The sequence below is a fragment of the Stenotrophomonas thermophila genome, assembly GCF_001499715.1.
Taxonomy (GTDB): Bacteria; Pseudomonadota; Gammaproteobacteria; order Xanthomonadales; family Xanthomonadaceae; genus Stenotrophomonas; species Stenotrophomonas hibiscicola.
On sequence record NZ_CVIW01000023.1, the window covers coordinates 1 to 56320 of the forward strand.

53 protein-coding genes (1 of these 53 cut by a window edge) are annotated in these 56320 nt (G+C 67.0%); 26 read left to right on the forward strand and 27 right to left on the reverse strand.

Features of this window, described 5'->3' with window-relative positions; translation table 11 throughout:
• Positions 1-1084: ABC transporter ATP-binding protein/permease (locus BN1263_RS11105; protein ID WP_144435345.1), on the forward strand; the 1084-nt coding region annotated here is incomplete at its 5' end.
• Complete coding sequence (gene cydC / locus BN1263_RS11110) at positions 1081-2754, forward strand: thiol reductant ABC exporter subunit CydC (RefSeq protein WP_058981170.1); 1674 nt, start codon at positions 1081-1083, stop codon at positions 2752-2754. The genes BN1263_RS11105 and cydC, both read left to right, overlap by 4 nt.
• 85 nt (positions 2755-2839) lie before the next feature.
• Here cydC and BN1263_RS11115 read toward each other — a convergent pair whose 3' ends face one another.
• The 11 genes from BN1263_RS11115 to ccmA form a co-directional block, all read right to left on the reverse strand.
• Positions 2840-3184, reverse strand: coding sequence for a DUF1294 domain-containing protein (locus BN1263_RS11115; RefSeq protein WP_058981171.1), 345 nt, complete (start codon positions 3182-3184; stop codon positions 2840-2842).
• Positions 3184-4296: a homoserine O-acetyltransferase MetX gene (gene metX, locus BN1263_RS11120; protein ID WP_058981172.1), complete on the reverse strand. Its 1113-nt coding sequence runs from the start codon at positions 4294-4296 to the stop codon at positions 3184-3186. The genes BN1263_RS11115 and metX overlap by 1 nt, the downstream gene beginning before the upstream one ends.
• A 180-nt stretch (positions 4297-4476) precedes the next feature.
• On the reverse strand, positions 4477-5466 hold the full coding sequence (locus BN1263_RS11125) for a tetratricopeptide repeat protein (protein ID WP_058981174.1): 990 nt from the start codon (positions 5464-5466) through the stop codon (positions 4477-4479).
• On the reverse strand, positions 5460-5909 hold the full coding sequence (locus tag BN1263_RS11130) for a cytochrome c-type biogenesis protein (protein ID WP_058981176.1): 450 nt from the start codon (positions 5907-5909) through the stop codon (positions 5460-5462). Before BN1263_RS11130 ends, BN1263_RS11125 begins: the two co-directional genes overlap by 7 nt.
• A gap of 4 nt (positions 5910-5913) precedes the next feature.
• Positions 5914-6531, reverse strand: coding sequence for a DsbE family thiol:disulfide interchange protein (locus tag BN1263_RS11135; protein WP_058981178.1), 618 nt, complete (start codon positions 6529-6531; stop codon positions 5914-5916).
• Positions 6532-6539: 8 nt separating this feature from the next.
• Positions 6540-8459, reverse strand: a complete 1920-nt coding sequence (locus BN1263_RS11140) for a heme lyase CcmF/NrfE family subunit (protein WP_058981180.1) — start codon at positions 8457-8459, stop codon at positions 6540-6542.
• Entirely contained in the window at positions 8460-8921 is a 462-nt protein-coding gene (gene ccmE, locus BN1263_RS11145; protein WP_019660477.1) for a cytochrome c maturation protein CcmE, read from the reverse strand. It abuts the gene before it with no gap.
• Complete coding sequence (ccmD, locus tag BN1263_RS11150; RefSeq protein WP_058981182.1) at positions 8918-9106, reverse strand: heme exporter protein CcmD; 189 nt, start codon at positions 9104-9106, stop codon at positions 8918-8920. Before ccmD ends, ccmE begins: the two co-directional genes overlap by 4 nt.
• Complete coding sequence (gene ccmC, locus BN1263_RS11155) at positions 9103-9873, reverse strand: heme ABC transporter permease CcmC (RefSeq protein WP_019660475.1); 771 nt, start codon at positions 9871-9873, stop codon at positions 9103-9105. The genes ccmD and ccmC overlap by 4 nt, the downstream gene beginning before the upstream one ends.
• 43 nt (positions 9874-9916) lie before the next feature.
• Positions 9917-10612, reverse strand: coding sequence for a heme exporter protein CcmB (gene ccmB, locus BN1263_RS11160; RefSeq protein ID WP_006456616.1), 696 nt, complete (start codon positions 10610-10612; stop codon positions 9917-9919).
• On the reverse strand, positions 10609-11406 hold the full coding sequence (gene ccmA / locus BN1263_RS11165) for a heme ABC exporter ATP-binding protein CcmA (protein WP_448226383.1): 798 nt from the start codon (positions 11404-11406) through the stop codon (positions 10609-10611). Before ccmA ends, ccmB begins: the two co-directional genes overlap by 4 nt.
• A gap of 11 nt (positions 11407-11417) precedes the next feature.
• Between ccmA and BN1263_RS11170 the strand changes: the two genes are divergently transcribed.
• From BN1263_RS11170 to BN1263_RS11180, 3 genes are all read left to right on the forward strand, one after another.
• The gene (locus BN1263_RS11170; RefSeq protein ID WP_058981183.1) at positions 11418-12566 is read left to right on the forward strand and encodes a pyridoxal phosphate-dependent aminotransferase; all 1149 of its coding nucleotides are present in this window, start codon (positions 11418-11420) and stop codon (positions 12564-12566) included.
• 14 nt (positions 12567-12580) lie between these two features.
• The gene (locus tag BN1263_RS11175) at positions 12581-13387 is read left to right on the forward strand and encodes an amidohydrolase (RefSeq protein ID WP_058981186.1); all 807 of its coding nucleotides are present in this window, start codon (positions 12581-12583) and stop codon (positions 13385-13387) included.
• A 103-nt stretch (positions 13388-13490) separates the two neighbouring features.
• Positions 13491-13925: a hypothetical protein gene (locus BN1263_RS11180; RefSeq protein WP_019660471.1), complete on the forward strand. Its 435-nt coding sequence runs from the start codon at positions 13491-13493 to the stop codon at positions 13923-13925.
• Here the strand turns inward: BN1263_RS11180 and BN1263_RS11185 are convergent.
• Both BN1263_RS11185 and BN1263_RS11190 read right to left on the reverse strand, forming a co-directional pair.
• Positions 13912-14205, reverse strand: coding sequence for a hypothetical protein (locus BN1263_RS11185; protein WP_019660470.1), 294 nt, complete (start codon positions 14203-14205; stop codon positions 13912-13914). The genes BN1263_RS11180 and BN1263_RS11185 overlap by 14 nt on opposite strands.
• Positions 14206-14300: 95 nt before the next feature.
• Entirely contained in the window at positions 14301-15428 is a 1128-nt protein-coding gene (locus BN1263_RS11190) for an MFS transporter (protein WP_058981188.1), read from the reverse strand.
• A 90-nt stretch (positions 15429-15518) separates the two neighbouring features.
• On the opposite strand from BN1263_RS11190, the gene BN1263_RS11195 reads away from it, so the two are divergent.
• Positions 15519-16307, forward strand: coding sequence for an AraC family transcriptional regulator (locus BN1263_RS11195; RefSeq protein WP_058981190.1), 789 nt, complete (start codon positions 15519-15521; stop codon positions 16305-16307).
• Positions 16308-16422: 115 nt separating this feature from the next.
• Here the strand turns inward: BN1263_RS11195 and BN1263_RS11200 are convergent, their stop codons facing one another.
• From BN1263_RS11200 to BN1263_RS11210, 3 genes are read right to left on the reverse strand one after another with little or no spacing between them, the layout of a single operon-like run.
• Entirely contained in the window at positions 16423-18057 is a 1635-nt protein-coding gene (locus tag BN1263_RS11200; RefSeq protein WP_021203003.1) for a pseudouridine synthase, read from the reverse strand.
• The gene (gene scpB, locus BN1263_RS11205) at positions 18050-18919 is read right to left on the reverse strand and encodes an SMC-Scp complex subunit ScpB (protein ID WP_019660466.1); all 870 of its coding nucleotides are present in this window, start codon (positions 18917-18919) and stop codon (positions 18050-18052) included. The genes BN1263_RS11200 and scpB overlap by 8 nt, the downstream gene beginning before the upstream one ends.
• Positions 18920-18932: 13 nt before the next feature.
• A complete protein-coding gene (locus BN1263_RS11210) occupies positions 18933-19838 on the reverse strand; it encodes a segregation and condensation protein A (protein ID WP_019660465.1) in 906 nt (301 codons plus the stop codon).
• 374 nt (positions 19839-20212) lie between these two features.
• Between BN1263_RS11210 and BN1263_RS11215 the strand changes: the two genes are divergently transcribed.
• From BN1263_RS11215 to BN1263_RS11260, 10 genes are all read left to right on the forward strand, one after another.
• On the forward strand, positions 20213-20512 hold the full coding sequence (locus BN1263_RS11215) for a YciI family protein (protein ID WP_005410329.1): 300 nt from the start codon (positions 20213-20215) through the stop codon (positions 20510-20512).
• Between the two features lie 20 nt (positions 20513-20532).
• Entirely contained in the window at positions 20533-20784 is a 252-nt protein-coding gene (locus BN1263_RS11220; RefSeq protein WP_032963317.1) for a BolA family protein, read from the forward strand.
• A 149-nt stretch (positions 20785-20933) separates the two neighbouring features.
• Positions 20934-21971 (forward strand): LacI family DNA-binding transcriptional regulator, encoded by a 1038-nt coding sequence (locus tag BN1263_RS11225; protein ID WP_019660462.1) that lies wholly within the window; start codon positions 20934-20936, stop codon positions 21969-21971.
• 76 nt (positions 21972-22047) lie between these two features.
• The gene (locus BN1263_RS11230) at positions 22048-25104 is read left to right on the forward strand and encodes a TonB-dependent receptor (RefSeq protein WP_058981192.1); all 3057 of its coding nucleotides are present in this window, start codon (positions 22048-22050) and stop codon (positions 25102-25104) included.
• Between the two features lie 243 nt (positions 25105-25347).
• Entirely contained in the window at positions 25348-26952 is a 1605-nt protein-coding gene (locus BN1263_RS11235) for a glucoamylase family protein (RefSeq protein ID WP_019660460.1), read from the forward strand.
• Positions 26921-28297: a sugar ABC transporter substrate-binding protein gene (locus BN1263_RS11240; RefSeq protein WP_448226384.1), complete on the forward strand. Its 1377-nt coding sequence runs from the start codon at positions 26921-26923 to the stop codon at positions 28295-28297. The genes BN1263_RS11235 and BN1263_RS11240 overlap by 32 nt, the downstream gene beginning before the upstream one ends.
• The gene (locus BN1263_RS11245) at positions 28294-29175 is read left to right on the forward strand and encodes a carbohydrate ABC transporter permease (RefSeq protein WP_058981196.1); all 882 of its coding nucleotides are present in this window, start codon (positions 28294-28296) and stop codon (positions 29173-29175) included. The genes BN1263_RS11240 and BN1263_RS11245 overlap by 4 nt, the downstream gene beginning before the upstream one ends.
• Positions 29172-30008: a carbohydrate ABC transporter permease gene (locus tag BN1263_RS11250; protein WP_058981198.1), complete on the forward strand. Its 837-nt coding sequence runs from the start codon at positions 29172-29174 to the stop codon at positions 30006-30008. The genes BN1263_RS11245 and BN1263_RS11250 overlap by 4 nt, the downstream gene beginning before the upstream one ends.
• A complete protein-coding gene (locus BN1263_RS11255) occupies positions 30005-33172 on the forward strand; it encodes a discoidin domain-containing protein (protein WP_058981200.1) in 3168 nt (1055 codons plus the stop codon). Before BN1263_RS11250 ends, BN1263_RS11255 begins: the two co-directional genes overlap by 4 nt.
• Positions 33173-33174: 2 nt before the next feature.
• Positions 33175-34062, forward strand: a complete 888-nt coding sequence (locus BN1263_RS11260; protein WP_058981202.1) for an endonuclease/exonuclease/phosphatase family protein — start codon at positions 33175-33177, stop codon at positions 34060-34062.
• Between the two features lie 117 nt (positions 34063-34179).
• On the opposite strand, the gene rne is transcribed toward BN1263_RS11260, so the two are convergent.
• On the reverse strand, positions 34180-37467 hold the full coding sequence (gene rne / locus BN1263_RS11265) for a ribonuclease E (protein ID WP_058981204.1): 3288 nt from the start codon (positions 37465-37467) through the stop codon (positions 34180-34182).
• Between the two features lie 407 nt (positions 37468-37874).
• Between rne and BN1263_RS11270 the strand changes: the two genes are divergently transcribed.
• Positions 37875-38849, forward strand: coding sequence for an RluA family pseudouridine synthase (locus tag BN1263_RS11270; RefSeq protein ID WP_058981206.1), 975 nt, complete (start codon positions 37875-37877; stop codon positions 38847-38849).
• Between the two features lie 545 nt (positions 38850-39394).
• Here BN1263_RS11270 and zupT read toward each other — a convergent pair.
• The 3 genes from zupT to BN1263_RS11285 all read right to left on the reverse strand — a co-directional run bounded on the left by zupT (position 39395) and on the right by BN1263_RS11285 (position 41054).
• Positions 39395-40204: a zinc transporter ZupT gene (gene zupT, locus BN1263_RS11275; RefSeq protein WP_019660453.1), complete on the reverse strand. Its 810-nt coding sequence runs from the start codon at positions 40202-40204 to the stop codon at positions 39395-39397.
• Between the two features lie 86 nt (positions 40205-40290).
• The gene (locus tag BN1263_RS11280) at positions 40291-40707 is read right to left on the reverse strand and encodes an energy transducer TonB (protein ID WP_058981208.1); all 417 of its coding nucleotides are present in this window, start codon (positions 40705-40707) and stop codon (positions 40291-40293) included.
• Positions 40704-41054, reverse strand: coding sequence for a 4a-hydroxytetrahydrobiopterin dehydratase (locus BN1263_RS11285; RefSeq protein WP_058981209.1), 351 nt, complete (start codon positions 41052-41054; stop codon positions 40704-40706). Before BN1263_RS11285 ends, BN1263_RS11280 begins: the two co-directional genes overlap by 4 nt.
• Before the next feature lie 90 nt (positions 41055-41144).
• On the opposite strand from BN1263_RS11285, the gene BN1263_RS11290 reads away from it, so the two are divergent.
• Both BN1263_RS11290 and BN1263_RS11295 read left to right on the forward strand, forming a co-directional pair.
• The gene (locus BN1263_RS11290) at positions 41145-41744 is read left to right on the forward strand and encodes an NfuA family Fe-S biogenesis protein (protein ID WP_005410314.1); all 600 of its coding nucleotides are present in this window, start codon (positions 41145-41147) and stop codon (positions 41742-41744) included.
• Between the two features lie 10 nt (positions 41745-41754).
• A complete protein-coding gene (locus BN1263_RS11295) occupies positions 41755-43521 on the forward strand; it encodes a hypothetical protein (protein ID WP_058981211.1) in 1767 nt (588 codons plus the stop codon).
• Between the two features lie 102 nt (positions 43522-43623).
• Here the strand turns inward: BN1263_RS11295 and BN1263_RS11300 are convergent, their stop codons facing one another.
• Together BN1263_RS11300 and BN1263_RS11305 are read right to left on the reverse strand one after the other, a co-directional pair.
• Positions 43624-44037, reverse strand: coding sequence for a barstar family protein (locus tag BN1263_RS11300; protein WP_019660448.1), 414 nt, complete (start codon positions 44035-44037; stop codon positions 43624-43626).
• Entirely contained in the window at positions 44037-44489 is a 453-nt protein-coding gene (locus BN1263_RS11305; RefSeq protein WP_058981214.1) for a guanyl-specific ribonuclease, read from the reverse strand. The genes BN1263_RS11300 and BN1263_RS11305 overlap by 1 nt, the downstream gene beginning before the upstream one ends.
• Positions 44490-44710: 221 nt before the next feature.
• On the opposite strand from BN1263_RS11305, the gene BN1263_RS11310 reads away from it, so the two are divergent.
• The gene (locus BN1263_RS11310; RefSeq protein ID WP_005410310.1) at positions 44711-45322 is read left to right on the forward strand and encodes a superoxide dismutase; all 612 of its coding nucleotides are present in this window, start codon (positions 44711-44713) and stop codon (positions 45320-45322) included.
• A 131-nt stretch (positions 45323-45453) separates the two neighbouring features.
• On the opposite strand, the gene BN1263_RS11315 is transcribed toward BN1263_RS11310, so the two are convergent.
• Positions 45454-46302, reverse strand: a complete 849-nt coding sequence (locus BN1263_RS11315) for an endonuclease/exonuclease/phosphatase family protein (protein WP_058981215.1) — start codon at positions 46300-46302, stop codon at positions 45454-45456.
• A 163-nt stretch (positions 46303-46465) separates the two neighbouring features.
• Here BN1263_RS11315 and BN1263_RS11320 point away from each other — a divergent pair, with 163 nt between their 5' ends.
• Both BN1263_RS11320 and BN1263_RS11325 read left to right on the forward strand, forming a co-directional pair.
• Entirely contained in the window at positions 46466-48031 is a 1566-nt protein-coding gene (locus tag BN1263_RS11320) for a POT-type proton-dependent oligopeptide transporter (protein WP_019660445.1), read from the forward strand.
• 7 nt (positions 48032-48038) lie between these two features.
• Positions 48039-48665, forward strand: coding sequence for a rhomboid family intramembrane serine protease (locus BN1263_RS11325; protein WP_058981217.1), 627 nt, complete (start codon positions 48039-48041; stop codon positions 48663-48665).
• A 41-nt stretch (positions 48666-48706) separates the two neighbouring features.
• Here BN1263_RS11325 and BN1263_RS20705 read toward each other — a convergent pair whose 3' ends face one another.
• Positions 48707-48868, reverse strand: coding sequence for a hypothetical protein (locus BN1263_RS20705; protein WP_167692790.1), 162 nt, complete (start codon positions 48866-48868; stop codon positions 48707-48709).
• A 209-nt stretch (positions 48869-49077) separates the two neighbouring features.
• Here BN1263_RS20705 and BN1263_RS11330 point away from each other — a divergent pair, with 209 nt between their 5' ends.
• Genes BN1263_RS11330 through cfa form a run of 3 tightly spaced genes read left to right on the forward strand, consistent with a single transcriptional unit; the run spans position 49078 to position 51434 of the window.
• Positions 49078-49380, forward strand: coding sequence for a GNAT family N-acetyltransferase (locus tag BN1263_RS11330; RefSeq protein WP_019660442.1), 303 nt, complete (start codon positions 49078-49080; stop codon positions 49378-49380).
• 37 nt (positions 49381-49417) lie between these two features.
• On the forward strand, positions 49418-50299 hold the full coding sequence (locus BN1263_RS11335; protein ID WP_058981432.1) for a PdaC/RsiV family protein: 882 nt from the start codon (positions 49418-49420) through the stop codon (positions 50297-50299).
• A 19-nt stretch (positions 50300-50318) separates the two neighbouring features.
• Entirely contained in the window at positions 50319-51434 is a 1116-nt protein-coding gene (cfa, locus tag BN1263_RS11340; RefSeq protein WP_058981219.1) for a cyclopropane fatty acyl phospholipid synthase, read from the forward strand.
• Between the two features lie 201 nt (positions 51435-51635).
• Here the strand turns inward: cfa and BN1263_RS11345 are convergent, their stop codons facing one another.
• On the reverse strand, positions 51636-53804 hold the full coding sequence (locus BN1263_RS11345) for a M3 family metallopeptidase (RefSeq protein ID WP_058981221.1): 2169 nt from the start codon (positions 53802-53804) through the stop codon (positions 51636-51638).
• A gap of 130 nt (positions 53805-53934) precedes the next feature.
• Between BN1263_RS11345 and BN1263_RS11350 the strand changes: the two genes are divergently transcribed.
• On the forward strand, positions 53935-54414 hold the full coding sequence (locus BN1263_RS11350; protein ID WP_058981223.1) for a glutathione peroxidase: 480 nt from the start codon (positions 53935-53937) through the stop codon (positions 54412-54414).
• Between the two features lie 75 nt (positions 54415-54489).
• Here BN1263_RS11350 and BN1263_RS11355 read toward each other — a convergent pair whose 3' ends face one another.
• Positions 54490-55269 (reverse strand): ferredoxin--NADP reductase, encoded by a 780-nt coding sequence (locus BN1263_RS11355; protein ID WP_058981225.1) that lies wholly within the window; start codon positions 55267-55269, stop codon positions 54490-54492.
• A gap of 80 nt (positions 55270-55349) precedes the next feature.
• Positions 55350-56320: the 3' portion of an ABC transporter ATP-binding protein gene (locus tag BN1263_RS11360; RefSeq protein WP_058981226.1), read on the reverse strand. The gene runs 901 nt beyond the window's last position; the window shows 971 of its 1872 coding nt (coding positions 902-1872); the start codon falls outside the window, past its right edge; it ends in the stop codon at positions 55350-55352.

The following is a 56320-nucleotide window of genomic DNA, read 5'->3' on the forward strand; positions in this document are numbered from 1 at the left end:
CGACCGCATCAAGGGCCTGGGCCTGCTGCGCCTGTATGGCCGCGGCGACGCTGAGCTGGAGGGGATCGAGGCGGCTGCCGAAGGCGTGCGCGTGCGCACGCTGAAGGTGCTGCGGATTGCCTTCCTGTCGTCCACGGTGCTGGAATTCTTCGCCTCGGTGAGCGTGGCGATGGTGGCGCTGTACCTGGGCCTGAGCTATCTGGGCATGATGTCGCTGCATGCAGCGGTGCCGACGCTGGGTGCGGGGCTGTTCTGCCTGCTGCTGGCACCGGAATTCTATGCGCCGCTGCGACGGCTGGCCGCGCACTACCATGATCGCGCCAATGCACTGGCCGCCGCCGCCGAAGTGGAGCGCCTGCTGCAGTCGCTGCCCGATGAGCAGGGCCTGATCGAGAACGAGGTTGCACCGCTGGCGGTGGAGCCGGCCGAGGCCGCCTTGCCGCCGCTGCACGCACAAGGGCTGGTGCTGCGCCCGCTGGGCGCGCCGCAGGATGTGCTGCAGGATCTGGACCTGCGGCTGGAGCCGGGCCAGCGCCTGTCCCTGGTTGGTCCCAGCGGCTCCGGTAAAAGCACCCTGCTGGAAGCGCTGGCCGGCTGGCTGCCGCCGCGCGCCGGCAAGCTGCAGCTGCGTCCCGGTGTGCAGGTGGCCTATGCCAGCCAGCGCCCCTACCTGTTCCACGGCAGCATTGCCGACAACCTGCGCCTGGCCGATCCGGGTGCCAGCGATGCGCGTCTTCGTGCGGTGGCCGAGGCCGCGCAGGTGCTGCAGTTCGCACAGCGCCTGCCACTGGGCCTGGACACGGTGATCGGCGAACGTGGCTTCGGCCTGTCCGGCGGCGAAGCCCGTCGTATCGGCCTGGCCCGGTTGTTGCTGCGCGATCCGCAGGTGCTGCTGCTGGACGAACCCACCGCGTTCCTCGATGCCGATACCGAAGCGGCGCTTTTGCGCAGCCTGGCCGCCTATGCACGTGGCCGCAGCGTGGTGGTCGCCACCCACAGCCCGGCGGTGATCGCCTGGGCCGACCGTTGCCTGCTGTTGCCGGAAGGCCGCCTGGTCGAGCCGGCACAGGCGGTGCGCGCATGAGCCGTTCGCCTGATTCGCTGCGCGCGGTGTTCCTGCGCCATCGGCCGCGCCTGCTGCTGACCGTGCTGCTGCTGTGGACCACCATGCTGGCCGGCACCGCATTGCTAGGTCTGTCCGGTGGCTTCCTCACCGCCGCCGCGTTGGCTGGCGCGGCCGGCCTCGGCCAAGGGTTCAACTTCTTTTCACCGTCCGCGGGCATACGCGGGCTGACGATGGCGCGCATCGTGTCGCGCTATTTCGAGAAGCTGGTCGGCCACGACGCCACGCTGCGCATCGCCCGCGACCTGCGCGTGTGGTTCTTCCGCCGCGCGTTGCCGCTGGCACCTGCACGGTTGGGGGCTACGCGCACCGGCGACCTTCTGGCGCGCCTGCTCGGCGATATCGGTGAAGTGGACGGCCTGCTGGTGCGTGCGATCGGGCCGCTGGTGGCGTTGGGCGGATTGTCGCTGGTCGCGATCGTTTCGGCGGCACTGATCCTGCCGTCGGCTGCGGTGCTGATGGCGGTGCTGGCGCTGCTGATCGCCTTCGGCGTGCCGTGGCTGGGCGTGCGCGGCCATGACGACGAGGAGGCCGACCGTGCCGCGCATCGCGCCGCATTGCGTACCGCTGCATTCGAAGGGCTGGAAGGTGCGGGTGACCTGGCCGCGCTGCACGCCGATGCGGCCTGGCAGCTCAAGGTACGCGTAGCTGCCAAGCAGCTGGCCTCGCGTGATCGCCGCCGCCGCTGGCGCCTGATCGCGGCCTCGACGCTGCACGGTCTGGTCGCCGGGCTGGGGCTGGTGGCGATGCTGGCATTGGCCCTGCATGCGGCCGAACAGCAGCGCATCGCGCCGGAGATGGCCGCGGGCCTGGTGTTCCTGACCGTGGCGTTGATCGAGCTGTGGGCCGGCATGGGCCTGGCCTGGCAGTCGCTGCAGTCCGGGCGCATTGCCGCCGATCGGTTGCAGGCCATCGTCGAGCAACCGCCGACGGTGGACGATCCGCAGGCGCCGCAGCCGGTACCGCAGGCCGCGCGCGTACAGTGGGATGACGTGCATTTCCAGTGGCCCGGTGCGGCGCGGCCGGTGCTGTCCGGCCTGCATCTGACCCTGGCGCCGGGCGAGCGCATCGCGATTCGCGGCGACAGCGGCAGCGGCAAGACCACGCTGTCCAGCCTGCTGCTGCGGCTGTGGGATCCGCAGCAGGGACGGCTGACCTACGGTGGCCGCGATCTGCGTGATTTCGCCCAGGCTGACTGGCACCGGCAACTGGCGTGGCTGCCGCAGAACGCGCCGGTGTTTGCCGGCAGCGTGGCCGAGAACCTGCGCCTTGGTGATCCCGATGCCAGCGACGCCGCGTTGTGGGCGGTGCTGCGCCGCGTGCGTCTGGGCGAATGGGCCGAGCGCAACGGCGGCCTGCAGGCCTGGGTGGGCGAGAACGGCGCGACGATGTCCGCCGGCCAGGCGCGGCGGTTGGCACTGGCGCGCGCGCTGCTGCGCAATGCGCCGATCCTGCTGCTGGACGAACCGACCGAAGGCCTCGACGTGGATACCGCACGCGCGCTGTTGCAGGACCTTTCCGGGTTGCTGGACGGGCGCAGCCTGCTGATGATCACCCACGATGATCTGCCTCAAGGCGTGGTCGATACGCAGTACAGATTGCGCGACAGGGTGTTGGTCCGCGAAGCGTGACGATGGTCCGGTAGTGCCGGCCGCTGGCCGGCAATTGGAGCGTCCGAGGATGCCGGCCAGCGGCCGGCACTACCGATTGCGAGGGTTACCGCGAGAACTCGCGCAGCATCACCGCGATCGAGGCCACGTTGGCCAGCACGCACAACCAGAACACCCACTGGAACGCGGCCTTGCGGTGCTTGTGGCGGAACAGCGCCTGCCCCAGCAGCGCGCCCGGCCAGCCACCGGCAAAGGCCAGCAGCTGCAGGGTGCGTTCGGGAGTGCGCCACTGCTTTCGCTGCGCCGCGCGCTTGTCCTGGCCGTACAGCGCGAACGACACCGCGCTGGCCAGCATGCACCAGCCACCCAGCCACAGCGGCAGCACACCGCTGACCATCAGCGCGATCAACGCACCGAACGCGGCGAGCGCCAGGTTGCGCTGCCAAGCCACTACAGCGCGTCGAGGAAGCCGCGCACGGCCGGGCCGAAACGCTCGAAATCGACCAGGAAGGCGTCGTGGCCCTGCGGCGATTCCAGGCCGATGAAGTGCGCATCGGCACCGCCGGCTCGCAGGCCATCGGCAACCTGTTGCTGCTGCTGCACGGGGAACAGGATATCGGTGTTGGCGCCGATCGCCAGCGCCTTCTCCACCCGGATCTTCGCGAGCCCGGCCAGCACGTCGCCGTCGGCATACTCGGCCAGGTCGAACCAGTCCATCGAGCGGCTCAGGTACAGGTAGCAGTTGGGATCGAAGAAACGCACGAAGCGTCGTGCATGGCCTTCCAGGTAGCTTTCCACCTGGAATTCGAGGCCGAACGGATCGTCGTCGGTCTGGTCCGAATCCAGCCGCACGCGGCCAAAGCGGCCATCCCATTCCAGTGCCGAACGGTAGGTGATTACGCCCAGCTTGCGCGCCATGCGCATGCCGGACTCGGGATACGCGTCGTCGTCGTAGTGGCCGCCATTCCAGCGTGGATCAAGGCGGATCGCTTCGCGCTGCAGCGAGCGGATCGCGATGGAGAACGGCAGCGCCTGCGCGCTGCCGGAAATGTTGACGTGGCTGCGCGCAATGCCCGGGTGCAGCATCAGCACGGCCAACGCGGTCATGCCGCCCATCGAGTTGCCGACCACGCAGGCCAGCTGCTCGATGCCCAGCGCACGCACGACTTCGATGGCGGCGCGCGCGCCGTCTTCGATCGACAGCTCGGGGAAGTCGAGACGATACGGCTGGCCGGTGGCCGGGTTGAGCGAGGCAGGACCGGTCGAGCCCTTGCAGCTGCCCAGCGAATTCACGCACACCACGAACCAGCGGTTGGTATCGATGGGTTTGTCGGGGCCAACCATCGCTTCCCACCAGCCCGGTGCCGGGTTGGCCTCGTTGGCCGCTGCATGCGCGTCTGGGGACAGGCCGGTCACGATCAGGATCGCATTGCTGGCATCGGCCGCTAGCGTTCCCCAGGTCTCGTAGGCCACGCGCGCGCCGTGCAGGGCGCCACCGCGCTTGAACGGGAAGGGCGAAGGCAGGGCGTGGAAGCGGGTGCCGGGCGGGATGAATTCGGTCATGCAGCCATTCTAGCGGGGCCGCATGTGCAGCTGGCGACACGCTGGATTCCAGCAGCGGGTGGACGCGGACCGGACCGTCGTATCCACGCATGGCGTGGATCTGCTGTAGAGCCGAGCCGATGCTCGGCTGGCGGGCGCCGGCAAGCCAATCGCAGCCGAGCGTGGGCTCGGCTCTACAAGTCAGGGAAACCGCAGCTCAACCACGCCGTCATGCGGCAGCGTCACCCGCACCACGTCGCTTTGCAGGTCGCCCTCGCTGCGGTTGGCGCTGCCGGTGCGTGAGATGCGTGCCAGCACTTCCACTTCGCGATGGGCCGACAGCGGTGCGGTTGGCATCGGACTGTCACCGTCGCCCAGCCCGACCGTGTCCGGGAATCCGCTCAGCGGCAGCTTGCGAGCGGCCACCGGCATCGGCGGGCCGCCGACGGCACGGGCCAGCACGAACACCTGGGTGCTGGCGGGCCACTCGTCGTTGTTCAGTGCCGGCAGCTGCACGCGCACCTGCAGCAGCGCGGGTGGCGCCGCAACGCCAGCATCGGGCGCATGGCCGGCGGCCTCGCGGGCAATCGCGATCTGCGCCTGCAGCGCCTGCGCGGCACCCGGTTCCAGTCGCGGCAGCAGGCCGCTCCACACATCCGCGGCCTCGGCATTCTTTCCGCGTTGGCGCAGGGCGATGCCCAGCAGCCAACTTGCGCGCTCTGCGTCGGGTGCCAGCGTGCGCGCCTGCTGCAACCAGGCCATTGCAGTGTCATCGAACTGCTTGCCGGCATCGGCCTGCGCGCGCGCCTGTGCGGCTTCCACCAGCACGCCCGGATCATCGGGTGCCAATGCCGCAGCACGCGCGAAGGCATCCGCTGCGGCGGCCAAGTTGCCGAGTTCGGCCTGCGAACGGCCCAGCAGCACCCAGCCATCGGCGCGCTGCGGGTCGCGCTTCAACGCGTCCTGCAGGGCCTGCACGCCATCGCGCAATGTCGCCACCGAGGGCGCCGGCTGCAGCTGTGCTGCACGCGGGTCACCAACCAGCAGATACAGGCAGGCGCCGGCCACGCCGAGCGCAAGCACACCCACCGCGAAACTGCGGCGACCGTGGTGGTGCAATGGCCACAGCACCAGCGCTGCCATCAATGCGGCCACCAGGCCGGCCAACGTCGGCAGCCAGTGGCTCACCATCCGTCTCCTTCATCGGCCTTGCCGGCCGGCGTTGCACCGACCGCGCGTCCACGGCGGCGGACAATGGCCAGCACCACCAGTGCACCGGCGCAGAGCATCAGCAGAGGCCCACCCCACAGCAGCCAGGTGCCCGGCTGCAACGGTGGTTGATAGAGCACGAACTCACCGTAGCGGGCGACCAGGAACTGCTTGATCTGTGCGTCGTCGTGGCCCTGCTGCATCAACTGCAGCACCTCCCGGCGCAGGTCCTGGGCGATCTGCGCGTTGGAGTCGGCCAGCGACTGGTTCTGGCACTGCACGCAGCGCAGCTGCGCGGCCAGGTCATGGAAGCGGCGTTCCTCGGCACCATCGCGGAACTGCAGCGGCTGCGGATCGTGCAGCGGCTGCTGGGCCAGCGCGGCCAGCGGCAGCATCAGGAGCAGCAGCGCCAGCAGCCAGCGCATCGGCTCAGGGCGCCGTATGCAGGGTGTTGCCGGCACTGCCCTGGGCCTTCTCGATCTTCTCCAGTGCCGGGATCAGCTTCTCGTCGACCACGCGCTGGGTCATCGCTCCGCTGTACTTCCAGCGCACGATGCCACTGCCATCAACCAGGAAGGTTTCTGGCGCAGCGGTCACGCCCCAGTCGATCGCGGTGCGGCCCTCAACATCGCTGAGCACCACCATGAACGGGTTGCCCAGCTGCTCCAGCCAGTGCAGCGCGTCCTTCGGATCATCCTTCCAGTTGTAGCCGATCACGCGCACGCGCTTGCTTTCGGCAAAACGGGTCAGCACCGGGTGTTCCTCGCGGCAGGCCGCGCACCAGCTGCCCCACACGTTCAACAGGTACGGCGCGCCACGCAGTTCGTCGCTGTGCACGATCATTTCCGGGTCGTGCAGCACCGGGAGCGCGAACGCTGGCGCCGGCTTGTCGATCAGCGCCGATGGCAGCACGTCGCGCTGCGGATCACCCGATTTCATCACCCCGTAGATCATCAGCCCGAGCAGGCCGAAGAAAAACAGCACGCCGATCACGATGGCTACCGGCGGCAGCGGGCGGGAGGGGCGCGGGGCGGGGGACTCGGACATGGAAACTCCTACGGGCGACGGAAACGGCGGTCGGCGGCGGCGATGAATCCGCCCAGGGCCATCAGCAGCGCGCCCAGCCAGATCCAGCGCACGAACGGCTTGATGTGCACCCGTACCGCCCATGCATTGTTGCCCAGCGGCTCCCCCAATGCCACGTAGACATCGCCGTCGAAGCGTGCATCGATGCCGGCCTCGGTCATCACCTGGCCGCCGCTGGCGTACTGGCGCTTCTCCGGGTGCAGCAGGGCCAGTTCGCGGCCGTCGCGGGACACCCGCAGGTGACCGCGGTCGGCGATGAAATTGGGGCCTTCGCGATGGTCCACGCCCTCGAAGCGCACTTCGTAGCGACCGACCACCAGATGCTGGCCCGGTGCCAGCGCCACTTCACGCTGCACGTTCAGCGCTTCGACCAGCAGCGCGCCAGCCAGGAACACGGCGATGCCGGCGTGGGCGACGATCATGCCGAGCATCTCGGCGGTGAAGCGGCCATTGCCGCGCAGGCGCTGCCAGACGAAGCGTGCGGTGCCGAGTGCGACCCAGGCCGCAGCGGCGACGCCGATGCCGGCCTTCCAGCCGTTCTGCGGCGCCTGCCACCAGGCCAGCGCGCCCAGCAGCACGGCCAGCCCCAGCCATGGCGCCAGCAGCGCGAATGCACGCGAAGTTTGGTCGCGCTGCCACTTCACCAGCGGGCCGAACGGCAGCAGCAGGATCATCGGCGCCATCAGCAGCAGGAACAGACTGCCGAAGTAGGGCGGGCCGACCGAGATCTTGCCCAGCGACAGCGCATCGGCCAGCAGCGGGTACAGCGTGCCGAGCAGGACCATCGCGCAGGCCGTGGCCAGCAGCAGGTTGTTGGCCAGCAGCAGGGTCTCGCGCGAGGTGGCGGTAAAGCCACGGCGCGGATCGTCGGCGTCCACGCTCAGCTGGCTGGCGCGCAGCGCGTACAGCAGCAGGCTGCCGCCGACCAGCACCGACAGGAACACCAGGATGAACAGGCCACGCGACGGATCGGCGGCGAACGAATGCACGCTGGTCAGCACACCGGAGCGCACCAGGAAGGTGCCCAGCAGCGAAAGCGCGAAGGCCGCGATCGCCAGCAGCAGGGTCCAACTGCTGAACGTGCCGCGCTTTTCAGTGACGGCCTGCGAATGGATCAGTGCCGCACCGACCAGCCATGGCATGAAGCTGGCGTTCTCCACCGGGTCCCAGAACCACCAGCCACCCCAGCCCAGCTCGTAGTAGGCCCACCAGCTGCCCAGCGCTATGCCAAGAGTCAGGAAGCCCCAGGCGACGTTGGTCCAAGGCCGCGTCCAGCGCAGCCAGCGGGCGTCGACGCGGCCTTCCAGAAGCGCGGCCACCGCGAACGCGAACGGAACGGCGAAACCCACGTAACCGATGTACAGCATCGGCGGATGGATGATCAGCCCCGGGTCCTGCAGCAGCGGGTTGAGGTCGCGGCCTTCCAGCGGTGCCGGGTTCAGGCGCAGGAACGGATTGGAGGTGAAGATCAGGAAGGCGAGAAAGCCGACGCTGACAATGCCCATCACCGCCAGTACGCGCGCCTGCACCGGTGCTGGCAGGTGCCGCGAGAACAGCGCCACCGCGCCGGTCCACAGCGCCAGCACCAGCGCCCACATCAGCAGCGAGCCCTCGTGGGCCCCCCACACCGCCGAGTAGCGGTAGATCATCGGCAGCAGCGAATTGGAGTTCTCGGCCACGTAGCGCACCGAGAAATCCTGCTGCACGAACGCGGCGGTCAGCACCGCGAACGCGCCGGCGAGCAGCAGCAGCTGTGCGAAGGCGGCCGGCCGTGCCACCGCCATCCATGCCGCGTTGCTGCGATGCGCGCCGACCAGCGGCAGGCCGGCCTGCAGCAGCGAGGCCAGCAACGCACACAACAGCAGGATCTGACCCAGTTCGGGCAGCACTCAGCGCACCTCGGGGGCCGTCACCGGCACGTCGTGCCTGCGATGGGCATCGCCCATCTTGTCGGCCACTTCCTTCGGCACGTACTTCTCATCGTGCTTGGCCAGCACTTCGTCGGCGACGAAGACACCGTCCTGCAGGCGGCCACTGGCGACCACCGCGGTGCCTTCGGCGAACATGTCCGGCAGGATCCGCGAGGTGGTAACCGCCAGCTGTGCATCGCCGTCGGTCACTTCGAAGCGCGCCTCCAGCGAGCCGACCGGGCGGTTGAAGGAGCCCTTCACCACCATGCCGCCCAAGCGGAAGCGCGACTGCGCATCGACATCGCCGCGCAGCACTTCCGAAGGGGTGTACAGGTAGGCGATGTTGCGCTCCAGTGCCATCGCCACCAGCGCGGTGGCCAGGCCGGAGGCGAGCAGTGCCAGCAGTACCCAGGCCAGGCGGCGGCGTTGTACCGGCGTCATCGTTCCAGCTCCGTCGACAGCGGCGTCGCTGCGTCCTGCCTGCCCGCCCGGGTCCGCTGGCGTTGCTGGCGGGCCAGTGCCAGCCGGCGTGCCACGCGCAGTCGCAGCCACGAACCGATGGCATCGGCGCCGAGCACCAGTACGAACACGGCGTAGGCGCCGATCACATAGGGAAGGTGGGTCATGGCTGGGCCTCCGGGACAGGGCGTTCGGCACCGACACGTCCACCGACCCAGGCCTTGCCGGCCTCGCGGTCGAGATTGTCAGAGCGCGCCTTGGCCAGCACCGAACCGGCAAACCAGAACTTGGTGCCGATCACCATCCACCACAGCGGCGCGATCATCGCGCTGCTGATCGCCGATTCACCGAACACGTTGATGGACTGGCGCTGGTGCAGGCCGCCCCACCAGTCCACCGAATAGCGGATCACTGGCAGCAGGCTGACACCGACGATGGCCAGCAGGCCGGCCGCGCGTGCGGCGCTGCGGCGGTCCTCGATGGCGTGGTACAGGCCGATCACGCCCAGGTACAGGAACAGCAGCACCAGCTCGCTGGTCATGCGCGGGTCCCAGTCCCACCAGGTGCCCCAGGTGCCCTTGCCCCAGATGCTGCCGGTCAGCAGGGTGATCAGGGTGAAACCGGCGCCCATCGGCGCGCAGGCCATGGCCAGGATCTCGCAGACCTTGATCCGCCAGATCAGCGCGATGGCCGCGTACAGCGCCATCAGTGCGAACACGAACAGGCTCATCCAGGCACTGGGGACGTGGATGTAGAGGATGCGGAAACTGTCCAGCTGCTTGGCTTCCGGCGGAACCACCAGCAGCGCCTGCCACATGCCGACCAGCAGCACCGGCACTGCGGCGAGGTAGAACACCCGCGACCAGCGGGCGGCGAAACGGTCGAACGTGGGAGGCGAACCGAGTTGGTGGAACCAGCGGACAATCGGATTCATGCGTGGCGGCTATCCAGCAGGGGTGGATTGGCTCTCAGCTCGGTCAACTCAGAGAAATACGTATTGCAGCAGCAGTGGCCAGCGGAGCCAGCACCAGCGCGACCAGCAGGCCAGCGCCCAGCATCAGCAGCGCACCGACCGGATCCTGTCCGCGCCCGGCTGCCGCCAGGCTGCCTGCGCCGAACACCAGCACCGGCACGTACAGCGGCAACGACAGCAACGCCACGAGAATACCAGAGCGCCGGATGCCGACGGTCAGTGCAGCGACCACGCCACCGATCAGGCTCAGCAACGGCGTTCCCAGCAGCAACGATGCCAGCAACATCGGCAGCTGGTCATGCGGCAGATGCAGCATTTCGGCCAGCAGCGGGCTGACCACGATCAACGGCAGGGCGGTGGTGGCCCAGTGCAGCAGCACGCGTACCAGCACCAGCCAGGCCAGCGGCACCGGCGCCAGCAGCCATTGTTCCAACGAGCCGTCTTCGGCATCGGAACGGAACAGCGAATCCAGCGACAGCTGTCCCGCCAGCAGCACGGCCAGCCACAGCACCGCGCCGGCGGTGGCGGCCAACAGCTGTGGCTCCCGGCCCTGCGCCAGCGCGAACAGCACCACCACCAGCACCGCAAACAGCAGCGGCTGCAGTGCATCGCCACGGCGGCGCCAGAGCAGGCGCAGGTCGCGCTTGAGCAGGGCGCCTGCGGTCTGCCACAGGCCCGGTTCGGTACCCGGCGCGATCATGCGGCACCGCCGAGGTCGAGCTGGCGGGTACGCACCGGCGGTGCGGCATAGGCGCCGTGGGTGGTGACCAGCGCAGCGCCACCGGCGCGCAGGTGCGCCGAAATCATCCGGTTGACCAGGGTGATGCCCTCCAGGTCGAGGTTGGCATAGGGCTCGTCCAGCAGCCACAGCGGCGCCGGCGACAGCCAGATGCGCGCCAGTGCCAGCCGCCGCTTCTGCCCGGCCGACAGATGCCGCACCAGGGTGTCCTCGTAGCCGGCCAGGCCGACGATCGCCAGTGCGTTGCCGGGCATCTGCCGGGCACGCCGGCCATGCAGGCCGCACAGGAAGTGCAGGTTCTCCAGCGTGCCGAGGTCCGGCTTCAGCGCCGGCAGGTGGCTGAGATAGGCGACATAGCGCGCACGCTCGGCGTTGCTGGCGGGCTTGCCGTCGATCCGCACCTGGCCGGCGCCGGGCCGGGCCAGGCCGGCCAGCACGCGCAGCAGGGTGGTCTTGCCGGCGCCATTGCCACCCTGCACCAGCAGTGCCTCGCCGGCGTCCACATGGAAGTCCAGCGGGCCGAACACCGGCTCGTCATTGCGGGAGAAGCTCAGGCCGCTGGCGGCCAGCAATGCAGGGGTGTTCAAGGGGCAAAGGTCTTCATGCCGGAGTGCGATGGCAATTGTAGCGGTGAATTCACATGGTAGTGCCGGCCGCTGGCCGGCAATTTCGCCATCTGCCAGCCGAGGTTGCCGGTCAGCGGCCGGCACTACCGACGCGCGGATTGCGTAAACTCGGGGGCCCTTGTTCTCCACAGTCCAGGCCGATGCAACCCACCACCAAGCTGCCCAAGGTCGGTACCACGATCTTCACCGTGATGTCCCAGCTCGCTGCCGAACATGGCGCGGTCAACCTGGGCCAGGGGTTCCCGGACTTTTCCGCGCCGCAGCGCCTGATCGATGAGACCGCCAGGGCGATGGCGGCCGGCCTCAACCAGTATCCGCCGATGACCGGCGTGGCGCCGCTGCGCCAGGCCATCGCACAGAAGTCGCTGGACCTGTACGGCGCCACCATTGATCCGGACACCGAAATCACCGTCACCAGTGGCGCCACCGAGGCCATCTTCAATGCCATCCACGCGGTGGTGCGCGCCGGCGAGGAAGTCATCGTGCTCGACCCGGCCTATGACTGCTACGAGCCGGCGATCGAGCTTGCCGGTGCCAAGGCCGTGCACGTGCCGCTGGACCCGCAGACCTTCGCTGTGGACTGGGACCGCGTGCGCGCGGCGATCACCCCGCGCACCCGCATGCTGATGGTCAACACCCCGCACAATCCGTCCGGTGCGATGCTGGACGAGGCTGACATGCAGGCGCTGGCCGCGCTGCTGCGCGGCACGCAGATCTACCTGGTCTCCGATGAGGTGTACGAGCACATCATCTACGACGGTCGCCGCCATGAGTCGGCGCTGCGCTATCCCGAACTGCGCGAGCGCACCTTCGTCATCTCCAGCTTCGGCAAGACCTACCACTGCACCGGCTGGAAGATCGGCTACGCCGTGGCGCCGCCATTGCTGACCGCTGAATTCCGCAAGGTGCACCAGTACAACACGTTCACCAGCTTCGGCCCGGCTCAGTATGGCTTCGCCGCGATGATCCGCGACGAACCCGAACACCACCTGGAACTGGGCGCGTTCTACCAGGCCAAGCGCGACCGTTTCCGCGAGCAGCTGGCCGGTACCCGCCTGAAGGCGCTGCCGGTCCCGGGCGGCTACTTCCAGCTGGTCGACTACTCGGCCATCAGCGACCTGCCGGACCATGAGTTCGTGAAGTGGTTGACCATCGAGAAGGGCGTGACTGCGATCCCGCTGTCGCCGTTCTACGAGACCCCGCCGGCCGGCCAGCGCCTGGTGCGCCTGTGCTTTGCGAAGAATGAAGCAACGATGGACGCGGCGATCGAACGCCTGCGCCTGCTCTGAGCGGAGGCGTGAACATGCAGGACCTGCGCATTTCCCTCGTCCAGGGTGAAACCCGCTGGCACGATCCGGCCGGCAACCGCGCCTACTACGGCGCGCTGCTCGCACCGCTGGCCGGCACCACCGACCTGGTGATCCTGCCGGAGACCTTCACCAGTGGCTTCTCCAATGACGCCATTGCCCAGGCCGAAGGCATGGACGGCCCGACCGTGGCCTGGGCGCGCGAACAGGCCCGGGCCCTGGGTGCGGCGGTGATCGGCAGCGTGCAGCTGCGCGACGGCGAGGGCGTGTACAACCGCCTGCTGTTCGCCACCCCCGATGGCAACCTGCAGTACTACGACAAGCGCCACCTGTTCCGTTACGGCGGCGAGCACGAGCGCTATGCCGCTGGCCGTGAGCGCCTGAGCGTGGAATGGAAGGGCTGGCGGATCAATCCGCAGGTCTGCTACGACCTGCGCTTCCCGGTGTTCTGCCGCAACCGCTACAACGTCGAACGCCCGCAGCAGCTGGATTTCGACCTGCAGATCTTCGTGGCCAACTGGCCGTCGGCGCGCGCCTATGCGTGGAAGACCCTGCTGCGTGCGCGCGCGATCGAGAACCTCTGCTTCGTGGCGGCGGTAAACCGCGTCGGCGTGGACGGCAACCAGCTGCACTACGCCGGCGACAGCGCGGTGATCGACTTCCTCGGCCAGCCGCAGGTGGAGATCCGCGAACGCGAACAGGTGGTGACCACCACCATTTCGGCCGAAGCACTGGCCGCACATCGTGCGCGCTTCCCGGCGATGCTCGATGCCGATGCCTTTCACCTGGACGAACAGGCCTGAGCCACGGCCTGAACACCGCCGCACCAGCGCGCGCGCCTGCATCCAATCTGCACGCGCGCGCTGCTAGATTCGCCGGCAGTCCGACCGAACTGGAAGTGCCGCCATGAACAAGCCTCTCGCCCTGCTGCTGGCCCTGTCTGCTGCAACGCTGGCCCCAGCTGCACACGCCGCCGGCAATCTCGATTGCCAGCTGCGCTACAACCTGTCCGGTTGGTCGCTGATCTACAAGACCGCTTCCGGCACCGGCACGGTCACCTGCAGCAATGGCGCCAGCATGCCGGTGCGTATCGAAGTGAAGGGCGGAGGCCTGACCGTGGGCAAGTCGAAGATCACCAATGGCCGTGGCAGCTTCACCGGCGCCGTCAGCGTCAACGAGCTGCTGGGCACCTACGCCTCGGTTGGCGCGCATGCGGGTGCGGTGAAATCCAGCAACGCGCAGGTGATGACCAAGGGCGACATCTCGCTGGCCCTGTCCGGTACCGGCAAGGGCTGGGACCTGGGCGTGGACGGCGCCGCCTTCACCATCAGCCGGCGCTGAGGCGCGTCGGCTGGGCAGTTCCCCAGCTGATGCGGATGTAGTGCTGTTCGGAATCGCTCAACAGCCGTTCGACATCGAAACCATTTTTCAGCAATTGTGCGACCGCGTCTTCGACGAGCTGCTCGCTGGCCATTACCTGGCTGAAGCCGAACACGATGTAGCGGCGGCCATTTTCCGAGCCGGCCTGGATGGCGTTGTCGAGGTCGCGGTAGAACAGTTCGATCGGGCGCTTGGCGGCGTCAGCGTTGGCGCGGGCCTGTTCGGCGGTGATGGTGATCATGGGCATCGGTCTTGTGTGGGGCAGCGCGCACGATAGCCAGCGAATCAAAGCCGTTCCCGGAAGCCGCGCACAGTGCGCTGTTTTTGCAGCAATTCCTAGGTCGCAGCGGGACGCCGCCGCTGCAGCCAGAAGGCCAGCAGGCCACACACGATGAGCGTCGGGGCCAGCAGCTGCACTGCACCGACCAACGCCATTGCCGCACCGATCAACAGGTAGTAGAGCAGGCCGAACAGTGCGCCTGCGCTGCCAAGACAATGTGGGTAGCCGTGCAGGGCCTGGCCCAGCACATTGGGAATGGCAAGGCCGAAGCCCGTCACCACCGGCACCATCGCCGCGACCAGGGCAGGGTGATCATGCAGCAGCGCAGCCAGCAGGCCTCCCGTCAGAACCAGGCCTGCGGCGGTGCGGATGCGCGTGGCCGCGGCAACGCCGGCACGCAACAGGCGGCCATTGCCCCATGCACCCAGTGCCGAGCCCAGTGCCAGCAACGCGCCGCTGGCGCCGAACCAGGCGGCGGGCCAGTGCAGGCGAGCAAATACGAAAGGACCGAGCGCGTACCAGCTGTACATCGCTACGTTGAAAGCCATCACCAGCAATGCGTGTGACCAGATCCAGCGATCGCACAGCAGTTGCCGCAGCAGCGGCAGCATGGGCGTGTGCGGGATATGTGCAGGGCGGCTTTCGCGCAGGCCAGCCAGGCATGCGACTGCCAGCACGGCAGCGGTCAGCAGCAGGCCGGACTGTACGCCGACATAGCCATGGACGGCGACCAGCAGCGTGCCCAGTGCAAGGCCGATGGCCGGGCTCAGGGCCAGGGCCATGCCGATCCAGGAGAATGCCTGCGCCAACGCGGGTCCCTGCAGGTGGTCGCGCAGCACGGTCTGGGTGACCACCGAAGCGGCGGCGGCGCCAACCGCGGCCAGCGCTTGGGCCAGCAACACCTGGCCGAAGCTACCAGCGAGCAGGCCGCCCAGTGCAGCCACGGCAAAGACGCCCAAGCCACATAGAAGGGCCGGGCGACGACCGATACGATCGGCCAGGCGCCCCCACAGCAGCACGCCTGCAGCGAAGCCGAACAGATACAGGCTCATGGCCTGGCTGGCGGTACCCGGCGGCAGGGCGAAGCGTTTGGCCAGATCGGCCAGGGCCGGGCTGTACAGGGTCTGTGCCAACTGCGGAAACATCAGCAGTGCAATGGTGAGCAACAACAGGCGGCGCGACATGCGGGCGCTCCAGAAACGGGGCTGCGCATTGTGATCGCGACTGCAATGACGCACCCTGTCTATCCTGTCATCGAATGTATGAAATCAGACATGGCGTGGTTGCAGCCGCACACGCACTTCGACGCCGATGCCTGGAGCGCTCCGGTGCTGGGGATCGCAGCCTCACTGGCGGATCACGACTCGGGTTGGCACCAGCATGCACGCGCGCAACTGCTCTACACCCGGCAGGGCTGCACGCGCCTCACCTACGGTGATCGCATCAGCCTGCTGCCGCCCGCGCGCGCCGCGTGGATTCCGGGTGGGCTACGCCATCGCGCGCAGATGCGCCAGGCGGTCGACTACCGTTCGTTGTACTTCGACGCCACGCTGTCGGCCCAGCTGCCCCGGCAACCAGCGATCATCGGCGTGGGGCCGCTGCTGCAGGCCTTGCTGGAGCCGATTGCGCAGGCGCCGTTCGACCATGACTGGCAGTCGCCGCGCGCGCACCACAAACTGGCGTTGTGCGTGCTGGAAATCGCTGCTGCACCGGTGGCGCCGATGGACCTGCCTTTGCCGCGTGATCCGCGCATTGCACGTTGCCTGCCGTTGGCCGAACAGCTGCCGCCCGAACTGCACGAACTGGCCACGCGTACCGGCCTGAGCGCGCGTACGGTTGGCCGGTTGATGCAACGCGATACAGGCATGGGCTATCAGGCCTGGCGCCAGCAATGGCGCCTGATGCGGGCCATGGAGCTGCTGTTGCTCGGTCATCGCGTCGCGCATGTGACCCAGGACACCGGCTTCTCCGCCGAGAGCCCGTTCATCGCCTTCTTCCGCGGCATGACCGGCACCACGCCCGCCGCGTTCCAGCGCCACGCAAAAGGGGACGGAGGGGATTAAGTCGCTTTCGCCCTTTCGACACAGGCCGTGGCAAAAACGACTTAATCCCCTCCGTCCCCTTTTTAAAGAAAAACCCCGGCCGGAGCCGGGGTTTTCATTTCAGTCGTGCCGGTGATCAGCCGCCGCGCGGGCCGCTGCGGCGCGGGCCGCCCGGTCCGCGGTTGCCACCGGGGCCGCCCGGACCACGGTTCCCACCCGGGCCGCCAGGGCCGCGATTGCCGCCCGGGCCACGGTTGCCGCCGCCCGGACCACGACCGCCCGGACGCGCACCGTGCGCCGGCTTCGGGCTGCCGTAGGGGTTGAAGCCCGGCGTGGCGTGGTCGGACGGGAAGCTTGGGGCATTGCCCGGATGGCCGTACGGGTGCCTGTTGCCCTGGCCCTGCGAGCGGTTGCCGGCACCGGCCGGACGACCCTGGCCGCCTGCGCCGCCACGGCCTTCACCGCCGAAACCGCCACGGCCCTGCCCGCCACCGGCGCCTGCACCCGGACCCTTCGGCTTGCCGTACGGACGGCCCTGGCCGCCTGCACCCGGACCACGGGCACCGGGGCCGCGCGCGCCCGGACCGGCGTTGCGATGGCCGCTCGGGCCGGTGCTCACGCCATCCGGAACGTACCAGGTGCGGAATGCCGCCGGATTGCCTTCCGGCAGCGAGCGATCATTCTTCGGGGCGCGCTGCTTGAACGGCTTCTGCGACTGCTTGGCTGCCGCTTCACCGCTGACCGTCAGGCCGCCCTTGAAGCCGCCACCCTTGCCGCCGCGACCACGGCCGCGGTCTTCGCGGACGTTGTCGAAACGGCGCAGCTCGCGACCTTCGTCAGCGGTGTTGTGGCCATTGACGTAGGCATTGCCGCGGCCACCTTCGCGCACGCGCACGGTGGTCTTGGCGGCGCGGCGCTGGCCGATCACCGGCTGCAGCGTCAGCGCCGACGGTGCGCCTTCTTCCAGCTTCAGCTGCGCACGCAGCGCTTCCACCTGGGCGGTACCCAGTTCCACCGAATGGCCACGGGCCAGTTCGCGCGGCAGGCTAACCTTGCCGTAGCGGGTGCGCTTCAGGCGGCTGACCTGGCAGCCCTGCGATTCCCACAGGCGGCGCACTTCGCGGTTGCGGCCTTCCTTCACCACGACGCGGAACCAGTCGTGCGAATCGGTGCCACCGATGCGTTCGATCTCATCGAACTTGGCCGGACCGTCCTCCAGCGCGACGCCACGGCTGAGGCGGTCGACGATGGCGTCGGAGACCTTTTCCTCGCCTTCCGGCGCACGCACGCGCACCACGTACTCGCGCTCGACCTCGAACGACGGGTGCATCATGGCGTTGGCCAGTTCACCGTCGGTGGTGGCCAGCAGCAGGCCGGTGGTGTTGATGTCCAGGCGGCCGATGGCGATCCAGCGCGCGCCCTTCAGCGGCGGCAGCGATTCGAACACGGTCGGGCGGCCTTCGGGATCTTCGCGGGTGGTCACTTCGCCTTCAGGCTTGTTGTAGACCAGCACGCGCGACGGTTCGGACAGGGCGGTGGCGACGAAGCCGCGACCGTCCAGTTCGATCCTGTCGCCGCTCTTGACCGACATGCCGGTCTGCGCGACTTCACCGTTGACCTTGACCAGGCCCTCGGCAATGCGCTGTTCCAGCGCACGGCGCGAGCCGAGGCCGGCCTGGGCCAGCACCTTGTGCAGGCGCTCTTCCAGCTTGAACTGTTCGGAGGTGGCTTCGCGCTTCAGCGAGAGCTTGTTACGGGGGGTGTCACTCATCAGTTTTGCTCCGGCCGACGGTTTCGAGGTCGGCCTCTGGTTCGGAATCGGCTTGGTCAACAGCCACGGTCGTCATCGCGACGGCGTTGTCTTCGCGTTCGTTCAGGGGCACCGCGCGCTCGCCCGGCGCGGAATCGGGGTGCCCATCATCGAGGGGCGAAGGTGCTTGCTCATCGGTGGCCGACGCAGGCGCTGCATCGGCGGAATCGGGGGTGTCACTGCCGGCCAGGCCGGCGTCGTCGTTGGCGGCAGCGCCGTCGGCCGAGACGTCCGGTCCGTCGGCGCCGGCAACGGCCGGAGCATCGCGGTCCAGCGCCAGCTGCGGTTCCAGCTCGCCCAGGTCCTTCAGTTCCGACAGCGGCGGCAGTTCGTCCAGCCGCTTCAGCCCGAAGTAGTCCAGGAAGCCCTTGGTGGTGCCGAACAGTGCCGGCTTGCCGGGCACGTCGCGGTGGCCGACCACGCGGATCCATTCGCGTTCTTCCAGTGCCTGGATGATGTTGCTGCTGACCGCCACGCCGCGCACCTGTTCGATCTCGCCGCGGGTGATCGGCTGCCGGTAGGCGATCAGCGCCAGGGTTTCCAGGGTGGCACGGGTGTAGCGGGTCTTGCGTTCGGTCCACAGCCGGCTGATCCAGCCATGCACTTCGCTGGTGACCTGGTAGCGGAAGCCCGAAGCGACCTCGACCAGTTCCACGCCGCGTCCTTCGCAGGCCTCGCGCAGCCGTTCCAGCGCACGTTCGATGCTGCCCGGCGGTGCGGGCTCATCTTCCGGGAACAGGTCCTTCAGCTGGGCCAGGGTGAGCGGCTGGCTGGAGGCCAGCAGGGCACCCTCGACAATGCGGTCGATCAGCGATTGGTCCATCGGCACTCAGCGCTCACTCATTGGCATTGGCGGCGTCGTTGTCGTCAAACTCGCTGCTGAACTGCAGCGGGGCGTTGGTGTTGCCGGCCGCCAGCGACTTGACGTAGATCGGCGCCAGCGGTTCTTCCTGGACGATGTCCAGCAGCTGTTCCTTGGCCAGCTCCAGCACCGCCAGGAACGTGACCAGCACGCCCAGCTTGCCTTCTTCGGCCGTGAACAGCCCTTCGAAGCGATAGAACCTGCCGTCTTCCAGGCGGCCGAGTACCTCGCCCATGCGTTGCCGCACGCTCAGTGCCTCGCGCTTGATGGCGTGGCCGCTGAACAGCTCGGCGCGCTTGAGCACGTCGTGCAGCGCCAGCAGCATTTCCTTCAGGTCCACCGGCGGCGGCAGCTTCACCGTGGCGCGCTCGGGCATGAAGGCATGCGCCACCGTGGTGTCGCGGTCCTGGCGGGGCAGGGCGTCGATGTCCTCGGCGGCCTGCTTGAAACGTTCGTACTCCTGCAGCCGGCGCACCAGCTCGGCGCGCGGGTCGGCCTCATCGCCTTCCTCGCTGACCGGGCGCGGCAGCAGCATCCGCGACTTCACCTCGGCCAGGATCGCGGCCATCACCAGGTACTCGGCCGCCAGCTCGAAGCGCAGCTCGCGCATCACGGTGATGTATTCCACGTACTGCCGGGTGATTTCGGCCACGGGAATGTCCAGCACATCCAGGTTCTGGCGGCGGATCAGGTACAGCAGCAGGTCCAGCGGGCCTTCGAAGGCGTCCAGGATGACTTCCAGCGCGTCCGGCGGGATGTACAGGTCCTGCGGGATCTGCAGGACCGGTTGCCCATGCACCACGGCCAGCGGCATTTCCTGCTGCTGGGGGGCGGGCGGCCGGGTTGGCGGGTTCGCGTCAAGCGCGAGTTCGGAAGTCATCTAATGGACATCAGGATTGCAACGGACCAGTCGCGGCACCGGGTTCGCCGGGCCAACGCCACGGCGCCCCAGGGCACCAGACACGCCGGGATCGGCGCGATTCCACACATATCAAACAGCAGGACGCGCCGCAGGAGACGGCAGCGACAGAACTACGGGGAGGTCGTCTACGTGGCCCGGCCAGGTGGTCCGGTTCGAAGCAGCGGGACGGTCGTCGGGGGCTGCATTGGCCGCAGAAACCGACGGGCTGCTGCATCCAGCCACGTGCAATGGTGTCTAGGGTAAGCCTTTGTCGCGCCAGTGTCCAGCCGGGCTGGGGCCAGGGCGGCATTGGCTAGAATCTGCGCACCCGACAACGCAAGCGAGGAAATGCCGTGTGGTATGTGATTGAAGGCTATGACGGCCAGGACGTGCTGGCACAGCGACTGCAGGCACGTCCGGAACACCTGGCGCGCCTGCACGCGCTGCGCGACGAAGGCCGCCTGCTGCTGGCCGGACCGTGCCCGGCAGTAGACAGCGAGGACCCGGGCCCGGCCGGCTTCAGTGGTTCGGTGGTGATCGCGCAGTTCGAGTCGCTCGTGCAGGCCCAGGCCTGGGCTGATGCCGACCCTTACGTAGCCGCGGGCGTCTACACCCATGTACAGGTGCGTCCGTTCCGCAAGGTCCTGCCGTGAACGCGGAGCGGATCGAGCGGATGCGTGACGCACTGCAGCAGGCGCTGGCCCCCAGCGTGCTGGAAATCGAAGACGACAGTCATCGTCATGCCGGCCATGCCGGTGCGCGCGATGGCCGCGGCCATTTCAACGTGCATGTGGTCAGTGAACGCTTCGCCGGACTGGGTCCACTGGCCCGGCATCGCGCGGTCTATGCCGCGCTGGGCGCGATGATGGAGACCGACATCCACGCGCTGTCCATTCGCGCATTGACCCCGTCAGAACAGGGCTGAGCCCTTGTCCCACACTGTCCTGGCGGGTCCGTCAGCGGGCCCGCCACAGACAGATTTCCATGTCCATTTCAGGACATTCGCCTAACGGACTGTTTACAAGCCCAGATGGAAACGCTTACATTCCGCGCCAATGCTGGTAGGTCCAAGCCGTGGAGGGCGGCTTCGTGAACAAGGCAGCTATCACAATCAAAGACGTCGCTCGCGAAGCCCGGGTCTCCGTGGCCACGGTTTCCCGCGCGCTCAACGGGCATGAAAATGTCGCCGAACCGGTCCGCCAGCTTGTGCTGGAGGTGGCCGCACGGTTGCGTTACACCCCGCACGCCGCCGCCCGCAGCCTGAGCAGCCGCCGCACCAACACGGTGGGCGTGGTGCTGCCTGACCTGTACGGCGAATTCTTCTCCGAGTTGATGCGCGGCATCGATGGCGTGGCCCGCAACCGCCGCCAGCACCTGCTGGTGTCCAGCTACCACGGCGACCAGGAACAGCAGGGCGCCGCCCTGCGTGCCATGCGCGGCCGCGTCGACGGCCTGCTTGTGCTCTCGCCGTACGCCGAGAGCCCGGGCTTCCTGACCGACAACCTGCCGCAGTCGCTGCCGACGGTGTTGATCAATACCTATCTGCCCGGGCAGGACCACCCGGTGCTGAGCATCGATGACCACGCAGGTGCGATGGCGATGACCCGCCACCTGCTGGACGCCGGCCACCGTCGCATCGCTTTCATTTCTGGCCCGGATCTCAACTTCGACGCGCGCGAGCGCCTGCGCGGCTTCCGTGACGCGCTGGTGGCTTTTGGCGGTGGCGCCGAAGGCATCGAGTTGCCCGGTGATTTCGACGAAGCTTCCGGCCATCGTGCCGGTCAGGAGTTGCTGGCAGCCGGAGCGCTGCCCGATGCCGTATTCGCCGCCAACGACATGATGGCCCTGGGGTGCCTGTATGCATTCACCCAGGCCGGCGTCCGTGTGCCCGCCGATGTTGCCCTGGCGGGTTTCGATGACATTCCACTGGCGCGTTTCGTCCACCCGTCGCTGACCACCATGCAGGTCAGCATCGCCGAGCTCGGCGACCGGGCCATGACGCGTCTGATGCAGTTGATGGACGGCACCTCCACGGATGGGGCAGGGGACAAGCAGACCCTGGTTCCCCGCTTGATTGTTCGCGATTCCACCACTCCGCCATCCGGCCGTTGAAGCCAGAGGCGTTCCTTCTTTTTTGATTGATCGCAGGGACCGCGCAAGCGGTTACCGCCACCCGGAGATTGAGTTGATGATGCATACCACCTTCCGCATGCCGGCGCGCCGGCTGCTGAGCACCGCACTGGTCAGCTGCCTGATGCTGGCTGCCGCCCCCAACGTCATGGCGCAGTCGGCCAACGCCAGCCTGCGCGGCCAGGTTGCCGGCGCCCAGGCAGGCACCGAAGTGACCGCCACCAACGTGGCCACCGGTACCGTCCGCCGTGGCACCATCCGCGCCGACGGCAGCTACTCGCTGATGGGCCTGGATCCGGGCACCTACAACGTGGTCGCCAACGGCCAGACCCAGAAGGTCACCGTCACCGTGGCGTCGACCGCGACGCTGAACTTCGCCGGCGCAGCCAGCAGCACCCCGGGCTCGACCGCGGCCACCAACCTGGATACCGTCAATGTTGTTGCGCCGACCCTGCTGCAGGAAGTGCGTACCTCCGAAGTCGGCAAGACCGTCAGCCTGCAGCAGATCCAGACCACCCCGCAGGTGTCGCGCAACTTCCTGGAGTTCGCCGACGCGGTGCCGGGCCTGATCTTCACCCGCGACGCCAAGGGCAACACCTCGCTGCGCGGCGGCGCCACCAATGCCGACGGCACCAATGTGTACATCGACGGTGTGGGCCAGAAGAGCTACGTCAAGGGCGGCGGCGTGGCCGGCCAGTCCGGCAGCGCCGGCAACCCGTTCCCGCAGCTGGCCATCGGCGAATACAAGGTCATCAGCGGCAACTACAAGGCCGAGTATGGCCAGGTGTCGAGCGCCGCGGTGACGGCTGCAACCAAGTCCGGCACCAATGAGTTCAAGGGTGAGGCGTTCTACCGCTACACCGATGAAGACATGCGTGCCAAGACCCCGGCCGAGCGCCAGGGTGGCAAGGAGAAGATGGTCTCGGCCGAGAAGGAATACGGCTTCGCCCTGGGCGGCCCGATCATCCAGGACAAGGCGCACTTCTTCGTGACCTACGAAGCCAAGCGCTTCGACCTGCCGGTCACCATCGCGCCGGATGGCGCGGTCACCGGCGCTGCCGGCCTGCTGCCGCCGGCCGGCGCCGCCGGCCTTGGCCCGGCCAGCCAGCCGTTCCAGCAGGACCTGATCTTCGGCAAGATCGACTTCGAGCCGACCGACAACGATCGCATCGAGCTGACCTTCCAGGACCGCGACGAAACCCAGTCGCAGTTCAGTGGCCAGACCTCGCCGGAAGCCGGCCGTGAAGTGGTCAACACCGACCGTCGTTACGCCCTGCGCTGGAACCACAGCGGTGAGCGCTACTACAACGAGTTGATGGTCACCCACGAAGACTCGTTCAACAACCCGACCCCGCTGACGCTGGCCAACGGCATCACCTACACCGCACCGGACGGCCCCGAAGACCGCACCATCGTGAAGATCGGTGGCGCCTCGGCACTGGATTCGCAGGTGAAGGGCCAGAAGGGCTGGTCGATCGAAGACAACCTGACCCTGGATGGCATCCAGTGGGCCGGTGACCACACCATCAAGATGGGCGTGAAGTACAAGGCGATCGATCTGTACGCATCCGATGCGGCGCAGATCAACCCGACCTTCACCTACTCGCTGGGCGATCCGGACTTCCCCGATTCCATTCCGTACAAGGCGCAGTTCGTCAAGCCGGTGACCGGCGTGACCGGCGTGTCCGGCGAAGTGCGTTCGAAGTCCAAGCAGTACGGCGTGTTCATCCAGGACGACTGGCAGGTCAACGACCACCTGCAGCTGAACATCGGCCTGCGCTGGGACTACGAGAAGACCCCGTCCTACCTGGACTTCGTGACCCCGCAGCAGGTGGTCGACGCCATCTATTCGCAGGATCCGCGCGCCCCCGCCGGCCAGACCTATGCCGATTCGCTGGCACTGGGCGGCCTGGACATCAGCGACTACATCAGCAACGGCCACAACCGCAAGGCATTCAAGGATGCCTGGCAGCCGCGCCTGGGCTTCTCGTATGACATCAATGCCGACGAGCAGCACGTGATCCACGGTGGTGCCGGCCGTTCCTACGACCGTGACCTGTTCGACAACCTGCAGCTGGAAACCACCAAGCTGGCCCTGCCGCAGCCAACCATCTACTTCCGCAACCCGGCCACTGGCGCCTGCATCAACGGCCAGGCCGCCTGCTATGACTGGAACCCGAACCTGCTCAACGGCATCGGCAACCTGCAGGCACTGGTCGGCGCGACCAGCAATGCCGGGCTGGAGGTTGACCTGCTGAACAACAAGCTGAAGGCGCCGTACTCCGATCAGTTCAGCCTGGGCATGAGCAACCAGATCGGCGACTGGCTGACCGATGCCACCATCGCTCGTACCCTGAGCTACGACGGCTTCGCCTTCACCCTGGGCAACCGCTACCCGACCGGCCAGTTCTTCGATGATCCGCGCCTGTGCGGCGGCACCTCCGCAGGCCTGAGCCAGGCCTGGAGCTGCAACGTGCCGGGCTTCGGCAGCCTGATCATCGGCCAGCAGGGCATCAAGACCCGCGCCACCCAGGTCCTGTTGTCGGCACAGAAGCCGTTCACCAAGGAAAGCGGCTGGGGCACCTCGATCGCCTATACCTGGACCACTGCGCGCCATAACCGCGACATCAACGAGAAGTATGCGTTCGATCGCGGCCTGATCGGTGACTACCCGACCATCCGCTCCAACGGCGCGCCGCGCCACCGCCTGGTGGTGACCGGTTCCTACGCGGGCTTCTGGGGCATCACTTTCGGCGGCAAGATCACCCTGGCCACCCCGACCGCCGTCAACGACTGGTACCCGGTGATGCAGGCCAGCGGCTACACCCTGCCGACCCCGCAGGCGGCCGTGCCCAACGCCACCGGCAAGTTCCTGGTGGGTGGCAAGATCTTCGGCTACCGTTCGGTCGACCTGCAGGCGACGAAGACGTTCAAGCTGGCGGGCAACACCGAGCTGTACGCCCGCCTGGACATCATCAACGTGTTCAACTTCGACAACTTCTCCACCTACAACTACGTCAAGACCAACGGCAAGCTGCAGGCCAGCTACAACGAGACCGGCGACATCATCGGTACTCCGCGCCAGGTCAAGGCCGAAGTGGGCTTCCGCTTCTAAGCCCGGGCGGTGATGCATGACCCGATGCCGCCGGCTCGCTGGCGGCATCGGTCAAAACGGCAATGGCCGGCCCTGTGCCGGTCCATTGCCCACGCCGCTGCCGGCCAGGGGGCAGCGGCGTGGGCAATGATCGCGGTGTCAAGCCACGTTTTTCGTGGTTTTTTAAGAACGCACCTTGTAAACGATTTCAGATCATTGGACGTTATGCTTTCCCATCGATCAGACCACCGGAGGAACCGCGCCATGCAGGCACGCCATCTGTTGTCCGCCGCAGCGCTGAGCCTGGCCGTGGCCGCCTGCCAGCCGGCCCAGCAGGAACCTGCCAAGCCCCGCCCGCCGGTGATCCTGATCGAGGCCGACGCACCGCCGCGGCCGATGAAGCCGGAGCTTCCGCCGCTGTTCGATGACATCGAACGCCGCACCTTCCAGTTCTTCTGGGACACCACCAACGAAGTGAACGGCCTGACCCCGGACCGCTACCCGTCACGGCCGTTCGCCAGCATCGCCTCGGTCGGTTTCGCGTTGACTGCCTATCCGATCGGCATAGAAAACGGCTGGGTCAGCCGCAACCAGGCCATCGACCGCACGCTGACCACGCTGAAGTTCTTCCGCGATGTGCCGATGGGCCCGCAGCGCACCGGCAAGGCCGGCTACAAGGGCTTCTACTACCACTTCCTGGACATGCAGGAAGGCCGTCGCTACGACAGCTGGGTCGAACTGTCCTCGGTGGATACCGCACTGCTGATGATGGGCGTGCTGTTCGCGCAGTCGTACTACGACGGCGATGATCCGCGCGAGAAGGAGATCCGCCAGATCGCCGACACCTTGTACAAGAAGGTGGACTGGCCGTGGCTGCAGCAGCGTGCGCCGCTGATCTCGATGGGCTGGTTCCCCGAGAGCGGCTTCATCGACCACGACTGGATGGGCTACAACGAGGCGATGATGGTCTACATCCTTGCCCTGGGGTCGCCCACGCACCCGGTCAGCCCGGATGCGTGGACGGTGTGGACGCGCACCTACGACAACGACTGGGGTGTTTACCAGGGCCAGGAATACCTGTCCTTCGGCCCGCTGTTCGGCCACCAGTACAGCCACGTCTGGATCGACTTCCGCGATATCCAGGACGCATACATGCGCGAGCGCGGCAGCACCTATTTCCTCAACAGCCGCTCGGCTGCGCTGGCCCAGCGCGAATACGCCATCGCCAACCCGATGCAGTGGAAGGAGTATGGCGAGAATGTGTGGGGCCTGACCGCCAGCGATGGCCCGCAGAACACCACGCAGGAGTACCGCGGCGAGCAGCGCCAGTTCCGCCATTACTCCTCGCGCGGCGCTGGGCTGCGCGAGAATTTCGATGACGGCACCATCGCCCCGACTGCTGCGATCGCCTCGGTGGTGTTTGCGCCGGAGCAGGTGATCCCGGCCACGCTGGAAATGCACAAGCGCTACGGCGACTACATCTATTCCAGCTATGGCTTCCTGGATTCATTCAACCCCAGCTTCAACTACGACATCCCGATCAAGACCGGCCGCCTGGTGCCGGATCGCGGCTGGGTCGCCAGCGATTACATCGCCATCGACCAGGGACCGATCCTGACCATGATCGCCAACTACCGCAACGATTTCGTGTGGGAGGTGATGAAGAAGAACCCCTACATCCGCAAGGGACTGGAGCGGGCAGGGTTCAGCGGTGGCTGGCTGGCGCCGGAAGGCGCGTTCCAGCCGCTGGAGCTGCAGAAGGACGAAAAGGCCGCGGCGGCACGCGCGGTGGGTATCGCCGAATCACGCGCGGCTGCCGCGCAGGAACAGAAAAACAATGCCAACCGCAACACAGGGCAGGGGAAGTAACCCGGTGCCGAACTGGATCGACCGCCTGCGCCGCTGGGCGCTGCCCGCCCTGGCCGCTTTGGCCGTGGCCGGCTGCGCCCGCACCGAGCCTGGAACCACCACCGTGCGCTTCTGGGCGATGGGTCGCGAAGCCGAGGTGGTCAGCGAGCTGATCCACGAGTTCGAGGCCGAGAACCCCGGCATCAAGGTGGATGTGCAGAACATCCCGTGGACGGCAGCGCACGAGAAACTGCTGACCGCGTTCGCTGCCGATGGCCTGCCGGATGTCTGCCAGCTCGGAAACACCTGGGTGCCCGAGTTCGCCGAGCTCGATGCGCTGACACCGCTGCAGCCGTTCGTCGATCACTCGGCGGTCGTTGATGAAAAGGACTACTTCCAGGGCATCTGGGATACCAACGTGATCCACGGCGAGCTGGTGGGCGTGCCGTGGTACGTCGATACACGCCTGATCTACTACCGCAAGGACCTGCTGGCCAAGGCCGGCTACGACCACCCGCCGCGTACCTGGGCCGAGTGGGACGAGCAGATGGCGGCGATCAAGCGCATGCAGGGTCCGAACCGCTATGCGGTGCTGATGCCGATCAATGAGTTCGAGCAGCAGTTGTCCTTGGCACTGCAGCAACCCGATGCGCTGCTGCGCGACGATGACACCCGCGGCAATTTCGCCAGCCCGGGGTTCCGCCGCACGCTGGCCTTCTACGCCAACATGTTCGAGCAGGGCTGGGCGCCGAAAATGTCCGAGACGCAGATCTCCAACGTCTGGGACGAGTTCTTCCGCGGCTTCAACGTGTTCTACATCTCCGGCCCCTGGAACATCCGCGAGTTCAAGAAGCTGCAGCCGAAGGAACTGGAAGGGCAGTGGGGCACCGCGGCGCTACCGGGTCCGGACGGCCCCGGCGCCGGCATCGCCGGTGGTACCAGCCTGGTGATCTTCCGCAAGTCGCAGCAGAAGGAAGCGTCGTGGAAGCTGATCGAGTTCCTGTCGCGGCCGCAGATCCAGGCGCGTTTCCATTCGATCATCGGCGACCTGCCGCCGCGCCGCAGTACCTGGAACGCACCGTCGCTGGCCAACGATCCGCTGGCAGCGGCATTCCGTGACCAGCTGGAGCGAGTCAAGCCGACGCCGAAGGTGCTCGAATGGGAGCGCATCGTGCAGGAAATGCGCATCGTCACCGAGAAGGTGGTGCGCGGTGGCCTGCCGCAGGACAAGGCCGTGGAAGAACTGGACCAGCGCGTGGACAAGGTGCTGGCCAAGCGCCGCTGGATGCATGAACAACAACGCCTGCAGCAGCGCGCGCCGTCGTCGCAGTCCAGCAGTGCCGTAGCCGCCGGGAGCGCGCAATGAAACGTACTTCGCTTGCCGGCTGGATCTTCGCCGGGCCCTCGTTGATCGTGCTGGGCGTGTTCTTCGGCCTGCCGGTGGCTTCGGCGCTGGCGCTGAGCGTGACCGACTTCGACCTGTATGCCCTGGCTGACAGCAGCAACCTGCGGTTTGTCGGCCTCGGCAACTACATCGACCTGCTGCAGACACCGATGTTCTGGAAGTCGCTGTGGAACACCACCTACTTCGTGTTGATCGGTGTGCCCTTGTCGATCAGCGTGTCGCTGGGCGCGGCGATGCTGCTGAATGCACCGGCCACGCGCTTCAAGGCGCTGTTCCGCACCGCGCTGTTCGCGCCGGTGGTGACCACGCTGGTGGCGGTGGCGGTGATCTGGCGCTACCTGTTCCATACCAGCTACGGCCTGGTGAACTACGGCCTGGGCCATTTGGGCATCAGCCCGATCGACTGGCTGGGCGATCCCAACTGGGCGATGCCGACCATCATGCTGTTCGCAGTGTGGAAGAACTTCGGCTACAACATGGTGATCTTCCTGGCCGGCCTGCAGGCGATCCCGCATGACCTGTACGAGGCCGCGCGCATCGACGGCGCCTCGCGCTGGAAGCAGTTCCTGCACATCACCCTGCCGATGCTCGGCCCGGTGCTGCTGGTGGTCGGGGTGATCACCGTGTCCGGCTACTTCCAGCTGTTCGCCGAGCCGTATGTCATGACCCGCGGCGACCCGCTGCAGAGCACCGTCAGCGTGCTGTATTTCATGTTCGAGGAAGGCTTCAAGTGGTGGAACCTGGGACGCGCCTCCGCGGTGGCGTTCCTGCTGTTCCTGATCATCCTGGCGGTGACCACCGTGATGCTGCGTTTCGGCCGCAAGAGGCAGTTGGTATGAGTCGTGAAATCGGCCAGTCGCGCTGGTACCCGTGGATGATCAATGGCGCGTTGCTGGTCCTGGCCCTGGTCAGCCTGGCACCGCTGCTGTGGATGCTCTCGGTCTCGTTCATGCCGCAGGGCGAGGCCAGCCATTTCCCGCCGCCGCTGCTGCCTTCGAGCATCACCACGCACAACTACCATGAGTTGTTCGCGCGTACCGGCATGGGTGGCAACTTCGCCAACAGCCTGCTCGTCTCGCTGGCGATCACCTTTGGCTCGCTGTTGTTCAACACCATGGCCGGCTATGCGTTCGCCAAGCTCAACTTCGTCGGCCGCGAGCGCCTGTTCCAGGTGCTGATGGCGGCGCTGGTGATTCCAGCGCAGGTGGCGATGCTGCCGCTGTTCCTGCTGATGAAGCAGCTGGGCCTGGTCAACAGCTTTGGTGGGGTGATCGTGCCGGCGCTGGCCAGCGTGTTCGGCATCTTCCTGGTGCGTCAGTACGCGCGTTCGATCCCGGACGAGCTGCTTGAAGCGGCGCGTATCGACGGGGCAGGGGAGCTGCGCATCTTCTTCCAGATCGTGCTGCCGATGCTCAAGCCGGTGCTGGTGACCCTGGCGATCTTCACCTTCATGGGCGCATGGAACGATTTCATGTGGCCGCTGATCGTGTTGACCGATCAGGAGCACTACACTTTGCCGGTGGCGCTGGCCACCCTCTCGCGCGAGCACATCATGGACGTGGAAATGATGATGGCCGGCGCGGTGGTCACCGTGGTCCCGGTGCTGGCGCTGTTCCTGGTGCTGCAGCGGTACTACATCCAAGGTCTGTTGCTGGGGAGCGTCAAGGGATGAAGCGAGCGATCGCCGTTGGACTGGGCCTGCTGTGGACCTCCCTGGCGATCGCCGCGCCACCGGCGCTGCCGGCACCGAAGGTGCTGGACGACTTCGACGACGTCGCGGCCTGGAAGCTGGTGTTGTCCGACCAGGTCAGCGGTTCGCTGCGCCCGGTCAGTGGCGCTGGCGGCGGCCGCGCGCTGTGCCTGGACTATGACTTCCACGATGTCTCCGGCTACGTCGGCATCCGCCGCGCGCTGAACATCGAATACCCGGTCAATTACCGCTTCGGCTTCCAGTTGCGCGGTGATTCACCGGGCAACGACCTGCAGTTCAAGTTGATCGATGCCAGCGGTGACAACGTCTGGTGGGTCAATCGTCCCGGCTACAGTTTCCCCAAGGGCTGGACGCCGGTCGAGTACCGCCGCCGCCAGATCGACAAGGCGTGGGGTCCCTCGCCCGAGAAGGAGATGGCGCGCAGCGCCGCAGTCGAGTTCACGATCTACAGCAAGGTCGGCGGCCGCGGCACCGTATGCTTCGACAGGCTGACCCTGCAGGGGCTGCCACCGCAGGATGATTCGGCGCTGGTGCCGTCGGTGATTGCCGATACCGCCACCGCGCTGCAGGACCGCATGATCGACGGCAAGAGCGACACGTTCTGGATCAGCGGTGGCGTCAAGCAGCAGACCATCAGCCTGGACCTGTACAAGAGCCGCGAGATCGGCGGTGTCGTGATCGATTGGCTGCCGAACCTGGAAGCCAATCGCTACACCGTGCGGACGTCCGAGGATGGCCGGGATTGGCGCATCGTGCGCGAAGTGACCAGCGGTGCCGGTGGCCGCGACTGGCTTGCCCTGCCGGATACCGACGCGCGCTACGTGCGTTTCGATCTGCGCGATGGCCCGAACTGGCGCTATGGCATCCGTGACATCGCACTCAAGCCGCTGGCGTTCGCCGCCACGCCCAATGCCTTCCTGTCCTCGGTAGCCGCCGATCTGCCGCGCGGTTCGTTGCCGCGCGCGTATGTGGGCGAACAGCCCTACTGGACCCTGCTCGGCCTCGATGGTGGCCAGGAGCAGGCGCTGATCAGCGAAGATGGCGCGCTGGAGCCGGCCAAGGGCAGCTTCAGCATCGAGCCGTTCATCCGCCTGGACGGCAAGCTGCTGGACTGGTCGAAAGTGGCTATCACTCAGTCGCTGCAGGATCACTACCTGCCGATCGCCACCGTCGACTGGGTGCATGAGAAGGCCGGACTCTCGGTGACCGGTTTCGTGCAGGGCACGCCCGAGCGTGCGCAGCTGATCGGCCGCTACCGGCTGAGCAATCCGGACAAGGTCGCGCACGAATACACCCTGGCACTGGCGATACGGCCGTGGCAGGTCAATCCGCCCACCCAGTTCCTTAATACCATCGGAGGCTTCAGCCGGATTGATGCCCTGGATGTAGGTGAGCAGCTGGTTCGGGTCAACGGTGAGCCGCGGATCTATCCGCTGCAGATACCGGACGCGCGCTTTGCCAGTACGTTCGATGGCAAGCTCGATGCGATGCATCTGGAAAGCGGCACGTACCCGGCGACCACGGCGGTGAAGGACAGCACCGGCATGGCGTCGGGTGCGCTGGTGTACACGATCAGGCTGGAGCCCGGGCAGAACCGTGAGGTGGCGGTGGTGCTGCCACAGACCGGTGGCTGGGCGCCGCAGGCGCTGGATGTGGCCAAGGCGCAGGCGCAGGTGGCCGAGCAATGGCGGAAGAAGCTGGGCGTGGTTTCGCTGCAGGTGCCTGCTGCAGGCCAGCCACTGGCCGATACCCTGCGCACGGCGGTGGCGCACATGCTGATCTCGCGTGTCGGACCGCGCCTGCAGCCGGGCACGCGGTCGTATGCGCGCAGCTGGATCCGCGACGGCGCGATGATCTCCGAGGGCCTGCTGCGCATGGGGCGCAGTGATGCGGTGCGCGATTACATCAACTGGTATGCGCCGTACCAGTTCGAAAACGGCAAGGTGCCGTGCTGCGTCGACGCGCGCGGCAGCGACCCGGTGCCGGAGAACGACAGCCATGGCGAGCTGATCTACAGCATCGCCGAGTATGGGCGCTACACCGGCGACAGCACGTTCACCGAGCTGATGTGGCCGCACGTGCAGGGCGCCTACAACTACATGGAGCAGCTGCGCGCCAGCGAGCGCACCGAGGAAAACCGCGCGCGCAACCCGGCGTTCTACGGGATGATGCCGGCCTCGATCAGCCATGAAGGCTATTCGGCCAAGCCGATGCATTCCTACTGGGACAACTTCTGGGCGCTGCGCGGCTACAAGGACGCGGCGCTGCTGGCGACCCAGCTGGGCAAGGTCGAGGCGACGCAGATCGCCGAATCGCGCGACCAGTTCCGTGCTGACCTGCAGGCCTCGCTGCTGTCGGCGATGCAGCAGCACAACATCGATTACCTGCCGGGCTCGGCCGAGCTGGGCGACTTCGACGCGACCTCCACCACGATCGCGCTTGCCCCCGGCGGCGAGCAGGGCCGGCTGCCGCAGCAGGCGCTGGAGGCGACCTTCGAGCGCTACTGGAGCGAGTTCGTTGCCCGTCGCGATGGCAAGCGCGAGTGGAAGGATTACACCCCGTACGAATGGCGCAACGTGGCAGCGTTCGTGCGCCTGGGCTGGCGCGACCGCGCCTGGCAGGCCACCGAGTTCTTCTTCAGGGACCGCGCGCCACAGGCCTGGAACCAGTGGGCCGAAGTGGTCTCGCGCACGCCGCGCAAGCCGTTCTTCGTCGGTGACCTGCCGCACGCCTGGGTGGCTTCGGACTTCGTGCGCTCTGCGCTGGACATGTTCGCTTACAACCGTGATCTGGACGATGCGCTGGTACTGGCCGCTGGCGTGCCGACCGCGTGGCTGCAGGGCGAGGGCATTGCCGTGCAGGGCCTGCGCACGCCGCAGGGGCAGTTGAACTACCGCCTGCAGCGCAGCGACAAGCAGCTGGTGCTGGAGGTGCAACCGGGCCTGGTGCCACCGGTCGGTGGTGTGGTGCTGCCGTGGCCGTATGCCGGCGACCCGGGCGAGGCGAGCATCAACGGTGAAGCGGCCCAGTGGGTCAACAGAGAACTGCACGTGCACCAGCTGCCGGCGCGGATCGAGATCGACGTGCCGAGCGCAGTGCGCCGCGCCGAACGCAAGGGGCAGTAACGATGAAGCAGCAGCGGGCGAAGGTGCGCACGTCGGTGCGCGCCCTGGGGCTGGCCATTGCAATGGCATTGCCGGGCGTGATGATGGCGGCTGAACCGGCTGGCGCGACTGTGGCGCCCGACGTTGCCAGCGCGCCGGGCATGAGCATGGTCACCTTCAACCTGCACCACGACCGCGAAGACTGGCCGAGCCGGCGCCGCACCATCCTGGCCGAGCTCAAGCGCCTGCAGCCGGATGCGGTTGCCCTGCAGGAAGTGATCCAGCGCCGCAACGTGCGAAACCAGGCGCAATGGCTGGCCGGCCAACTCGGCTACAGGTATGTGTTCGTGTCCACCGATCCGGTCGCGGCACCCAAGCGCTACGGCAATGCGCTGCTGACCCGGCGGCCGATCCTCGCTCAGGGCGATCATCTGCTGCAGCCGCTGGACGACTACCGCACCGTGGCCCACCTGCGCATCGACGTCGACGGCACGCCGGTAAACATCTACGCCACGCATCTGAACGAGCGCAGCGACGAGAACGGGCAGCGCATCCGTCGCACCCAGGTCGAAGACCTGCTGCGCTTCATCACTGCAACCTCGGCCGGTGCACCGGTGGTGATCGCCGGCGACTTCAATGCACTGGTGGATGCCGGCGACCTGAGCGAGCTGCGCAGCCACTACGGCGACAGCTACGGCAGCGTGCATGTCAACACCGATCTGTCCGCGGTCAGTACGCTCAACCGTCACTATTACCAGGCGCCGTCGCGGATCGACCACATCTTCTTCCAGCAGGACGAGATGGTCGCACGCGAGGCGAAGATCCTGTTCGACCAGCCCGATGACAGCGGTCGCTGGGCCTCGGACCACTACGGCGTGTGGACCCGCCTGCAGTTCGCGCCGAAACCCTGACGCAGGCACGCTTGGGTAGGTGCCAACCTTGGTGGGCACGGTTCGGCCCGACGCACAAACAAAAACGGCGGGGATCATTGACCCCCGCCGTTTCGTTTTCACGCTATCAAGGCGCGATCAGTTCGACGGAGGCGTGCGCTTGGCGGCCTCTTCGTCTTCTTCATCGGCCCTGGCTTCTGCAGCCTGCGCTGCGGCGTCGGCATGGCCATCGGCGACCGGATCGATCGACGGCGTCACCACGGCTTCGGCGACCGGGGCAGCGGCCTCGATCGGCGCGGCTTCCACCGCCACCGGCGCGACCGGCTGTTCCACGATCGGCGCAGTCTCGACGACCGGCGTGGCTTCAACGGCCGGGGCGGCCTCCACCGCCGGGCCACTCTCACTGGCCACCGGCTTGGTTTCAACCACCGGGGTTGCTTCAACCACCTGCGGCTTCAATTCCACGACCGGCGCGGCCTCGACCGCGACCGGCTTCGTTTCGATCACCGGAGCGGCTTCAGCCACTGCGGTCGTTTCAGCCACAACCGGCTTTGCTTCGATCACCGGCGCGGCAGCGTCCACCACCGGAGTGGCGTCGGCGACCGGCTGAACCGGGGTCGCAGCGTCGATGGCATCGAGCATGCTGGTCTGCACCGGCGAGGACACCGTTTCAGTTTTCGCAGCAGCCTCGGCCGGCGCCTGCGCTTCAGCCGCGACGGGGGCGGCGACTTCGACCACGGCGCTGCTCACCACCGCAACCGGTGCGGAAACCGCAGCGGCGGCAGCGCGGGCCGGCTTCCCGGCTTCGATGGCGATCGGCTCGACTTCGTCATCGAAGTCGAACTCCGGCTGCGAACGGACCGGCTGCACCGCAGCAACCGGAGCGGTTCCGGCAGTGTTGTTGACGCTCGGCTCGGCGGCGTCGGTGTCTTCACCGTCATCACCATCGTCCTGGTCATCGCCCAGGGCGTCGCTGCCGACGGCATTCTCGGTGCCACCGCGACGACGGCGACGGCCACCACGACGGCCACGACGACGGCGGGTTGCCCCTTCGCCTGCCTGCTCGCCATTGGTGTCGGTTGCAGCCTCCTCGCCGGCAACCGCAGTCACCTCGGCCGCGCTGCCAGCGTTGGCAGCGGTGTCGGCCGACGCAGCGGCTTCCACCGGAGCGGCGGGTGCCGGAGCAACCGGCGTCACCGGCGCGGTGGCTTCCAGCGCGTTCACCCCGTTGGCGGCGACGGCCGTAGCGGCTACGGCTGCCGCTGCGGTCACGGCTTCGGCAGGTGCTTCGGCGGCATTGCGCTGCGGCTTCTCGGCCGGCTTGTCACCGTCCTGCTGCTGCGGGCGCGGCTGCTTGGGCTGCTTCAGCTTCGGCTGCTGGTTCTGGTTCTGGCCCTGCTGCTCGTTGCGCGGCTTGTTCTGCTGCTGCGGCTGCTGCTGGCCATCCTTGTGCTGCGGCTCCTTCTGCTTGCCCTGCTGCGGCTGCTGTTGCGCATTGCCGCTGTTGCCGTTGCGGCCGTCCTTGCGCTGCTCGCCGCGGTCCTTGCGGTTGCCGCCATCCTTCTGCTGCTGCGCGTTGCCATTGCCACGACTGTCGTCGCGACGGTCCTTGCGGTCCTTGTTGCGATCCTTGTTGCGGTCCTTGCGGCTACCGTCCTGCGACTGACGCGCCGCCGGAGCGGCCGGCGCCGGCGCCGGGGCCGGCTCGCCACCGAACACGCGCTTGAGCCAGCCGATCACGCCGCCGCTGGGGGCCGGGGCCGTCGGTGCGACCGCGACCGGGGCCGGAGCTGCCTTGGCCGGCTCAACTTCCTCGCGAACCGGGGCGGGCGAGGTGTGCTTGACCTGGGTCACCGCCGGCGGCGGGATGTTCAGCTGGCCCTTGGTCAGCGCGTGCACCGGCAGCTTGCGCGGGGTGCCCCGCTGGTAGCTGGGCTTGCTGCTTTCTTCACCCAACTCATTCTCGCGCAGGCGGGTGACGGTGTAGTGCGGGGTATGCAGCTGCTCGTCGGCGACGATCACGATCGGCGCCTCGTGGCGCTGCTCGATCTCGCGCAGGGCGCTGCGCTTCTCGTTCAGCAGGTAATTGGCGATCTCCACGGGGGCCTGCACCAGCACCTGCCCGGTGTTCTCCTTCATCGCATGCTCTTCGGCGACGCGGATGATCGACAGCGACAGCGACTCGACGCTGCGCATGCGGCCGTGGCCGTCACAGCGCGGGCAGACGATCTGGCTGGACTCGCCCAGGCTCGGGCGCAGGCGCTGGCGGCTCATTTCCAGCAGGCCGAAGCGCGAGATGCGGCCGACCTGGACGCGGGCCCGGTCGTACTTCAGCGCGTTGGCCAAGCGGTTCTCGACCTCGCGCTGGTGCTTGTTGGAGGCCATGTCGATGAAATCGATGACCACCAGGCCACCCAGGTCGCGCAGGCGCAGCTGGCGGGCCACTTCCTCGGCCGCTTCCAGGTTGGTCTGGAACGCGGTGTCCTCGATGTCGCTGCCCTTGGTGGCGCGCGAGGAGTTCACGTCGACCGCGGTCAGTGCTTCGGTCTGGTCGACCACGATCGAGCCGCCCGACGGCAGGCGCACGTTGCGCTCGTATGCACCTTCGATCTGCGACTCGATCTGGAAGCGGTTGAACAGCGGGATGTCGTCCTTGTAGTGCTTGAGCTTGCGCAGGGTCTGCGGCATCACCTGCTGCATGAACTCGCGGGCGTGCTCGTACATCTCCTCGGTGTCCACCAGGATCTCGCCGATGTCGGCGCGCAGGTAGTCACGCAGGGCGCGCACGATCAGGCGCGACTCCTGGTAGATCAGGAACGGAGCGGGCTTGCTCAGCGCGGCTTCGGCAATGGCGCGCCAGACGTTGAGCAGGTAGTCCAGGTCCCACTGCAGTTCTTCCGCATCGCGGCCGACGCCGGCGGTACGGATGATCACGCCCATGTCGTCGGGAATATTCAGCTTGTCCAGCGCGTCCTTCAGCGCGGCCCGGTCTTCGCCCTCGATGCGGCGGGACACACCACCGGCGCTGGGCGAGTTCGGCATCAGCACCATGTAGCGGCCGGCCAGCGAGATGAACGTGGTCAGGGCGGCGCCCTTGTTGCCACGCTCTTCCTTGTCGACCTGGACGACGATCTCCTGGCCTTCCTTCAGCAGTTCGCGGATGCCGGCCTTGTTGTGGTCGACGCCGGCCTGGAAGTAGTCGCGGGAGATTTCCTTCAACGGCAGGAAGCCATGGCGGCCCCCGCCGTATTCGACGAAGGCCGCTTCCAGCGAGGGCTCGATGCGGAAGATCCGGCCCTTGTAGATGTTGGACTTCTTCTGTTCCTTCGACGGCTGCTCGATGTCGATGTCATACAACGACTGGCCATCCACGATGGCAACACGCAGCTCTTCAGCCTGCGTTGCGTTGATCAGCATTCGCTTCATTGTTGCGTTCCTCGCAAGCGGCTACCGCGCGGAACGCCATGGGGTTTCGCCTCTGGACACGGCTCGCCGCCCATTCGCGCAAGCGCGGGGAGGGCGGCTTGGGTTTCCAGCGCTACGACACCACGGCAGGCCGCGGGAGCGCTTCACTCTTATGGGTTTTGGGTGTTGCAGGGCCGCAGGCAGCTGTCAGCCAGGCTGGAGCGCCACGCGGGACATGTTCAGCACGGTTGCGTGTCAGGCATCCGGCGATGGCCGGGAAGGCCGGTGAGCCGCTAACATGGCCGCCCCGCGGGCGGTGGTCGCGCACTGTGCCGGATTCGTCGGAAGCTGGGCTTCTGGCCCTGAGTAACTTCCAACGAAATCAATCCCTTATCTCGCCCCCCGAGTGTAACAGAATAAACAGCCTGATGACCGCCCAAGACCCCACCAAGCCCGCAGGCGACAAGCCTTCCGTGCGCATGATCACCGTTCCCGCCGACCGCGCCGGCCAGCGCCTGGACAACTTCCTGCTCGGCCAGCTGAAGGGGGCCCCGCGCAGCCTGGTCTACAAGCTGGTGCGCAGTGGCCAGGTGCGGGTCAACGGCGGTCGCGCCAAGGCCGAGCGCAAGCTGGAGGCGGGCGATGAGGTGCGTGTACCACCCGTGCGTCTCAGCGAGGAGGGAGACAAGGCCGGTCCACCTGAGGCGTTCATGCGCCGCCTGGAGCAGGCCATCGTGTTCGAGGATGCCCGCCTGCTGGCCCTGAACAAGCCCTCTGGCGTGGCCAGTCATGGCGGCAGCGGCATCAGCTTCGGGGCGATCGAGACCCTGCGTGCCCTGCGCTCGGGGCAGACCCTGGAGCTGGTCCATCGGCTGGATCGCGACACCTCCGGCCTGCTGATCGTGGCCAAGAAGCGCTCGGCGCTGAGTGAACTGCAGGCCCTGCTGCGTGAAGACCATGGCGCCGGCATCCGCAAGCGCTACCTGACCCTGCTGGCCGGGCGCATGCCCGATGGCGTGATGACGGTGGACGCGCCGCTGCACGTGGGCCTGCGCCAGGGCGGCGAGCGCCATGTGCAGGTCAACGCGATCGGCAAGGAATCGATCAGCCACTTCCGGGTGCTGGAGCGCCGCGGCGGCCATTCGTACTGCGAGGTGCGCATCGAGACTGGCCGCACCCATCAGATCCGCGTGCACGCCCAGCATCTGGGCCACCCGGTGGCCGGTGACGACAAGTACGGCGATCTGGCGGTGAACAAGCGGCTTCGTGAGCAGATCGGGCTGAAGCGCCTGTTTCTGCACGCTGCTTCGCTGGAGTTCGCGCTGGATGACGGCAAGAGCCCATACGTGCTGAACGCGCCGCTGGCGGATGAGCTGGTTGAGGCGCTGGACCGCCTGCGCTGACGGCGGTTCGGCGGCGCCGGGTGCTTGGTCGGCGCCGTCGCTTCCCTGCGATGAGTGGGCTCGTCACTTTCTTTGCTCGTGCAAAGAAAGTAACCAAAGAAACACGCCGCCATCCGCGAGCCGGCGCTGCGCACCGGTACCCTGCGCTCCTCGGTCCGCCGAGGGGCGGCGCGGAACTCGCTGCGTTCAGACACCCGCGCCTCTTCGCCCTCGCCGGACCTGCGGTGCTCGGCTCGCTACAAGGCGGACCTGACAGCCGCAGCGTAGACCCATACCCGCACGCAGCCCTTGTAGAGTCGAGCCACGCTCGACTCACGCGCGCAGCGCGGGCTTCGCTTTTTCATTCTTTCATCGCGCGGCTGGCACGCCTATAGCCTGTCAGAGGCCGGGCGAGGTGGGTTTGGGGGGGTGTAAGCGCCATGGATGGCGCGCCCAAGCCCCAAGGATGGGTTTACGGCGTCCCCCGCAAACCCACCTCGGCCGGCCCAACCCGGAATGTCGCTCCGCCAGCCGCGAGGGGGCTCAGCCCGTTGGCCGGGAACCCCTCACCACTTGAACAGCACCAGGCTGATCGCCAGGGTGCCCATGCCGGCCACCAGGCCATACACGGTTTCGTGGCCCTTGGCATAGCGCTTGGCCGCCGGCAGCAGCTCATCCAGCGCCAGGAACACCATCACGCCGGCGATCAGTCCGAACACCCAGCCAAACGTGGCGTGCGACAGCGATCCTGACAACAGCCAGTAGCCCAGCGCCGCGCCCACCGGCTCGGCCAGGCCGGACAGCAGGCTGGCGCTGAATGCATAGGCCTTGTTCTGGGTGGCGAAGTACACAGGCACCGCGATCGCGATGCCCTCGGGGATGTTGTGGATGGCAATGGCAAAGGCCAGTGGCATGCCCACCGACGGGCTTTCCAGCGTGGCGAAGAAGGTCGCCAGCCCTTCCGGGAAATTGTGCGCTGTGATCGCGACCGAGGTCAGCAGTGCGACCCGCTTCAGGTACTCGCGGCTGTTTTCGCGGAACGCGGGGTCCTGCTTGTCCAGGCTGTCATGCGGATTCGGAATGAAGTGATCGATCAGCACGATGACGATCACGCCCAGCAGGAACGCCAGGGTGCCGTAGGTGAAGCCGCTGCGCTCGCCATAGGCCAGGGCGAACGATGCGATGGACTTGTTGAGGATTTCCGATAGCGACACGTAGACCATCGCGCCGCCGGCGAAGGCTAGGCCAAAGGCCAGCAGGCGCGGGTTGGGGCGGCGCGAGAACAGCACCAGCAGGCTGCCGATGGCGGTGGCCAGGCCGGCCGCGAGGGTGACCGCCAGCGCGATCCAGACGTTTTCAGGGGGAATCTGCAGCATTTGCCGACGCGGTCCTGGTCAACAGACAACCGCCCCGGATGAGCCCGGGGCGGGTAGGGCGAGGCGGGCCTTGTCGGGGCGCGCGATCAGCCGCCGCGGCGCAGGCGCTCTTCGATCGCGAAACACTGGTCCGGCTTCGGCTGCGGCGGGTTGAAGCTGACCGGCACCTGGATGGTGGCCGGCACCGGCTGGCCGTTGCGGGTGGCGGCCTTGAACTGCCAGCCCTGCACGGCGGTCCTGGCCAGCTCGTCCAGCTGCGGATTGCCGGCGCCGGTGAGCAGGGCGACCTCGCTCGGCTTGCCGTCGGTGCCGATGGTCACCTTGAACGTGCTGGTGCCACCCACGCCCATGCAGGCCAGTTCAAGCGGGTACTGCGGCGGCGGCGTCTTCACCGCGGCCACCTCGGTCGGCGCGGTCGCTGGCGGCGCCGGCGGCTCGGAGGCACCACAGCCGGCCAGGCCGGTCGCAGCGATCAGGGACAGGCTCAGCAAACGAATGTTCATGGCAGTTGCTCCGTCAGGGCCGAAGTCTTTGCCGCGCAGATGAAGTCGTTCTCGCTCAGGCCGCCCACATCGTGGGTGGAGAAGCGCACCACAGCGCGGTCGTAGTGCACGCCCACGTCCGGATGGTGGTCCTCGCGGTGAGCAATCCAGGCCAGCGCGTTCACGAAGGCCATGGTGGCGTAGTAATCCTTGAAGCGGAAGGTGCGTGTCAGGGCCTGGCTGCCCTCGCTCAGCTCCCAGCCGGGAACCTGCGGCATCAGTTCGGCCAGGCGGGCCTCGCCGAGCTTGTGGTCGCTGCCTTTGCGTGGCACGCAACGGGCCTGGGCCAGTGGAATCAGGTCGGCCATGGGAATCTCCACCTCGTGTTGACTGAACAATGCGCCGGACGGTGTATAAACCGAATGAGCGGCTGACGCGTACTTGGCTAGAATAGCCTGATGATCCAGATCTCCGACACTGCCCAGACCCACTTCCGCAAGCTGATCGAACGCGAGGGCGTGCCCGGCATGGGCGTGCGCCTGAGCGCGGTCGACCCCGGCACCCCGCGCGCCGACGCCCGGCTGGAGTTCGCCGAACCGACCGACCTACTCGGCGACGAGTGGGCGGTGGACTGCGATGGTTTCACGCTCTACGTTGATGCCGGCAGCGTCGGTTGGCTCGATGGCGCCGAGATCGACATCGTCGCCGGCAGTGCCGGTACCCAGCAGCTGACCATCAAGGCGCCGCGCATCAAGGGCGAAGCGCCCGGTGATGCCGCCTCGCTGGTCGAGCGCGTGCACTGGGTGGTGGAAAACGAAATCAATCCGCAGCTGGCCTCGCATGGCGGCAAGGTGGCCGTGCAGGAAGTTTCGGCCGAAGGCGTGGTGCTGCTGCGCTTCGGTGGCGGTTGCCAGGGCTGCGGCATGGCCGACGTGACCCTCAAGCAGGGCATTGAAAAGACCCTGATGGGCCGCGTGCCGGGCGTGACCGCCGTGCGCGATGCGACCGACCACGACAGTGGCCACGCGCCGTATATCCCTCGCGGCAACGCCGCCTGATCGTTGACGCGTGCCTCTGACCCGGGCCGAGCAGTTCATCGACCTGCTGCTGGCCCGCCAGCAGCCCAGGGCCGTCCTCGAGAAAACCACGCGCCTGCCGTATGGCTGGGCGCTGTGGCTGCGCTCGCTCGGTCCGTTGCCGCGGCCGCTGCACGCCAGCGAGTTGATCGCGGTGCTGCTGCCGCGTCCGCTGCCAGGGCCACCCGGGCAGTTGCCCCGGTTGTCACCCTGGCAAGCGATGCGCCGTCTGTTCTGGCAGGACTGGGATGCTGCGCCGCGCGACCAGCGCTGGATGCGTTGGGTCTCGGCCTTGGCCAGTGCGCTGCTGCATCTGCTGTTCTTCATGCTGCTGCTGTGGGTGGCGGTGATCCGCGCCACGGCACCGGAAGACCAAGGCGCCGAGGGCGAGCGCGTGCAGGTGGAGTTCGTCGGTCGCGCTACCCAGGAGGGCGGCGGCGATCAGCCAGGTGCGGAAGCGGCGGCCGCTGCACCGCCGGGCCAGGTTGCAGCTGGCCAGAACGCAGGGGCCGCAACGGCGCCTGAGCCGCGTCCGGCGTCCGCGTCGGCAGCTGCGTCCGCACCCGCTCCGGCTGCAGTGGCCAGCGTGCCGCCGCCGCCCGCCGAATCCGAGCCGGCGCCGGTCGCGGCACCGCCGCCGTCTCCGGTGCAGGCCACCGAAGTAGCCGAGGCCAGTACGGATTTCGTGGTGCCACCTGTCAGCGTGCCGCGCACGGAGATCAGCATCGTGCCGCGCGACACGGTACCGACGGTGCGCGAGCGCAGCGTGCAGCCGGTGCAGGCGCCGGCGGCCCCGGCCGCACTGCGTGCGCCGGAGATCGCGGTGCGGACGCCGCAGCTGCGTGACATCCCGGTGCAGGAGCGTGAAATCAGTACGGTCGATGCGCCGGCGATATCGCAGCCGCTGCGCACGGCCGATCTACAGGTCCGTGTGCCGCAGCGCGATGTGCAGGTGCGCGAGCGTGAAGTGCAGGCCGTGGTCGATCCGCAGGTACGGATGGCTGCTGTGGCCGGGCGCGAGCCGACCGTGCGAGCGCCGGCAGGCCGTGACCTGCAGGTGCGCGAGCGCGAAGTTGCGTCGGCACCCGCGGCGGCGCCTTCAACGTCCAGTGGCAGCGCGCCAGCGGCAACGCCGGCGCCTGCGGCCAGTAGCACTGCAACCCAGGCCAACAGCAGCACGCCACGGCCATCCGCCTCCAGCACGAAACCGGCCCAGGTCGGAGCGCGCCCGGCCCCCGATCCGGGCAACTGGGCCACGCCCGCCAAGGGCGACGACTGGGGTGCATCGAGCCGCAACCATGACGGCGCCGACAATGGCGCCCGGCAGGCCAGCGCCACCGGCAAGGGCAGTGGCCTGTTCAACGCCGATGGCAGCGTCCGCGTGCCGGGCCAGGAAGGCGATGGACGTGCCGAGCGCGGTGCGCCCGGTGGTGCCAACGACGGCTGGAGCAAGGAACGCATCGCGCAATCGGGCACCTGGTTGAAGCGACCGCCTTACGACTACACGCCCACGTCATTCGACAAATACTGGGTCCCGCAGGAATCGCTGCTGGCCGAGTGGGTGCGCAAGGGAATAAAGGCAATGGAGATTCCGTTGCCGGGTACCAATACGAAGATTTCCTGCGTGATCTCGATCCTGCAGGCCGGTGGTGGCTGTGGCCTTACCAATCCGAACATGCAGGACCAGCCGGCCGTGGCGCGGCCACCGCCGGACATTCCGTTCAAGAAAGAACTGCAGGAAGATAACGGGAGCCGGTAGGCTAGAGAGCGCGCCACGCCCTGGCAGGCTCGCTTGGGTAGGTGTCAATCTTGGTTGGCGCAGAAGCGCCGGCCAAGGTCGGCATCCACCACGGCAGTGACCTTACGCGCTCTGCGACAGGAACACCCAGAACGGGACGTCGCGGCCAAGCCAGTCGCGGCTGGTCTCGTCCATCACGTCCAGCAGGGTGTCGAAGTCCTTCTGCGCGGTGGCGCGCAGCGCGTCCACGTCGCACAGGAACAATGCATAGCCGTTGGCTGGCAGCCATTGCAGGTCGCGTAGATTGTCCGACAGCGCATCCCAGTTACCGCCGAAACCGGCCGGAAAATCCAGCTGCGCGGCCAGCCGTGCGAGCAGGGTGCGCTTGTCGGCCACCCCTTCCAGATCGATGCGGATCACCTTCAGCCCGGCATCGCGCATTGCGGCGGCCAGGGCGCCGATGTCGTCGCTGTCGATGGCGTAGACACCGGCATTGTTGATGTCGTGCAGGCCGAGGCCGAAATCGTCATGGCTCATCACTGCGCTCCCTGGGCCGGTACGGTGAAGCTGCGGAATGATTCGTAGTGGTCGTCGGTGTAGTACCACGCCTCCGGCGGATCGCCGCCGGTGACGATGCGGCGCGTGCCACGGGTGCGCGCGCCGGGGGTGTCCACGGTGTATTCGCGGTAGTAGCCGCGCGGACGCTGCGGTAACTGCTGTTCGCGGTTGCCGAACGTGCTGCCATCCTGGCGGTGCGGGAACGGCCCGCCGCGCTGGATCAGCGCGATCGTCTGCCGGGCTTCGGCGGGCAGGAAGGTGGGCAGACCGTTGTCCCTGCCGGGCGTGGCCGTGGCCGGTGCGCGCGCGGCAGGCGCACCCTGCAGGTCCGGCGCGAACTGCGGCGCCGGCGGGCGCTGCATGAAATGGTTGACTACCAGGCCGAGCAGCAGCAGGGCGATGGCGGTGATCAGCAGCCGGGGGTTGCGCATGGGCAAGGGAGCGGGCGAGGGTGGTGCTCGCACTGTAGCGCCTGCGCGCTGCACGGCGCATGAGGAGGGGGCTGCGTCACCGCCGCGTAACAATTGCCGTCGTGCTCACCGGCGGGACGCAATTTCCTTTACATCCCCCTTGGTAATCTGCCGTTCTGTCCCCATCATTCACCGCGCACCGCCCGACAACGTCGGGTGCCCTCGCAATCAGGAGATGCACCATGGCCTATACCCTGCCCAAGCTGTCCTACGCCTACGACGCGCTGGAACCGCATATCGATGCGGCGACGATGGAAATCCATCACACCAAGCATCACCAGACCTACATCAACAACGTCAACGCGGCGCTGGAAGGCACCGAGTACGCTGACCTGCCGGTCGAAGAACTGGTGAAGAAGCTCAAGTCGCTGCCGGAGAACCTGCAGGGTCCGGTGCGCAACAACGGTGGTGGCCATGCCAACCACTCGCTGTTCTGGACCGTGATGGCTCCCAATGCTGGCGGCAACCCGGTGGGCGACGTGGCCAAGGCCATCGACAAGGACCTGGGCGGCTTCGACAAGTTCAAGGACGCCTTCACCAAGGCGGCGCTGACCCGTTTCGGCAGCGGCTGGGCGTGGCTGAGCGTGACCCCGGACAAGAAGGTGGTGGTCGAAAGCACCGGCAACCAGGACAGCCCGCTGATGGAAGGCAACACCCCCATCCTCGGCCTGGACGTGTGGGAGCACGCGTACTACCTGAAGTATCAGAACCGTCGCCCGGAATACATCGGCGCGTTCTTCAACGTCATCGACTGGAACGAAGTCGAGCGCCGTTACCAGGAAGCGATCGCCTGATCGCGGTGATGGGATGAACGGAGAAGGCCGGGGAAAACCCGGCCTTTTCTGTTGCAGGAATCATTCGGTAGTGCCGGCCGCTGGCCGGCAATCGTGTGATCCCCGGGAAGCCGGCCAGCGGCCGGTACTCCCTATTCGGCGGTGGCCGTATTGCCTTGCAGGCGCAACGTGGCCATCACGCCCAGGCGCAGGCCGGGCAGGTCGCCGTCGGCCGGCAGCAGGATCGGCTGCTGGCGGATGCCGTCGAAATGCTTGACCTGGAAGAGCACATCCAGACCATGGCCAGTGCTGCCCCCGCCACTGGCCGCAGGCGCCTCGGCGCGGCCGCCGGGATTGCGCCGCGCCGGCTGGAAGCCCGGCGTGCTGCGCACCAGTTCCATCGTGTTGGCCGAGAAGTCGCCGGCGATCAGGCTGGGCATGCCCTCGGCGGTGGCAGCAATCCAGGTCATCAGGTCGCTGGTCTGGTGCTGGCGCGCGGCGGCCTCGTCCGGGTCGGGGCGGAGCCGTGCCACATAGATGTTGACCAGCGCCTCGCCCAGCTTCAGCCGCATCATGCCGGCCGCGCTGAAGGTGCCGGGAGGATGCAGCAGGGTCACGCCGTCCTCGCTGACCGGCAGCCGGGTCAGCATCGCGTTGCCATGCCGCAATGTCTGGCTGGGTGGATCGGCGGTAACGAAGTCGCAGCTGTAACGAAGCCGGCTGGCCAGCCAGCAGGCCGGGTTGCGGCCCTGCTGCTGCAGCACCTGCTGCACCGAGATCACGTCCGGCTGCAGGTCGGTCAGCAACTGCGCGACCTGCTCGCGGCGCAACTTCCATTGCGCATCATCGTGGCTGGGCAGCTCCAGCGCGGCCACCGTCAGCTGGCGGGAGCCGCTTTCGCTGGCCGCCGTGGCCGGTGCCTGCGGCCGCGCCTGTGCCTGCAACGCCATCAGCAGCATCAGGCAACTGAGCAGGAGACGGGCGGGGGGGAGGGAGCGCATAACGATAAGTTTACGCTTTTGTCGTGCAGGTGCCGTGACTTCCGGCACGGAGCGCGGTTGCCTGCCATGGATGGGCACCGTTGTCATGCAGCCCTGCAGCGTGCTTCGCAAGGCCCGGTTCCGGTAACCTTGCGCCTTTCGCTTTGCAGGAATGCCTTACAGGATGAGCCACGACGCAGTTGCCCCCATCGCCGGCCAGGGAAAGATGCCGCGCCAGATCCCGTACATCATCGGCAATGAGGCCTGCGAGCGGTTCAGTTTCTACGGGATGCGCAACATCCTGGTGCAGTTCCTGATCACCTCGCTGCTGCTGCAGGAAATCACGGCCGAAGGCCGTGCCGGTGAAGCCAAGGACATCATGCACAGCTTCATGATCGGCGTGTATTTCTTCCCGCTGCTCGGGGGTTGGCTGGCCGACAGGTTCTTCGGCAAGTACCACACCATCCTCTGGTTCAGCCTGGTCTACTGCGCCGGCCATCTGTGCCTGGCGCTGTTCGAGAACAGCCGCGAGGGCTTCTTCCTCGGCCTGGGCCTGATCGCCCTGGGTGCCGGTGGCATCAAGCCGCTGGTGGCCTCCTTCATGGGCGACCAGTTCGACCAGAGCAACAAGCACCTGGCCAAGATCGTCTTCGACGCCTTCTACTGGATCATCAACTTCGGCTCGCTGTTCGCCTCGCTGCTGATCCCGCTGGCGCTGAAGAACTGGGGCCCGCAGTGGGCGTTCGGCATCCCGGGCATCCTGATGTTCATCGCCACCTTCGTGTTCTGGCTGGGCCGCAAGCGTTACGTGCTGGTGCCGCTGCCACCGAAGGACCCGCACTCGTTCGCCAACGTGGTGCGCACTGCGCTGACCGCACGCGCGGCCGGCCAGGGCCGCCCGGGCCTGGTGATCGCCGTGCTCGGCCTGGTGCTGGCAGCGGCGTCGTTCGGCCTGGTCGGTTCGCTGGGCATCGTGATCTGCCTGTGCCTGGCGCTGGTGGCCATTCTCGCCGGCATCGGTGGCGGCACCTGGTTGCAGCTGGACCGGGCCCGTGGCCAGCATCCAGCCGAAGCCGTGGAAGGCGTGCGCTCGGTGCTGCGCGTGCTGGTGATCTTCGCGCTGACCACGCCGTTCTTCTCGCTGTTCGACCAGAAGGCCTCGACCTGGGTCCTGCAGGGCCAGCAGATGCAGATGCCGAGCTGGTTCAGCGCCTCGCAGATGCAGGCGCTGAACCCGCTGCTGGTGATGATCCTGATTCCGTTCAACAACCTGGTGCTGTACCCGGCCCTGCGCCGCTTCGGCTTGGAGCCGACCGCGCTGCGCCGCATGACCGCCGGCATCGCCTTCAGTGGCCTGGCCTGGATCGTGGTCGGCGGCATCCAAGTGGTGATGGACGGCGGCAACGCTTTGTCGATCTTCTGGCAGATCCTGCCGTATGCATTGCTGACCTTCGGTGAGGTGCTGGTCTCGGCCACCGGCCTGGAGTTCGCCTACAGCCAGGCGCCGCAGGCGATGAAGGGCGTGGTGATGAGCTTCTGGAACCTGACCACCACCATCGGCAACCTGTGGGTGCTGCTGTCCAACGCTGCCGTGCGCAACGATGCGGTGACCCACAAGATCGCCAGTACGGGCCTGAGCGAGGCGGCATTCCTGATGTTCTTCTTCGCCGGTTTCGCCTTCGTCGCGGCGTTGGCCTTCGGTTGGTACGCGAAACGCTATCGTATGGTCGACAACTACCGTAGCGCCTGAGCCTGACATGACCCCCGTCAATCTGCTGTTGATCGCCATCACCGCCCTCCTGTCGTGGATGGCGTTCAACAACCGCAAGCTGGCCGACCGCCTGATCCTCTGGCCGCCGGCCGTCGACCGCCATCGCCAGTACGACCGGCTGGTGACCTATGGCTTCATCCACGCCGACTGGTCGCACCTGATCTTCAACATGATCACCCTGTTCTTCTTCGGGGGATTCATCGAGAGCGTGATGGTGCAGCTGACCGGCAGCTACCTGACCTACCCGGCGTTCTACATCGGTGCGCTGCTGGTCTCGATCCTGCCCAGCTACCTGAAGAACCAGAAGAACCCGAACTACCTCAGCCTCGGGGCATCCGGGGCGGTGTCGGCGGTGCTGTTCGCCTTCATCCTGATCAAGCCGTGGTCGATCATCCTGGTGTTCTTCATCCCGGCACCGGCGATCATCTATGCCGCGTTCTATGTCGGCTACAGCATCTGGATGGACAAGCGCGGCGGCGACCGCATCAACCACAGCGCACACCTGGCCGGTGCGGCGTTCGGCGTGATCTTCATGCTGGCCATGCAGCCGAGCATCTTCACCCACTTCCTGCGCGAACTGTCCAACCCGACCTTCCGCCTCGGCGGCGGTTGAAGCGGGTAGCGGGGCGAATCGGTGACGATTCGCCCCGGTTTTCAGAGCGTGTGCTGCTGGCCGTAGGTATCCAGCAGGCGGGCGAACACTTCCTCGCCGATGCGCTGGAAATCCTGGTCTTCGGTCTGCCCTTCCACCGCAAGTTGCAGCAGGCCCTCCAGCAGGGCGCGGTCAGTATCTGAATGGGAATCGCTGGGGTGCATCGGAGCCTCCGCGGGGGTGCGCATGGTCAATGGACGCAAGGGGCGTGCCAAGCTGGCCGTACCCCTCCACAGGCGATAGCGGCCGTCAGCGCTCCAGCTTGAGGGTCGCAAACTGACGTGAATGGATCAGACTTGCCCCTGTTCAGGCTTCACGCGATCATGGCGCCCGGCTGCGCACCATCCACGCAGTCGCCGCAGGAGACAGTTCCATGGCTTCGGTCACGCCCCCCGGTCTGGCCTATGAGGTCGAACACGACCTGGCCAACCATCGCTTCACCGCCCGTGTGCGTGGACAGCTGGCGGTGCTGGACTACCAGATCAAGCGCAAACGCATGGTCATCACCCACACCGAGGTGCCTGAGCCGATCGCCGGCCGTGGGATCGCCGGTGAGCTGACCCGCGTGGCACTGCGTTTCGCCCGCGAGCAGAAGTACAAGGTGGTGCCGGCCTGTTCCTACGCCGAGGCGTTCCTGCAGCGGCATGAGGAGTATCACGATCTGCTCGCTGGCTGAACGCCGGCGGGCCACGCTTCAGCCATGGCAGGCAATGATGTACAAACATGAACAGGGGATCCCGATGAAGATTGGAAACAACCGGCCACTGCGCGGCAGCGCGTTGGCCGGCGTGGTGGGCGTGCTGTTGCTGGCCGGTTGCCAGCGTGAAAGCGAGCCGGCACCGGCGACCGACGCGGCCCCCGCCGCCGAGGCCACTGCCGCAGGTGAAACGCCGGCCACGGAAGCGCCGCTGGACCTGCGCGACGTGATCGAGAACAACGAGCGCGAAGTGGTGGGCATCAGCTACCCGGCCGGCATCGATCGCTACCCGGGCCTGGCGCGCGCGCTGCAGAACTACGCAACCAGCGCACGCAGCGACCTGCAGCAGGCACTGGACGGGCTCGGCAATGACAAGCCGACCATGCCCTACGAACTGTCGCTGAGCTTCGAGAAGCTGCTGGAAACGCCGCAGTTGGTGGTGGTCAGTGCCGATGGCAGCCGCTATACCGGTGGCGCCCACGGCGAGCCGCTGGTGGCGCGCTTTGTGTGGTTGCCGCAGCAGCAGCAGATGCTCAGTGCCGAAAAGCTGGTGGCCGACGCCAAGGGCTGGAAGGCGATCAGCGATTTCGTCGCCGACCAGCTGCGCGAACGCGTGGCCACCCGGCTCAGCGGCGAGGACATGGATCCGGCCCAGCTGCAGGAATCGCTGCGCAACGCGTCACGCATGATCGCCGACGGTACCGGGCCGCAGGCCGACAATTTCAGCCAGTTCCAGCCGTTGACCAACGACAAGGGGCAGATCACCGCGCTGCGCTTTGTGTTCCCGCCGTACCAGGTGGGGCCATACTCGGACGGCACCCAGACCGCCGACGTACCGGCGGCGGTGCTGTTGCCGCACGTGGCCAAGGACTACGTGGAGCTGTTCGCACGCGGTTGACCGCAGTCGAGGAGGTGGCGTGGATACAGGGTTGCAGGAGCGGGTCGCCGGCCTGCTGCAGGAAGCCGGGGTCCGCATCGGCGGCACCCAGCCACAGGACATCCAGGTGCATGACCCGCGTTTCTTCGCGCGGGTCATGGGCCAGGGCTCGCTCGGCCTCGGCGAGAGCTACATGGACGGCTGGTGGGACGCCAACGTCCTGGATGAATTCCTGGTCCACCTGATGCAGGCGCACCTGGACGAACGGGTGCACGGCTGGCGCGAAGTGGCCGATGCGCTGAAGGCGCGCCTGTTCAACCTGCAGGCCGGGCAGGGCAGCTACGAGGTCGGCCGCCGCCACTACGACCTCGGCAACGATCTCTACCAGGCCATGCTGGGCCAGCGGCTGGTCTACAGCTGCGGCTACTGGCGCCATGCCGGTGACCTGGATGCCGCGCAGGAAGCAAAGCTTGATCTGGTCTGCCGAAAGCTGGGCCTGCGCCCGGGCCAGCGCGTGCTGGACATTGGCTGCGGTTGGGGCGAAGCTCTGAAGTTCGCCGCTGAGCGCTACGGTGTGAGTGGCGTCGGCGTGACGATTTCGCAGGAGCAGGCCGAGTTCGCGCGGAACCTGTGCGCGGGCCTGCCGATCGAGATCCGATTGCAGGACTACCGCGAGCTGGACGAACCGTTCGATGCGATTTTCTCGATCGGCATGTTCGAGCACGTCGGTGACAAGAACTACGCGGGCTTCTTCGAGGTGGCCAAGCGTTGCCTGTCGCCGCGCGGCCTGCTGCTGTTGCACAGCATCGGCACCAACATCTCCCGGCATCGCACCGATCCGTGGATCGCGCGCTACATCTTTCCCAACTCGATGCTGCCGTCGGCGGCGCAGATCACCCGGGCGTTCGAAGGCCGTTTCGTGCTGGAAGACTGGCACAACTTCGGCACCGACTACGACCTGACCCTGCAGGCATGGCGGCGCAACGTGGAAGCAGCGTGGCCACGGCTGGATGCGCGCTATGACGAGCACTTCCGCCGCATGTGGCGCTTCTACCTGGCCGGGTCGATGGCCACCTTCCGCTGCCGGCACGCGCAGCTGTGGCAGCTGGTGCTGTCGCCGGAAGGCGTGCCGGGTGGGTACGTGGCGCCGCGCTGATCTGGAAGCGCATCCACGCATGGCGTGGATCTACTGGAGTGCGTCATGTGTGGATCGATGATGCCGGGGTTCGTGGCGCGAATGGATCGTGCCGACCGGCGGTCGGCACCCACCAGTAGATCCACGCCATGCGTGGATGTCCCAACAAAAAAACCGCCCGGTTTACCGGGCGGTTTTCGTTTCAGGCTACCGCGCAGGCGATCAGTTGCCGGCGCCGGTCAGGCCACGCTTTTCCAGCAGCGGTTCGATCTGCGGCTCGTGGCCGGCGAAATCGCGGAACAGCTGCATCGCGTCGACGCTGCCACCCTTGGACAGCAGCGTGGCGCGGAAGTGGTCGCCGTTCTTGCGGCTCAGGCCGCCGTTGTCCTTGAACCACTTCTGGGTGTTGGCGTCGAGCACTTCCGACCAGATGTAGGCGTAGTAGCCGGCCGAATAGCCGCCCATGATGTGGCTGAAGTACGGCGTCTTGTAGCGCGGCGGCACCGGCGCGTAGTAGATGCCGTCCTTCTCCAGCGCGGCGCGCTCGAAGGCCATCACGTCCTTGGCGGCCGGCACCTGGTCGGCGCCGATCTGGTGCCAGCGCTGGTCCAGCATGGCCGCACCCAGGTACTCGGTGGTAGCGAAGCCCTGGTTGAACTTGGCTGCCGCCAGCACCTTGTCCAGCAGTGCCTGCGGCATCGCCGAACCATTCTGGTAGTGCTTGGCGTAGTTCTTCAGGATGACCGGGTTGTCGGCCCACATCTCGTTGACCTGCGAGGGGAACTCGACGAAGTCACGCGGCACCGAGGTGCCCGAGAAGTACGGGTACTTCACGTTGGAGAACATGCCGTGCAGGGCGTGGCCGAACTCATGGAACGTGGTGCTCACTTCATCCCAGGTCAGCAGGGTCGGCTGGCCGGCCGGCGGCTTCGGGATGTTCAGGTGGTTGGCCACCACCGGCTTGAAGCCGGTCAGCTTCGACTGCGAGACGTACGAGTTCATCCACGCACCGCCACGCTTGGACGCACGTGCATACGGGTCGAAGATGAAGATCGCCAGCTGGCTGCCATCGGCGTCGAACACATCGTAGACGGTGACGTCGTCGTGGTAGACCGGCAGGTCGGTGCGCTGCTTGAAGGTCAGGCCGAATTCCAGGTTGGCGGCATGGAACACGCCGTTCTCCAGCACGTTCTTCAGTTCGAAGTACGGCTTCAGCTGTGACTCGTCGAAGTTGTACTTGGCCTGGCGCACCTTCTCGCTGTAGAAGGCCCAGTCCCACGGTTCCAGCTTGAACGTCGGCTTGCCGGCCGCCTTCTGTTCCTGGTCGATCATCGCCTGCAGGTCGGCGGCCTCACGCTTGGCGTTGGCCACTGCGGCCGGGGCCAGCTTGCCCAGCATCGCGTTGACCGCTTCCGGCGTCTTGGCGGTCTGGTTGGTCAGGTTGTAGGCGGCGAAGTTCGGGAAGCCCATCAGCTTGGCCTTGTCGGCACGCAGCTGCATGATGCGCGAAACCAGCGCGGTGTTGTCGAACTCACCGCCGCGGCTGCCGCGGCTGACCGACGCTTCGTAGATCTTCTGGCGCAGGGCGCGGTTGGCCAGGTTGGTCAGCGGCGGCTGGCCGGTGGTGTTGAGCAGGGTGATTACATACTTGCCTTCCAGGCCCCGGGCCTTGGCGGCTTCGGCGGCGGCGGCGATCTGCTCCTTGGACAGGCCGTCCAGTTCCTTGACGTCGTCGACGGTGATCGCCGAGGCGTTCACCTCCGACTGCACGTTCTGGCTGAACCTGGTGCCCAGGCTGGCCAGCTCGGCGTTCATCTCCTTCAGCTTGGCCTTGTCGGCCTCGGACAGCTTGGCGCCGGCGCGCACGTAGTTGTCGTAGTACTTCTCGACCAGGCGCACGCCTTCGGCGTCCAGGCCCAGCTGGCTGCGGGTGTCATACAGCGCCTGGATGCGGGCGAACAGCTTGCCGTTCAGTGCGATCGCATCGCTGTGCGCGGCGAACTTCGCCGAGTAGTCGGCCTGCAGCTTCTTGCGGGTGTCGTTGGTGTCGGCACCGACCAGGCTGAAGAACACGGTGGTCGCGCGGTCGAGGACATCACCGCTCTTTTCCAGGGCGATGATGGTGTTGTCGAAGGTCGGCTTGGCCTTGTTGTTGGCGATGGCCTCCACCTCCTTCAGCTGCTGCGCCATGCCGGCGTCGAAGGCCGGGGCGAAGTCGCTGTCCTTGATCTTGTCGAACTGCGGGAAGTGCAGCGGCAGCGGGCTTTCGGCGAAGAACGGATTGGCCTGCTGGGCGGTGCTGCTGGCGGCCGGGGTGGCGGCGCTGGCCGAGAAGGCGGGCAGGGCAAGGCCGAGGGACATGGCCACGGCAAGGGCAAGGCGGGTGGTCAAGGCAGGAACTCCGGTAAGGCAAACAAGGGCCCGAGGGTAACCCGGCCGGCGGCGCCCGCACTTGTGTCAAAAGGCATGTTGCCGCGGCCGGGCGCGGGTACCATGCATTCACTGCCCACGGTTCAGCGCCATGACCACTGCCTACGATTTCAGCTTCCGCGACCTCGACGGCCAGCCACAGGCCCTCGCCGGGTACCGGGGTCACCCGCTGTTGCTGGTCAATGTCGCCAGCCGCTGTGGCTTCACCCCGCAGTACACCGGGCTGGAACAGCTGTGGCAGGAGTATCGCGAGCGTGGCCTGGTGGTGATCGGCTTCCCATGCAACCAGTTCGGCGCGCAGGAGCCGGGGGACGCCGCGCAGATCCGCCAGTTCTGTTCGCTGGATTATCCGGTCAGCTTCCCGCTTTCGGAGAAGATCGAGGTCAACGGCGAGGGGGCTGATCCGTTGTGGGCATGGCTGTCACGCGAGAAGCGCGGTCTGCTCGGCAGTGCCCGCATCAAGTGGAATTTCAGCAAGTTCCTGGTCGACCACCAAGGGCAGGTGGTGTCGCGGCATGCGCCCACCACCCGGCCGGAGCAGCTGCGCGGCGCGATTGAAGCGCTGCTGTGAGGTAGTGCCGGCCGCTGGCCGGCAACCTCGTGGGCCAGGAAGCGCCGGCCGCTGGCCGGCACTCCCGTTGCAGCATCATTTCTCGACGAACGCGCGCTCGAACACGTAGTGGCCCGGCTGGCCGATGCGCGGCGATACCTGGAAGCCGCGGGCATCGAGCACGCTGCGCAGATCAGCCAGCATCTGCGGGCTGCCGCAGATCATCGCGCGGTCGTTTTCCGGGCTCAGTTCCGGCAGGCCGAGGGTGCGCTGCATCTGGCCGCTTTCCATCAGCGAGGTCAGGCGGCCCTGGTTGGCGAACGGCTCGCGGGTAACGGCCGGGTAGTACAGCAGCTTGTCGCCGATCATGTCGCCGAGGAACTCGTGCTCCCGCAGTTCCTTCTCGAAGTAATCGCGATAGGCCAGGTCCTTTTCGTAGCGCACGCCGTGGCAGAGGATCACCTTCTCGAAGCGCTCATAGGTTTCCGGGTCCTTGATCACCGACAGCCACGGCGCCAGGCCGGTGCCGGTGCCCAGCAGGTACAGATTCCTGCCGGGGTGCAGGTCGCTGATCAGCAGGGTGCCGGTGGGCTTCTTGCCGACCAGCACCTTGTCACCCGGCTTGATGTGCTGCAGGCGCGAGGTCAGCGGGCCGTCCTGCACCTTGATGCTGAAGAACTCCAGCTGCTCTTCCCAGTTGGCACTGGCGATGGAGTACGCACGCAGCAACGGGCGCGCGTCGGTTTCCAGGCCGATCATCACGAACTGGCCGTTCTCGAAGCGGAAGCCGCTGTCGCGGGTGGTGGTGAAACTGAAGTAGGCGTCGGTCCAGTGGCGGACCTCAAGCACCGTTTCGGCGCCAAAAGCGGAGGACATGGGCGTATCTATCGAAAGTCGTCGGAGGTGATTCTATCTCAAATGAGACAGGTTCTCATTGGGCGGAACGAGAGGCGTTCTCAGCGGTAACCGGCCGCCTGCAGTTCGAACAATTCGGCGTAGCGGCCGCCCTGTGCCATCAGCTGCTCATGGGTGCCGCTGGCCTCGATGCGGCCATCGGCCAGCACCAGGATGCGGTCGGCCATGCGTACCGAGGAAAAACGGTGGGAGATCAGCACTGCGGTGCGATTATCCGCCAGTTCCCTGAACCGCTGGAACACGTCGAACTCACTGCGCGCATCGAGCGCGGCGGTGGGCTCGTCGAGGATCATCACCTGCGCGTTGCGCATCCAGGCGCGGGCGATGGCGATCTTCTGCCATTGGCCGCCGGACAGGTCCACGCCCTGCTTGAAGCGACGGCCGATCTGCTGCGCGTAGCCGCCGGGCAGGTCGTCGATCACTTCCTCGGCCATGCCACGCCGTGCCGCGTCGGCGATGCGCGCCTGATCGTCCATCGCCTCGACCTGGCCGACGCCGATGTTCTCGCCCGCGCTGAGGTTGTAGCGCACGAAATCCTGGAAGATCACCCCGAGGTTGGCACGCAGGTCGTCCAGGTCGTAGTCGCGCAGGTCGCGGCCGTCGAGCAGGATGCGGCCTTCGTCCGGCTCGTACAGCCGTGCCAGCAGTTTCACCAGCGTGGTCTTGCCCGCGCCGTTCTCGCCGACCAGGGCCAGCACTTCGCCGGCCTGCAGCTGGAAATCGAGGTGGCGCACCGCCCACTGTTCGGCATCGGGATAGCGGAAGCCGACGTCCTCGAACACGAAGCCCTGGCGGATCGGCTGCGGCACGCGCACCGCCCCTTCGCGCGAGTGGATCTCCGGCTGGATCTGGAAGAACGAGAACAGGTCATCCAGGTACAGCGCCTGGCTGGCCACCTGCGAGAATCCGATCAGCAGGCCCTCCAGGAGTTGGCGCAGGCGCAGGAAGCTGCCGGCGAGGAAGGTCAGGTCGCCGATCGTGAAGTCGCCGCGTACCGTGCGCCAGGCGATGT

Coding starts and splice junctions, on each gene's coding strand:
- cydC (WP_058981170.1), top strand. CDS start 1,081: ATGAGCCGTTCGCCTGATTCGCTGCGCGCGGTGTTCCTGCGCCATCGG.
- metX (WP_058981172.1), bottom strand. CDS start 4,296: ATGACCGAATTCATCCCGCCCGGCACCCGCTTCCACGCCCTGCCTTCG.
- BN1263_RS11125 (WP_058981174.1), bottom strand. CDS start 5,466: ATGGTGAGCCACTGGCTGCCGACGTTGGCCGGCCTGGTGGCCGCATTG.
- BN1263_RS11130 (WP_058981176.1), bottom strand. CDS start 5,909: ATGCGCTGGCTGCTGGCGCTGCTGCTCCTGATGCTGCCGCTGGCCGCG.
- BN1263_RS11135 (WP_058981178.1), bottom strand. CDS start 6,531: ATGTCCGAGTCCCCCGCCCCGCGCCCCTCCCGCCCGCTGCCGCCGGTA.
- ccmE (WP_019660477.1), bottom strand. CDS start 8,921: ATGACGCCGGTACAACGCCGCCGCCTGGCCTGGGTACTGCTGGCACTG.
- ccmD (WP_058981182.1), bottom strand. CDS start 9,106: ATGACCCACCTTCCCTATGTGATCGGCGCCTACGCCGTGTTCGTACTG.
- ccmC (WP_019660475.1), bottom strand. CDS start 9,873: ATGAATCCGATTGTCCGCTGGTTCCACCAACTCGGTTCGCCTCCCACG.
- ccmB (WP_006456616.1), bottom strand. CDS start 10,612: ATGATCGCGCCGGGTACCGAACCGGGCCTGTGGCAGACCGCAGGCGCC.
- BN1263_RS11170 (WP_058981183.1), top strand. CDS start 11,418: ATGCAACCCACCACCAAGCTGCCCAAGGTCGGTACCACGATCTTCACC.
- BN1263_RS11175 (WP_058981186.1), top strand. CDS start 12,581: ATGCAGGACCTGCGCATTTCCCTCGTCCAGGGTGAAACCCGCTGGCAC.
- BN1263_RS11180 (WP_019660471.1), top strand. CDS start 13,491: ATGAACAAGCCTCTCGCCCTGCTGCTGGCCCTGTCTGCTGCAACGCTG.
- BN1263_RS11185 (WP_019660470.1), bottom strand. CDS start 14,205: ATGATCACCATCACCGCCGAACAGGCCCGCGCCAACGCTGACGCCGCC.
- BN1263_RS11190 (WP_058981188.1), bottom strand. CDS start 15,428: ATGTCGCGCCGCCTGTTGTTGCTCACCATTGCACTGCTGATGTTTCCG.
- BN1263_RS11195 (WP_058981190.1), top strand. CDS start 15,519: ATGGCGTGGTTGCAGCCGCACACGCACTTCGACGCCGATGCCTGGAGC.
- BN1263_RS11200 (WP_021203003.1), bottom strand. CDS start 18,057: ATGAGTGACACCCCCCGTAACAAGCTCTCGCTGAAGCGCGAAGCCACC.
- scpB (WP_019660466.1), bottom strand. CDS start 18,919: ATGGACCAATCGCTGATCGACCGCATTGTCGAGGGTGCCCTGCTGGCC.
- BN1263_RS11210 (WP_019660465.1), bottom strand. CDS start 19,838: ATGACTTCCGAACTCGCGCTTGACGCGAACCCGCCAACCCGGCCGCCC.
- BN1263_RS11220 (WP_032963317.1), top strand. CDS start 20,533: ATGCGTGACGCACTGCAGCAGGCGCTGGCCCCCAGCGTGCTGGAAATC.
- BN1263_RS11230 (WP_058981192.1), top strand. CDS start 22,048: ATGATGCATACCACCTTCCGCATGCCGGCGCGCCGGCTGCTGAGCACC.
- BN1263_RS11235 (WP_019660460.1), top strand. CDS start 25,348: ATGCAGGCACGCCATCTGTTGTCCGCCGCAGCGCTGAGCCTGGCCGTG.
- BN1263_RS11240 (WP_448226384.1), top strand. CDS start 26,921: ATGCCAACCGCAACACAGGGCAGGGGAAGTAACCCGGTGCCGAACTGG.
- BN1263_RS11245 (WP_058981196.1), top strand. CDS start 28,294: ATGAAACGTACTTCGCTTGCCGGCTGGATCTTCGCCGGGCCCTCGTTG.
- BN1263_RS11250 (WP_058981198.1), top strand. CDS start 29,172: ATGAGTCGTGAAATCGGCCAGTCGCGCTGGTACCCGTGGATGATCAAT.
- BN1263_RS11255 (WP_058981200.1), top strand. CDS start 30,005: ATGAAGCGAGCGATCGCCGTTGGACTGGGCCTGCTGTGGACCTCCCTG.
- BN1263_RS11260 (WP_058981202.1), top strand. CDS start 33,175: ATGAAGCAGCAGCGGGCGAAGGTGCGCACGTCGGTGCGCGCCCTGGGG.
- rne (WP_058981204.1), bottom strand. CDS start 37,467: ATGAAGCGAATGCTGATCAACGCAACGCAGGCTGAAGAGCTGCGTGTT.
- BN1263_RS11270 (WP_058981206.1), top strand. CDS start 37,875: ATGACCGCCCAAGACCCCACCAAGCCCGCAGGCGACAAGCCTTCCGTG.
- zupT (WP_019660453.1), bottom strand. CDS start 40,204: ATGCTGCAGATTCCCCCTGAAAACGTCTGGATCGCGCTGGCGGTCACC.
- BN1263_RS11280 (WP_058981208.1), bottom strand. CDS start 40,707: ATGAACATTCGTTTGCTGAGCCTGTCCCTGATCGCTGCGACCGGCCTG.
- BN1263_RS11285 (WP_058981209.1), bottom strand. CDS start 41,054: ATGGCCGACCTGATTCCACTGGCCCAGGCCCGTTGCGTGCCACGCAAA.
- BN1263_RS11290 (WP_005410314.1), top strand. CDS start 41,145: ATGATCCAGATCTCCGACACTGCCCAGACCCACTTCCGCAAGCTGATC.
- BN1263_RS11300 (WP_019660448.1), bottom strand. CDS start 44,037: ATGAGCCATGACGATTTCGGCCTCGGCCTGCACGACATCAACAATGCC.
- BN1263_RS11305 (WP_058981214.1), bottom strand. CDS start 44,489: ATGCGCAACCCCCGGCTGCTGATCACCGCCATCGCCCTGCTGCTGCTC.
- BN1263_RS11310 (WP_005410310.1), top strand. CDS start 44,711: ATGGCCTATACCCTGCCCAAGCTGTCCTACGCCTACGACGCGCTGGAA.
- BN1263_RS11315 (WP_058981215.1), bottom strand. CDS start 46,302: ATGCGCTCCCTCCCCCCCGCCCGTCTCCTGCTCAGTTGCCTGATGCTG.
- BN1263_RS11320 (WP_019660445.1), top strand. CDS start 46,466: ATGAGCCACGACGCAGTTGCCCCCATCGCCGGCCAGGGAAAGATGCCG.
- BN1263_RS11325 (WP_058981217.1), top strand. CDS start 48,039: ATGACCCCCGTCAATCTGCTGTTGATCGCCATCACCGCCCTCCTGTCG.
- BN1263_RS20705 (WP_167692790.1), bottom strand. CDS start 48,868: ATGCACCCCAGCGATTCCCATTCAGATACTGACCGCGCCCTGCTGGAG.
- BN1263_RS11330 (WP_019660442.1), top strand. CDS start 49,078: ATGGCTTCGGTCACGCCCCCCGGTCTGGCCTATGAGGTCGAACACGAC.
- BN1263_RS11335 (WP_058981432.1), top strand. CDS start 49,418: ATGTACAAACATGAACAGGGGATCCCGATGAAGATTGGAAACAACCGG.
- BN1263_RS11350 (WP_058981223.1), top strand. CDS start 53,935: ATGACCACTGCCTACGATTTCAGCTTCCGCGACCTCGACGGCCAGCCA.
- BN1263_RS11355 (WP_058981225.1), bottom strand. CDS start 55,269: ATGTCCTCCGCTTTTGGCGCCGAAACGGTGCTTGAGGTCCGCCACTGG.